Source organism: Kitasatospora sp. NPDC001119, from assembly GCF_053598475.1.
In genome coordinates this window covers 1-48,740 of sequence record NZ_JBSFKI010000053.1, presented here as the reverse complement: position 1 = coordinate 48,740, position 48,740 = coordinate 1, and the positions used below count along the sequence as shown (strand labels likewise).

The following is a 48,740-nucleotide window of genomic DNA, read 5'->3' as shown; positions in this document are numbered from 1 at the left end:
CGATAAAACGAGCACGCCGAATAAGCACCAGGTCACAGCGCCGAAAAGCGCAAACGACCGGCACGAACCGGAAGTGGTGTTTCAGAGGATTGGCCGCTCCGGGACCGTCCGCGCAGACGCGTGTCCGGTGCTCCCTGCCGAGCGACTAGGAAACACTACCCCTGTCCGGCGTCGGAGGCAAACCCGTCCCGGAGACGGTGCGGGTGCAGAGCGCCCGGCCCGGCTTCACGTACTCGCCGTTGGGGTGGTCGTTGCCGGTGACCCAGTGGCGGGCGGTGGCCTCGTCACGGCCGCCGTCGCGGTGCCGCCGGAGCAGGCGCTCCTCGCGGACCTCGTCCTCGGCGTGGACGTACCAGAGCTCGTGCAGCAGGCGGCGGGCGTCGGGCCAGGGGGCTTCGGCGGAGGCGAGGTAGTTGCCCTCGGTGATGACGAGCCGGGTCCGCGGGCGGACCACGTGGCGGGCGGCGACCGGCTCGTCCAGGGTGCGGTCGAAGTCCGGGACGTAGATGTCCTGGAACCGGTCGCCGGCGATCCGGCGCAGCAGGGCGACGTAGCCGTGGGCGTCGAAGGTCGCCGGGGCGCCCTTGCGGTGGGTCAGGCCGAGGCGGTCGAGCTGGGCGCCGGAGAGGTGGAAGCCGTCGAGCGGGACGTAGGCGGCGGTGCCGGGGCCTTCGGCCCGCTCGACCTCGGCGACCAGGTGGCGGGCCAGGGTGGACTTGCCGGCGGCGGGCGGGCCGGCAAGTCCGAGGATCGTACGGGCGTTGCTGCCCGGGCCTCGGAGGAAGCCGAGGGCAAGGGCGGTGAGGCGGTCCTCGTTCATGGCCGCACCCTACTCAGCGCGCGCCTCCTGTTCAGTGCGCCTCTTTGCTCAGTGCGCCTCTTTGCTCAGTGAACCTCTTCGCTCGGCGGTTGGCTTTGCTCAGCGGTCGGCGAGGGCGGGCAGGTCCAGGGTGAGGGTGCCGGCGTCGGCGTCGAGCAGGGCGGGCACGCCGAGCGGGACGGTGAGGGTGGAGGGGCAGTGGCCGAAGCCCAGTTCCCAGAGCACGGGGACGCCGAGCCCGCCGAGCCGGTCGAGCATCACGTCCCGGACCCGCTGGGGCCGTCCGCAGCCCTCCCAGGAGCCGAGGGCCAGGCCGGCCACGCCGTCGAGGGCTCCGGAGCGCAGGAGCTGGGTCAGCAGCCGGTCGAGCTGGTAGGGGTGCTCGTTCACGTCTTCGAGCAGCAGGACGGCGCCCTCGTACGAGGGACGGGCGGCGGGCGTGCCGCGCTCGGCGGTGAGGACGTGGAGGCAGCCGCCGGCCGTGACGCCGCGGGCGCGGCCGGGGACGAGCGGGGCGGCGGTGGGCGAGGTGAGAACGGTGACGGCGGCGGGGTCGAAGAGGGTGCGGCGCAGGTGCTCGGCGGTCGGGCCGTCGGAGACGAAGGAGGCACCGGCGGCCAGCGGTCCGTACAGGGTGGCGAGGCCGAGCCGCCGGGCGAAGGCCTCGTGCAGGGAGCTGACGTCGCTGAAGCCGATGAAGGGCTTGGGGGCGGCGGCGCGCATCGCGGTCCAGTCGAGCAGGTCGACGATGCGGTGCACGCCGTACCCGCCGCGGGCGCAGATGACGGCGTCGACGGTGGGGTCGAGCCAGGCGGTCTGGAGGTCGGCGGCGCGGTCGGCGTCGGTGCCGGCCAGGTAGCCGAGGGTGGGGTGGGTGTCGAGGACGTGCGGGGCGACGGTCACGCGGAGCCCCCAGGAGCGGAGGATCGCGCACCCGGCGGTGAGACGTTCGGCGTCGACGGGACCGCTGGGGGCGACGACGGCGACGTGGTCGCCGGGGCGCAGGTGCGGCGGGCGGGTCAGCCCCTGGCCGGGTGTGGTCGGGTGCTGGTCCATGGGCCGGGCCACCTTTCGGACGCGGAAGCGGGGTTCGGGCGGTCGCGCCGTGGCCGCGACCGCCCGGTGACGATATGCCCCGTGCCGACCGGCCGATGTCCGCCGGCCGGCGTGAGGGCTCTTCAGATCGCCGCCCCCATCACCTCCCGCACCTCGGCGAGGGTGGCGTCGGCGACGGCGTTGGCCCGCTCGGCGCCGTCGCGCAGGACCTGCCGCAGGTGGCCCCGGTCGGCGGCGAGTTCGGCGCGGCGGGCGCGCAGCGGGCGGAGGAACTCGTTGACGGACTCCGTGACGGTGCGCTTGAGCGCGGCGGCGCCGCCGTCGCCGATCTCCTCGGCGACGGCCTCGGGGGCCCGGTCCTGGCAGAGGGCGGCGAGCAGGACGAGGCTGGAGACCTCGGGCCGGTCGACCGGGTCGTAGCCGATCCGGCGGTCGGCGTCGGTCCTGGCGCCGCGGATGATCCGGGCGGTCTCGTCCTCGGTGGCGCCGAGGGCGACGGCGTTGCCCCGGCTCTTGCTCATCTTTCCGCCGTCGGTGCCGAGCAGCATCGGGGCTTCGGAGAGCAGGGCCTGCGGACGGGGGAAGACGGCGCTGCCGTCGGCGTGCGGGTAGCGCTCGTTGAAGCGGCGGGCGACGGTGCGGGCGACTTCGAGATGGGGCAGCTGGTCCTGGCCGACCGGGACCAGGTCGGCCTTGCAGAAGAGGATGTCGGCGGCCTGGTGGACGGGGTAGGTGAACATCAGCCCGCTGACGGCGGACTGCCGGGAGTGGGTGATCTCGTCCTTGACGGTGGGGTTGCGGCCCAGCTCGGCGACGCTGACCAGGCTGAGGAAGGGGAGCAGCAGCTGGTTGAGGGCGGGGACGGCGCTGTGCGGGAAGATCGTCGCCCGCTCGGGGTCGAGGCCGGCGGCGAGGTAGTCGAGGACGAGGTTCTCGGTGTGCTCGGCGAGCCGGTCGGCGAGGTCGCGGTCGGTGATGACCTGGTAGTCGGCGACCACGACGAACATCTCGACGCCCTGGTCCTGGAGCCGGACCCGGTTGCGCAGGGTGCCGAAGTAGTGGCCGAGGTGGAGCGGTCCGGTGGGGCGGTCCCCGGTGAGGACGCGGTGGGCTGCCGGGTCGTCGGACAGGACGGACGCGGCGGCGACGGCGGTGGCCGCGGCGGCGGCGGGACCGGCAGTGGTGGGGACGGTGGCGGTGGCGGTGGCGGTGGTCAAGGTGTCTCTCCTCGGTACGGCGGTGGTGGTGGCCGTCCGGGGCGAGGGGCCCGTCCTACGGAAAACGCAGCAGGGCCGTCCATCCCGGACGGCCCTGCTCAGGCGAGTGCTGGTGGCCGTCCTAGGACGGCCACCAGCACAGGCCGATGAAGCGCTTCATGCGCCCCACGGTAGCGGCAGTCAGTCCTCCACGACCAGTGCCGGGGTGTCCTTGTGCAGCGTCTCGCCGCGGAAGAACTCCGGCCGGATGAAGCCGTACCAGGTCATCAGGCCCGCGCCGAGCAGCAGGATGCCGACGCCGATCACGAAGACCGAGCCGATGCCGAAGACCGAACCGCTGCCGTAGTCGGGGGCCCAGGCGTCGGTGAGGGTCTGGAGGAAGACCGCGGTGAGCAGCACGCCGCCGACGAACGGGGCGACGCCCTTGAGCAGCAGCGCGCGGACACCGGTGCGCAGCGAACGGCGGAAGTACCAGACGCAGGCGAAGGCGGTCAGTGCGTAGTAGAAGCAGATCATCAGACCGAGCGCCAGGATGGTGTCCTGGACGACGTTCTCGCTGATCAGGCTCATCCCGACGTAGAAGACCGCGGTGGCGATGCCCGCCGCGACGGTGGCGTAGCCGGGGGTGCGGAAGCGCGGGTGGACGGCGCCGAAGCGCGGCGGCACGGCGCGGTAGGCGCTCATCGCGAGCAGGGTGCGGGCCACCGGGATGAAGGTGGTCTGCAGGCTGGCGGCGGCGCTGGCGACGACGGCCAGGAAGAGCAGGATGCTCCACGGCGAGCCGAGCACCGGACGGGCCAGCGCGGAGAAGACGTTGTCGGCGGTGGCCGGGTTGCCGAGGCCGTTGCCGGTGCTGCCGACGCCCGCGAACATCTGGGAGGCGATCGCGACCAGCAGGTACGAGCCGACCAGGGTGACCATCGAGATCATCGCGGCGCGGCCGGGGGTCTTGGCGCTGCCCTGGGTCTCCTCGTTCATGGTCAGGCAGGTGTCCCAGCCCCAGTACATGAAGATCGACAGCGACAGCCCGGCGGTGAACGCGCTGAACGAGCTGACCTCGAGCGGGTTGAGCCAGGAGAAGGAGAAGCCGATCGAGTCGGGCAGGTCGCCCGAGGCGGCCTTCCCGATGGCGATGACGGAGAAGAGCAGCAGCACGGCCAGCTGGAGGCCGACCAGGCTGTACTGGAACCACTTGGTGGCGGTCATCCCCCGGTAGCTCATCGCGGTGGCGCCGGCGATCAGCAGGACCACGGTGAGCAGGTGGACGGCCTTGTTCTGGTCGAGTTCGGTGACCCAGCTGCTGCCGGTCATCTCCCCGAGCATCAGGTACAGGAAGTCGGTCGCGACCCCGGCCAGGTTGGAGAGCACGATGATGGTCGCCACCGTCAGGCCCCACCCGGCCATCCAGCCGACCCGGGGACCGAAGGCCCGGACGCCCCAGGTGAAGGACGTGCCGCAGTCCGGGAAGTCCTTGTTCAGCTCCTTGTACGCGAACGCGACGAGCAGCATCGGCAGGAAGCCGGCCAGGAACACCGCCGGCATCTGCACCCCGACCGCGGTGACGGTCGGGCCGAGTGTGGCGGTCAGGCAGTAGACCGGGGCGACCGTCGAGACGCCCAGCACCACACTGCTCAGCAGGCCGACGGAACCGCCCCGTAGACCCTTGTCCCCCGCTCCCCCAGCGGTCCCCTGATCGACGGGGACCCCACCACTGATGCCACTGACCGGGGCACCCTGCGGAGCGCCGGGCGCCATTGCCCGGCCGCTGCTCGTGTGCTCTGAGAGCTGCTGATCAAACACCAGCGCACCCTAGAGGCGGGCATGGAAGGTTGAGTAGACCAACCCTTGGTGATCTAAACCACTTGCTTCGATTCGTTCTCGTGACGGCTGTTCGGGTGGATGTATTTACGGCTTGTTAACCCATGTACCTTTGTTTCAAAGGAGTTGGGCCAAGAAAATTTCTCCCTTTTGCCAAGATTCGACCAGGTTTGCCCCCGGCCCGGACGGGCCGCTCCCCCCACCGCTCCCCGAGTCGGATAGGTTTGCCTAACCTAATTTCGATCGTGAAAGGAGCGTCGCGTGCCCCCCACCTCCGACGACCCGGTCCTCTCCCCCCGCACCTCCGGCCGTCGCCGGTTCCTCACCGCCGGGATCGCCGGCGGGGCGGTGCTCGGCCTCGGCGGACTGCTCACCGCCTGCGGCAGCTCCGGCGGATCCGGTGGATCGGGCGGCAGCAGCGGTTCGACCCCGGCCGGCGGCGGCTCCTCCCCGAACCAGAAGTCGGTCAAGCAGGGCGGGGACGACTACGCCGCCGTGATCGAGAGGATGAAGGGCTTCGGCACCGACGCCGCCCCCGGCGTCTACCCGCGCACCCTCAGGCACGCGATGGGCGAGACGGTGCTCCCGGCCAGGCCCACCCGGGTCGTGGTGCTGGACACCGGCGAGCTCGACAACGTCGTCGCCCTCGGCATCCAGCCGGTCGGCATCGTGTACACCGACGGCTCCAAGTCCCTGCCGTCCTACCTCAAGGACAAGGCCGGCAGCCCCGCCGCCGTCGGCACCATCAACAGCCTCAACCTGGAGGCCATCGCCGCGCTCAAGCCCGACCTGATCCTCGGCAGTCAGCTGCGCGCCCAGGACCAGTACGCGCAGCTCTCCAAGATCGCGCCGACCGTCTTCTCGCTGCGCCCCGGCTACCCGTGGAAGCAGAACTTCCTGCTCAACGCGAGCGCCTTCGGCCTGGAGGCCGAGGCCAGGACCCAGCTCGACGCGTACCAGGCGGCCGCCGCGGCGATCGGCGCGAAGCTCGGCGACAAGCGGCCCACCATCACCCCGCTGCGCTTCATGCCGGGCCGCACCCGGCTCTACGCGGAGCTCTCCTTCATCGGCACCATCCTCACCGACGTGCCGCTGCCGCAGCCCGCGATCGAGCAGGTCAAGGAGCTCGCGGTGGAGGTCGGCCCGGAGCAGATCGACAAGGCCGACGCCGACTGGATCTTCTACGGCGTGTACGGCAGCCCCAGCTCGACCAACCAGGACGCGGTGCTCGGCGGCGCGCTCTGGAAGACGCTCGGTGCGGTCAAGTCCGGTCAGGCCCGGCCGGTTTCGGACGAGACCTGGTTCCTCGGGCTCGGCGTCATGGCGGCGAACGTGGTGCTCAACGACCTCAAGGGCTTTGTCGCGCCCGGCAGTTGAGCCAGGCAGGTGAATCCGCCGGGTGAGTCCGTCGGGTGAGCCCGAGTGTGAGCCCGGAGCGAACCCGGCCGGCCGGGCCTGGTCGGCGTCGGCGGGCGGAACGGGGCGGCGTTCCGGTCGTACGGCAACAGTGCCCGCCCGGCGCCGTCTTGGGCGGTCCCCGGGTGGGCCCCGGGTGGGCCCGCGACGGTCCCCGGGTGATTCCGTGGTGGTATCGCGGCGGTGTCGCGGTGGTATCGCGCACACCACCGGGTTGGACGCTTGGAGCTGATCGCGTGGTGCGGGAGGATCGTCGGGACCGTTTCCCGAAGGGCCCGCAGATGACCTCGCTCCACCCCGCCGCAACCGACCCGTCCCTGCCCGGCCCGCCCCGGGACAGCGCCGGATCCTCGCCCCCGCCCGCCCCGACCGGCTCGCCCGGCTCGGCCGTACCGATGTGCTCGATCGCGACCGCCACCGAGCCCGGTGCGGCCGCGCCCGGCACCCCGGAGGCGACGGCCCGCCCCGACTCGGTGCCGCAGCCGCGCAGCCGGTACGACGCGGAGGCGCCGCCCGTCCTGCCTGCGGCCGCTCCGGAGGCCGGTGGCGGACCGGCGGACGGCGACCGGACGGACGGCGACCCGCACGACGATGATCCGACCACGGCACGGCTGCGGGCGGCGTTCGCCGAGCGGCTGCGGGCCGCGCACGTCCAGGGCCGCTCCGTCGCCGAGCTGGCGGCCGCGTGCCGCCGACCGGTCGCGGAGGTGCGGGCCCTGCTCGGCCTCGACGCGGAGGCCGAGGACGGGTTCGTCCGGTTCGGGCCCGCCACCGCGACGGCGGAGGGCGGCCCGTCCGTCCCGGCGCAGCGCCCGGCGCACGAGGAGCCGCGGATCCTGGGATCCCGGCGGCCGTCACCCTCCCGGCGCCTGCGCCGGATGCACCCGCAGGCCTCCCGGACAGGGCAGGAGGCGACCGCACGGGAGACGGCCGCGTCCGGCCCGACCGGGCCGGCCCTGCCGGGGGCCACCGGACGGGTGGGCGAACCCGCCGATGCGGCGGAAGTGGCGGCGCGGACGCCGTCGTTCGGGACTGGCATCGGGGGTGGGGCCGGCGCTGCCGCCCCTTCTGCTGTCGACGCCGCTGCCGTCGGGTCCGCCGCAGCGGTCTCGTGGGCCGAACCGCCGCTCGGCATCCTGATCGGCGGCAGCCCCGGGCCCGCCGAGGCCCTCGGCCGACCGGAGGAGCGCGCACCGGTCCGCGTGGCGGCCCAGCCGATCCGGGTCGGCCGCGGCACCTGCCTGGTGGTACTGCCCTCCTGGCGGCCCGCCATCGCCGTCTCGGTGCCGACCGAGCAGCTGCTGTCCGCCACCGGGCTCGACCTCGAGCAGCTGGCCGGCGCCCAGCTGACGGTGCTGATGAACCCCGCCGCACTGCACGACCGGGAGCTGGAGCTGCACGGCTGGGAACCCGGTCCGGCCGGGCGGCCCCGGCGCGGCGGGCGCACCTGACCGCTCCGCCGGGCCCGTTCGGCGACTGGCCGAGCGGGCCTGGCGGGCTTGGCCAGCCAGGCCGGCCAGGCGGGCCGAGCAGGTCTGGCGGACTCGGCGGGCCTAGCGGGTGGCCGGGGCGTTCGGGATGTACCCGAGGTCGACGGGCACCGGCGGCCGCCCGTCCACGGCCCAGCCCGTACGGACCGAGTCCAGCAGTTCCGGCAGCGCGGGCGGCCAGAGCGCGTCGGCGTTCTCGTCGGCGAGGTCGGCCGGGGTCCACCAGCGCCAGTCCAGGATCCGGTCGACGGCGTGCACCGCGCTGACGTCGCCGACCGGACCGCGGTGCGGGCCGCCGGTGAGGTAGATGTGCTCGTGCTGGCGGACCGGGGTGCCGTGCCAGGTGAAGTCGTGCTCCCAGGTGCAGAGCAGCGGGCCGGGTTCGAGGTCGCTCCAGCCCGTCTCCTCCCACAGCTCGCGCCGGGCGCCGTCCCACGGGGTCTCGCCCGGTTCCAGGCCGCCTCCCGGCATGGTCCAGTGCACGCCGACCTCGTCGTTGTCCGAACGGAGCAGGAAGACCGAGCCGTTCCCGTCCAGGACCACCGTGCGGGCGGCCTGCCTCGGCCTGCGTTTGCGGGGGCGCAGCAGATTTCGCATCGGGTCACTCTCCCAGCGACCGTCCGGGGCCGTCGAGCGGTTTCGGCACTCCGGTCGGGTGCACGAGCCGGCCGGTCCGTCGTGGCGGGCGCCGGGCCCACCGGTCCGCCGTACCCTGACGGCCATGCCCGCACCCGCGATCATCTTCCCCTCCGATCCGCTCAACCCGCGCCGGCCCGACCCGCACTTCGCCTGGGAGGCCAGGACCCTGCGGGAGTTGGGCGGCGAGCTGCACCTGGTCGACCACGACGGGCTGCTCGCCGGGCGGGCCGAGGAGGCCGTGCTGCGGGTGCCGCGGGACAGCGGCCCGCTCTGGTACCGGGGTTGGATGCTGCCCTCCGCCCGGTACGCCGACTTCGCCGCCGCGCTCACCGCCCGCGGCGGCACCCTGCTGACCAGCGCGCCCGGGTACGCGGCCGCCCATGAACTGCCCGGCTGGTACGGCGTGTTCGAGGGCGCGACCCCGGCCAGCGCGTGGATCCCGTCCGAGGGACCGGTGGCGCCCGGGCCGGCGGAGCTGGCGGAGGCCGCGGCCCGGCTCGGCGGGCGCGGGCCGGCGATCGTCAAGGACTACGTGAAGTCGCGCAAGCACGAGTGGTACGAGGCCTGCTACGTACCCGAGTTGGCCGACCTGGCGGCCGTCGGCCGGGTGGTCGGACGGTTCGTCGAACTACAGGGCGAGTTCCTGGCGGGCGGCGTGGTGCTGCGGCGGTACGAGGAGTTCGAGGGCGCGGACCTCCCGGCGGCGGGACCGGTCGGCGCGAACGGCGCGAACGGCGCGAGCCGTACGGGCGGTGCGGCCTGTACGGCTGGTGCGGCCGGGCCGGAGCGGGCGGACGGCGGCGCGCCGGGGAGCGGCGGGCGGGCCGTGGAGGCCCGGGTGTGGTGGCTGGACGGCCGGCCCGTCCTGGTCGGGCCGCACCCGGACGCCCCGCGCCGGGCCGTCGAGCCCGACCTCACCGACGTCCCGGCGCTGGTCCGCCGGCTCGGCTGCCGCTTCGTGACCACCGACCTCGCCAGCCGGGCGGACGGCTCCGGCTGGCGGGTGGTCGAGGTCGGGGACGGGCAGGTGAGCGACCTGCCGCGCGGGATCGACGCCTCGGAGCTGCTGGCCGCGCTGATCACCGCCTGACTGCCTGACGGTCCGCGCGGGAGGGACCGTCAGGCGGCTCGGAGTGTTCGGGCTCCGGATTCGGGGCCACGCGTGCGGGCCTCCGGGTGCGGGGCCGCCCTATCCGGCGGCGACAGCCTCGGCCGCCGGGTGGCCGTCGGCGATGAACGCCTGCCAGAGCCGGCTGTAGGTGCCGCCCCGGGCGAGCAGTTCGGTGTGTGTGCCGTCCTCGACCACCCGGCCGTGGTCCAGCACGACCACCCGGTCGGCGCGCTCGGCGGTGGTCAGGCGGTGGGCGATGACCAGGGTGGTCCGGCCGCCGCTGAGCCGGTCCGCGGCCTGGTTGACGGCCGCCTCGGTGGCCAGGTCGAGCGCCGCCGTGGCCTCGTCGAGCAGCAGGATGTCCGGGTCGACCAGTTCGGCCCGGGCCAGCGCGATCAGCTGGCGCTGGCCCGCCGAGAGGTTGCGCCCGCGGCCGGCCACCTCGTGGTCGTAGCCGTCCGAGAGCCGGACGATCATGTCGTGCGCGCCGACCGCCCGGGCCGCCGCCTCCACCTCGGCCGCCGAGGCGCCCGGCCGGCCGTAGGCGATCGCCTCGCGGACCGTGCCCGCGAAGAGGTACGCCTCCTGCGGCACCACGCCCAGGCGGTGGCGGTACTGCGCCAGGTCGTAGCGGGTGAGGTCGACCCCGTCCACCCGGACGGTGCCCTCCGTCGCGTCGTAGAACCGGGCGACCAGCTTCACCAGCGTCGACTTGCCGGCGCCGGTCTCGCCGACCAGCGCCACCGTCTGCCCGGCCGGGATGTGCAGGTCCACGCCGCTCAGCACGGTCGGGGCGCCGTCCGCGCCGCCGTTGTAGGCGAAGCCGACCCCCTCGAAGGAGATCTCGCCGCGCAGGCCCCCGGCCACCGGGACCGGGTCTGCCGCCTCCGCGGTGGCGGTCGGGGTGCGCAGCAGCTCGCGGATGCGGCCGAGGCCCACCGAGGCCTGCTGGTACCCGTCGAACACCTGGGACAGCTGGTTGACCGGCGCGAAGAACAGGTCGATGTAGAGCAGGTACGCGACCAGCGCACCGACCGTCAGCGTCCCGGCGTCGACCCGGGCAGCGCCGACGATCAGCACCAGCGCGGCGGCCACGCTGGAGAGGAACTGGACGAACGGGAAGTACAGCGAGATGTAGAGCTGGGCCCGGACCCGGGCCTCGCGGTAGGCGATGCCGCGGGCCACGAAGCGGTCGGTGTTGGTGTCCAGGCGGCGGAAGGCCTGGACGATCCGCATGCCGGCCACGTTCTCCTGGAGGTCGGCGTTGACGGTGCTGATCAGGTCGCGGGAGCGCTCGTACTGGTCCTTGGACTTCTTGCGGAACACCAGGGTGGCGATCACCAGCAGCGGCAGGACCGCGAAGACCACCAGGGCCAGGCCGGCGTCGATGATCAGCAGGGCGGCGAAGATCCCGGCGAAGGTCAGCAGGCTGACCACGGCGGTGACCATGCCGGTCTGGAGGAAGGAGGTCAGCGAGTCCAGGTCGGTGGTCATCCGGGTCATGATCCGGCCGGTCAGCTCGCGCTCGTAGTAGTCCAGGCCGAGCCGGTTGAGGTGGGCGAAGATCTTGAGCCGAAGTGTGTAGAGGACCCGCTCGCCGGTACGGCCGCTGACCCGGTTCTCGGCGCTCTGCACCACCCAGTCCAGCAGGACCACGACGAGAGCGGCCAGCGAGGCCACCGCGACGCCGGACATCAGGCCCTTGCGGACGCCCTCGTCGATGCCGTGCCGGATCAGCACCGGCAGCACCAGCCCGGCCGCCGCGTCCAGGGCGACCAGCAGGAGGGCGATGAGCAGCGGGGTGCGGAAGGGGCGCAGCAGGCGGCTCAGGCTGAAGTCGGGGTCACCGGCCTCGGCCTCGGCGCGGAGGACGGCCGGGACGTCGGAGGCGGGCGGGAGGGACGCGACCTTGTCCAGCAGGTCGGGGTCGGCGGTGCGGGCGGCCTTGGCCAGGGCGGGGGTGGGGAGGGCGGGGGTGGCCGGGGTCGCCGGGGTTCCGGGGGTTGCGCCGGCTCCAGGGGTTGCGGTGGTTCCGTCGGCTACGGGGGTTCCGGGTGCCTCTGCGGACGCCGGCTCGTCGGACGCTGCTTCGAGGGCGGACTGCCGGTCGGCGTGACCGGCCTCGGGATCGGTGATCAGGGCCCGGTACTGGGGACATCGGGCTTCGAGTTCCTCGTGCGTTCCGAGGTCCAGCAGCCGGCCGCGCTCCAGCACGGCGATCCGGTCGGCGAGTTGGAGGGTCGAGCGGCGGTGGGCGATCAGCAGCGTGGTGCGGCCGGTCATCACCGAGCGCAGCGCGTCGTGGATCTCCGCCTCGATCTGCGGGTCGACCGCCGAGGTGGCGTCGTCCAGCAGCAGGATCCGGGGGTCGGTGAGGATCGCCCGGGCCAGCGCGATGCGCTGGCGCTGGCCGCCGGAGAGCGTCAGGCCCTGCTCGCCGACCTTGGTGTCGTAGCCGTCCGGCAGCGCGCGGACGAACTCGTCGGCCTGGGCGGCGCGGGCGGCGGCGACCACCTGCTCGTCCGTCGCGTCCGGGCGGCCGTAGGCGATGTTGGTGCGGACCGTCTCGGAGAAGAGGAAGCTTTCCTCGGGGACGATGCCGACCGTCGCGCGGACCGAGTCCAGGGTGAGGTCGCGCAGGTCGTGGCCGTACAGGCGGACGGTGCCGGCGGCCGGGTCGTAGAAGCGGGGCACCAGCTGGGCCACCGTCGACTTGCCGGAGCCGGAGGCGCCGACCAGGGCGAGGGTCTCGCCGGGGGCCAGCTTCAGGCTGAGGCCGTGCAGGACGGGGGCGGGGTGCTCGGGGTCGTAGCGGAACTCGACCCGGTCGAACTCCAGGGCGATGTCGGGGGTCCGCGGGCCGACGAGCGCTCCTCCCGGAGTGCTCTGCGGCGCGCTCTCCGGGCTCTCGCCGTGCGCGAGGTCCAGGGTGCGGGCGTCCGGGCGCTCCTGGACCAGCGGGCGCTCGTCGATCAGCTGAAGGACGCGCTCCACCCCGGCCCGGGCCTGCTGGCCGACGGTGATGACCATGGTCAGCATCCGCACCGGGCCGGTCATCTGGGCGACGTACGTGGAGAAGGCGACGAATGTCCCGAGGGTGACCCTGCCGTCGACGGCCAGCCAGCCGCCGAAGGCCAGGACGCCGACCTGGGCGAGCGCCGGGATCGCCTGCATCGCCGGGTTGTAGCGGGCGTTGAGCCGGATCGACCGGAGCCGGGCCGCGAAGAGGTTGCGGGAGGCCGTCTCCAGCTTGTCGAGCTCCTGGGCCTCCTGGCCGAAGCCCTTGACGACGCGGACGCCGCCGATCGCGCCGTCCACCACGCCCGCGACGGCCGCCGCCTCCTGCTGGGCGGCCCAGGTGGCGGGGAAGAGGCGCTTGCGGCTGAACGCCGAGACCCACCACAGCGCGGGGGCCATGACCACGGTGATCAGGGTGAGCGGCGGGGACAGCCAGACCATCACGACCAGCGACATGACGAACATCAGCAGGTAGCCGGTCATCATCGGCAGCATCGAGAGCAGGCCGTTGACCAGCTGGAGGTCGGAGGTCGCGCGCCCCACCACCTGCCCGGTGTCCAGCCGGTCCTGGCGGTGGCCATCCAGCCGCCCGAGCGAGCGGAACAGGTCGCTGCGCATCTCGTGCTGGACGTCCACCGCGAGCTGGCCGCCGTAGTAGCGGCGGACCTGGGTGCAGCCGAAGACCACGAGGGCCGCGAGCAGCAGCACCACCGCCCAGGGGGCCAGCGAACGGGTGCGGGCGACGATGACGTCGTCGATGATCAGCTTGGTGACCAGCGGCACCAGCGCGGTGACGGCCATGCCGAGGAGCGAGGCTCCGAAGGCGAAGAGCAGGCTGCGGCGGGACCGCCAGCTGTAGCCGACCAGGCGGCTGAGCCAGCCGGCCGACTCGGCGGCGCTCTCGGGGGCGGGCTCAGAAGCCTCGGCGCTCTTGGCGGCGGGCCGGACGTTGTCGGGGGCGGGCTCGGCGTCTTCGGCGGCCGGCCCGGTGTTCCCGACGGCGGCCTGCGGGCTGTCGACGGGGGCCTCCGGGGTCGTGCCGGGGGCCGGGGGGCCGCTCGGGGATTGCTCCACCGTGGATCCGTGAGTCTCAGGCATATTTAGGGATGCTAACCATTTCGTCGGGTGGTCGCCACGGCGTTTTCCGCCCCGGGCGGGTTCGGAACGGGCCCTGACAGCCCGGATCATCCGGTCCGGCGGACTCGCCAACAGTCGATGGCCTGCGGTGATTCCCGGCCGAACACTCGCATGGCCCACTCCGCCCGGGCCATTTCCAGAGTCGCCGACGACCCTCGCGACACCCAGCGGCCACGGGCGGACGGGCGCCGTCCTTTGGGACTAGGCCTCCGGACGGGCCAACGGCCGGCTGCGGGCGGGCTCCGGGCGGGCTACCGATAGGGACGTTCACCGGCAGACCTTCGCTCCCGACCATTCTCCGCCGGGCCGCTCTTCGTCGAAAACGAAGCCGGGAACGGAGCCGAGGGCGCAACCGGAACCGTGGTCGGAGCCGGAGCCGGAGCTGGAGCTGGAGCCGGGAATGCGGGCTCAGGCCTCCGCGGCCGCCGAGCCGCCGACGGGAGCGACAGCGGCGCCGGGGACGACAGGGACGCCGGGGCCGCCGGCCGAGCCCGCGGCCGCTGCGAACGCGCCGTGGGCGAGGGCGTGGAGCAGGGCGGCCATGCCGTCGCGCTGGAGGGCGGCGCGCTCGCCCTGGTCGGGGTTCGGGCCGAGGCTGTGCGGGGTCGAGTTGATCAGGCCGAAGACGGCGTGCACGGCGGCCCGGGCCACCGGCTCGGCGGCGGGTTCAGCCAACGGCGGGTAGGCCTGCCGGACCACGTCCACCCACAGTTCGACGTAGCCGCGCTGGAGCCGGCGGACGGTGCGCCGGTCCTCCTCCTTGAGGTTCAGCAGCTCGCGGTCGTGCAGGGTGATCAGGTCCCGGTCGCCCAGTGCGAAGTCGACGTGGCCGCTGATCAGCGCGTCCAGCGTGGCGGCCGGGCCCTCGCCGCCGCCCGCGCGGCGGCGCCCCTCGTCCAGCAGGCGCTCGCTGATGCCGATCAGCAGGTCCGCGAGCATCGCGTCCTTGCCGGCGAAGTGGCGGTAGAGCGCGGGGCCGCTGATGCCGACGGCCTTGCCGATCTCGTCCACGCCCACGCCGAGGAAGCCCCGGGCGGCGAACAGCCTCGCGGCCTCCCTGCGGATCTGGTCACGGCGGGGGAGCGCGGAGGCGGCGGGGACGTTGGGCATGCCGTCCATCGTAGACAGTCGGGTTATCGGCCGTTAACCTGGGCGCGTAAGTTAACGTTAATTAACGTGGCGATCACGGGCGGACCGCACCCGGCTGCCCACCTGGTCCGAGGGCAAGGGAGCTCTTGGGAATGGTCAACTCAACCGCCGGCACACCCACCGGCGTCCGGCTCGTCGCAGCGACCGGCACGGCGGCGGCGCCCGGCGCCGCCCCGGCCGCGGCAGCCGCACCGGCACCCCGGCTCGGCAGCTCCGCCGACCCGGGCTCCGAGGCGTACCGCGCCAACACCGAGGCGCACCGCGCCCTGGTCGCCGAGCTGCGCGCGAAGCTCGACGCGGCCGCCCTGGGCGGCGGCGCCAAGGCCCGCGCCCGGCACACCTCACGCGGCAAGCTGCTGCCCCGCGACCGTGTGGACACCCTGCTCGACCCGGCCTCCCCCTTCCTGGAGCTGGCCCCGCTGGCCGCCGACGGGATGTACGACGGCGCGGCCCCCGCGGCCGGAGTGATCGCCGGCATCGGCCGGGTCGCCGGGCGCGAGGTGGTGGTGGTCGCCAACGACGCCACCGTCAAGGGCGGCACCTACTACCCGATGACGGTGAAGAAGCACCTGCGCGCCCAGGAGGTCGCGCTGGAGAACCGGCTGCCCTGCGTCTACCTGGTGGACTCCGGCGGCGCCTTCCTCCCGATGCAGGACGAGGTCTTCCCGGACCGCGACCACTTCGGCCGGATCTTCTACAACCAGGCCAGGCTCTCCGCCGCGGGCATCCCGCAGATCGCCGCCGTGCTCGGCTCGTGCACGGCCGGCGGCGCGTACGTCCCGGCGATGAGCGACCAGGCCGTGATCGTCCGCAACCAGGGCACGATCTTCCTGGGCGGTCCGCCGCTGGTGAAGGCCGCCACCGGTGAGGTGGTCACCGCCGAGGAGCTGGGCGGCGGCGAGCTGCACTCCCGCACCTCGGGCGTGACGGACCACCTGGCCGAGGACGACACCCACGCCCTCTCCATCGTCCGCACGATCGTGGCCGGGCTCGGCCCGCGCGAGGCCAGGCCGTGGCCGCTCACCCCGGTCGAGCCGCCGGCCGTCGACCCGGCCGGCCTGTACGGCGCCGTGCCGGTCGACCCGCGCACGCCCTACGACGTGCGCGAGGTGATCGCCCGCCTGGTGGACGGCAGCCGGTTCGCCGAGTTCAAGGCCGAGTACGGCGCCACCCTGGTCACCGGCTTCGCCCGGATCCACGGCCACCCGGTCGGCATCGTCGCCAACAACGGCGTGCTGTTCGCCGAGTCCGCCCTCAAGGGCGCCCACTTCATCGAGTTGTGCGACCAGCGCGGCATCCCCCTCCTCTTCCTCCAGAACATCACCGGGTTCATGGTCGGCCGGCAGTACGAGGCGGGCGGCATCGCCAAGCACGGCGCCAAGATGGTCAACGCCGTCGCCTGCACCCGCGTCCCGAAGCTGACCGTGGTGATCGGCGGATCGTACGGAGCCGGCAACTACTCGATGTGCGGCCGGGCCTACTCACCCCGCTTCCTGTGGATGTGGCCGGGCGCCAAGATCTCCGTGATGGGCGGCGAGCAGGCGGCCTCCGTCCTCGCCACCGTCCGCCGCGACCAGTTGGAGGCGCACGGCGAGCAATGGCCGACCGAGGCGGAGGAGGAGTTCAAGCGCCCCGTCCGCGAGCAGTACGAGCGCCAGGGCAACGCCTACTACGCCACCGCCCGGCTCTGGGACGACGGCGTGATCGACCCGATGGACACCCGCACCGTCGTCGGTCTCGCCCTCACCGCCTGCGCCAACGCCCCGCTGGCGCCGCCCGCTCCGTACGGCGTCTTCCGCATGTGACGCCTCCTCGTGTCACCCCCGCGTCCGTGAATCCTCCCTTCCGGGTGTGACTCCCCGCGGCGCCGGCCCACCCGGGCCGGCGCCCGACCGCCCACCGCCACCTCCTTCGTACGGCTCCCCTCGACCCGGAGGAACGCCTCCCATGTTCGACACAGTTCTGGTCGCCAACCGCGGCGAGATCGCCCTGCGGGTGATCCGCACCCTGCGACGGCTCGGCGTCCGTTCGGTCGCCGTGTTCAGCGACGCGGACGCCGACGCGCCGCACGTCCGCGAGGCCGACGTCGCGGTCCGGCTCGGCCCGGCCGACCGCAGCGACAGCTCGGCGACCGAGACGTACCTGCGGACCGACCAGATCCTGGCCGCCGCCCGCCGCACCGGCGCCCAGGCCGTCCACCCCGGCTACGGCTTCCTCGCCGAGAACGCCGGCTTCGCCCGCGCCTGCGCCGACGCGGGCCTCGTCTTCATCGGACCACCTCCCGGTGCGGTCGAGCTGATGGGCGACAAGATCAACGCCAAGGAGGCCGTCCGGGCCGCCGGCGTCCCGGTGGTCCCCGGCAGCCAGGCCACCGCGCCCACCGACGAGGACCTCGTCGCCGCCGCCGACGAGATCGGCTACCCGGTGCTGCTCAAGCCGTCCGCCGGCGGTGGCGGCAAGGGCATGCGCCTCGTGCGGGACCGCGCCGACCTGCCCACCGAGATCGCCGCCGCCCGCCGCGTCGCCCGCACCGCCTTCGGCGACGACACCCTGCTGCTGGAGCGCTGGGTCGACCGGCCGCGCCACATCGAGGTGCAGGTGCTCGCCGACGCCCACGGCACCACCGTCCACCTCGGCGAGCGCGAGTGCAGCCTGCAGCGCCGCCACCAGAAACTGATCGAAGAGGCTCCCTCCGTTCTCCTCAACGCCGAGACCCGTGCCGCGATGGGCGCCGCGGCCGTCCGCGCCGCGGAGTCCTGTGGCTACACCGGTGCCGGCACCGTGGAGTTCATCGTTCCCGGCATCGACCCGGACGCCCCCGCCTCCGCCGCCGAGGGGGTGCGGGACTTCTTCTTCATGGAGATGAACACCCGCCTCCAGGTGGAACACCCCGTCACCGAGCTCGCCGTCGCCGTCGGCGCGGACGCGGCCCGGCTCGACCTGGTCGAGTGGCAGGTGCGCGTCGCCGCCGGCGAAGCGCTCTCCTTCGCCCAGTCCGACATCTCCTTCCTGGGCCACGCCATCGAGGCCCGCATCTGCGCCGAGGACCCGGAACGGGACTTCCTGCCCACCGGCGGCCGCATCCTCACCCTGGACGAGCCCCGGGGCGAGGGCATCCGCGTCGACTCCGGGGTCGCCCCCGGAACCGTCGTCACCAGCGCCTACGACCCCATGCTCGCCAAGGTCATCGCGTACGGGCCCGACCGCCCGACCGCGCTGCGCCGGCTCCGCGCGGCGCTGGCCGACACCCGCATCCTGGGTGTCACCACCAACACCGGCTTCCTGCGCCGACTGCTCGCCCACCCCGAGGTCGCCGCCGGCCGGCTGGACACCGGCCTCGTGGAGCGGACGGCCCAGGAGCAGCCGGCCCTGCTCACCTCGCCGTACTCCCCCACGAACGCGACCGACCCGGACGCGACCGACCCCGACGCGGCCTCGGCGGCCGAACCGCCGTCGCCCGCTCACCTCCTCTACTACGCGGCCGCGCTGGCACGGCACCTGGAACTCACTCCGCCCGCCGATCCCGGCGGCTGGACCGACCCGTTCTCCCTTCCCTCCGGCTGGCGCCTGGGCGGCACCCCTGCCTGGACCACCCACCGACTCCGCACCCCCGGCCAGGACCCGGTGGCGGTGAGCATCCGTTCGATCACTGCGGGCAACGTAGCCGATGCCACTGACAATTCCGCCGGGCCCGTCCGCGAGCTGGAGCTCCGGCTCGACGGAGGCCCCGCGCACCGCGCCCGCGTGAGCCTGGCCGGCGACCGGCTGCACCTGACCGTCGACGGCCTCCGGACCACGTTCTCGCTGGCCACCGACGCCACCCCCGGCCCCGCCGCCGGACCGGCGACCTGGCTCGGCGTCGAGGGCGACGCCTGGCCGCTGCACGGCTACGACCCGGTCGTCGAGAGCGCCACCGGGGCCGGCGCGCACCACGGCGCCCTGACCGCCCCGATGCCCGGCACCGTCACCGTCGTCAAGACCACGGCGGGCGAGACGGTCCGCAAGGGACAGCCCCTGCTCGTGCTGGAGGCCATGAAGATGGAACACGTGATCGCCGCACCGCACGACGGCGTGGTGGCCGAGCTGCGGGCCACCGCCGGCGCCACCGTCGCGATGGAGGACCTGCTGGTCGTGGTCACCCCGGTCGAGGACGCGTCGATCGAGGGCGCCCCGGCCGGGCCGGCCGCCGCCACCGTCCCCGCCGGGCCCGCGGAGGTGCGGTCGTGACCACCCCCGTCCCCGCCCGCGAGCCCGACGCCCTCGACCTGGGCCTGCCCGATCCGGTCCGCGCCCCCGGCCTGCCCGAGGAGGTCCGGATCCACGAGGTCGGGCCGCGCGACGGCCTGCAGAACGAGAAGTCCCTGGTACCGGTCGAGGTCAAGGCCGAGTTCATCGCCCGGCTCGCGGCCGCCGGGCTGCGCACCGTCGAGGCCACCAGCTTCGTTCACCCGAAATGGGTACCGCAGCTGGCCGACGCCGAGGAGCTGGTCCCCCGGCTCGCCGGTCTGCCGGAGCGCCACCCCGGCCTGCGGCTGCCGGTGCTGGTGCCCAACGAGCGCGGCCTGGACCGCGCGCTCGCCCACCACGCCGCCGACATCGCGGTGTTCGCCAGCGCCACCGAGACCTTCGCCCGCCGCAACCTCAACCGCTCGGCGGACGAGGCCATGGCGATGTTCCGCCCGGTCGTGGGCCGGGCCACCGAGGCCGGGGTCGCAGTCCGCGGCTACCTCTCGATGTGCTTCGGCGACCCGTGGGAGGGCCCCGTCCCGGTCGACCAGGTGGTCCGGTACGGCGTGCGGTTGCTGGAGCTGGGCTGCGCGGAGCTGAGCCTCGGCGACACCATCGGGGTCGCCACCCCGGGCCAGGTCACCGCCCTGCTGGCGGGTTTCGCGCGGGCCGGCGTCCCGGTCGACCGGCTCGCCGTGCACTTCCACGACACCTACGGCCAGGCGCTCAGCAACACCCTGGCGGCCCTGCGCGAGGGCGTCACCACGGTGGACGCCTCGGCGGGCGGCCTGGGCGGCTGCCCGTACGCGAAGAGCGCCACCGGCAACCTGGCCACCGAGGACCTGGTCTGGATGCTGCACGGGCTCGGCATCCGGACCGGCGTCGACCTGCGCTCCCTCGTCGCGACCAGCGGGTGGATGGCCGGGCGCCTCGGCCGCCCGAGCCCGTCCCGCACCGTCCAGGCCCTGCTCGGCTCCGCCGGGGGCTGACCACCCGCTCCCGTCCCCGGCGCCGGCCGCCCGCACCATCCGGCCGGCGCCCCGCACCACCCACACCGATCGACAGTCCATCCCTCAATCGCACCGTGCGACCGTCACACCGTCCGACGGACGCCGGTCACCCCGCTCACGTCCGCAGCCGACCCGGCCGGGCGCCAGGAGGATCACCATGCTCGACCACAGGCTCAGCAGCGAGTACGAGGAACTGCGGCGCACCGTCGCCGAATTCGCCCAGGACGTGGTGGCGCCGAAGATCGGCGAGTTCTACGAGCGGGAGGAGTTCCCGTACGAGATCGTCCGGGAGATGGGGCGGATGGGCCTCTTCGGCCTGCCCTTCCCGGAGGAGTACGGCGGCATGGGCGGCGACTACTTCGCCCTCGGCCTCGCCCTGGAGGAACTCGCCCGCGTGGACTCCTCGGTGGCGATCACCCTGGAGGCCGCCGTCTCGCTCGGCGCGATGCCGATCTACCGGTTCGGCACCGAGGAGCAGAAGCGCGAGTGGCTGCCCCGGCTGACCTCGGGCGAACTCCTCGGCGCCTTCGGCCTCACCGAGCCGGAGGGCGGGTCGGACGCGGGGGCCACCCGGACCACGGCGCGGTACGACGAGGCCACCGACGAGTGGGTCATCAACGGGACCAAGTGCTTCATCACCAACTCCGGCACCGACATCACCGGCCTGGTCACCGTCACCGCGCTCACCGAACCGATCGCTCGTTCGAGTGAAGAGGGCGAATTCCGCTCGCCTGCACGGGAGATCTCCTCCATCATCGTGCCCACCGGGACCCCCGGCTTCCAGGTCTCGAAGAAGTACTCGAAGGTCGGGTGGAACGCATCCGACACCCGCGAACTGTCCTTTACCGACTGCCGCGTTCCCGCGGCCAACCTGCTGGGCGAGCGTGGCCGAGGCTACGCCCAGTTCCTGCGGATCCTCGACGAGGGCCGCATCGCGATCGCGGCCCTGGCCACCGGCCTGGCCCAGGGCTGCGTCGACGAGTCCGTGAAGTACTCCGGCGAGCGCCGGGCCTTCGGCCGGCCGATCGGCGCCAACCAGGCCATCCAGTTCAAGCTTGCCGACATGGAGCTGCGCGCCCACACCTCCCGCCTGGCCTGGCGGGACGCCGCTTCCCGGCTGCTGCACGGCGAACCGTTCAAGAAGGAGGCCGCGATCGCGAAGCTGTACTCGTCCGAGGCCGCCGTCGACAACGCCCGCGAGGCGACCCAGATCCACGGCGGGTACGGCTTCATGAACGAATTCCCGGTCGCCCGCTTCTGGCGCGACTGCAAGATCCTGGAAATCGGGGAGGGCACGTCTGAGGTCCAGCGCATGCTCATCGCCCGGGAGCTCGGCGTCGGTTCGTGACGACCGCATCCTGACGGTCGCCTCCTGAGCCACGCCCACCGGGCCGGCACACCGGTCAACACACCGCTCCGCGACGAGAGTTGGGGAGCGCCACGGCGAAGGAGGCGTCAGGGGAAGGCGTCAGGAGGAAACAGCAGGAGGAGGCGTAGGAGGAGGTGTCGCGGCGGCTTCGGGAGAAGCCGCCGGAACAGGGCCTCAGGGGATCACGATCACCGGGCGGTTGGCCCGCCGCGCCAGCCGTCCGGAGACCGAGCCGAAGATCTTGCCGAGAAGGCCGTGCGTCGTGCCGACGACGATCGCGTCGGCGGCGTACTCACGGCCGACCTCCTCGATCTCGTGGCAGATGTCCCCTCCGCGCTCGACCAGGATCCACGGCACCCCGGTGAGGAAGTCCGCGCAGGCGAGCTCCAGGCCGAGGACCTCGGTCCGGTGGTCGGGGAGGTCGACGAAGACGGGCGGCTCGCAGCCCGCCCAGACCGTGGCGGGCAGGCGGTTGGCGACGTGCACGATCACCAGGCCGCACTGCGAGCGGCGCGCCATGCCGACGGCGTAGGCGAGGGCGCGCTCGCTCGACAGCGAGCCGTCGAAGCCGACCACCACACCGTGCTGGAACACCGGGTCGAGGGACGGCGCCGGGGTGTCCTGCCCGGACGGCTCGGTGGGCCCGCCCAGCGGGCCGGCCGCGCCGGAAGCCGCCTCCGGGTACTCGGCCCCCGGGCCCAGGCGGCCTGTCACCGGAACCCCGGCGGGGTCGGCCGGAGGCTCGCCACGCCGCTGGCGGGGCCCCGGGCGGTCACGGCGGGCGAGGCTGCCCCGGCGGGCGAGGCCGCGCAGAGCGCGTGCGAAACCCAGCGGGCTGTCGCGCCCTGGGCCGGGCTCCCCTGGCTCCGCAGGCTGTGGCACGTCGGCCGCCGGCCGGGCCGCTCCGGCCGCTTCGAACCCCTCCGCGTCGTCGGCGACGCCGCCGTCGTCGACCCGCTCGTGGCCCGTCCGTCCGCCCGGGATGCGGCCCGAGGCCTCGGCGCGCGCGTCGGCTCGTTCGCCGGCAGCGTCGGCAGGCCCGTCGACAGACCCGCCCGCGCTGTCGCCCCCGCGGCCTCCGTCGCGTTCGTCGCCGTGGCTGCCGTAACTACCGTGGCTGCCGTCCTGGTCGTCGTGGTCGTCGCCGAGGTGGTCACTGTGGCGGTCACTGTGGTGGTCACGGCCGTCCTCGCCGCGCTGGTCGGCGCACAGCTCGGCGCGGCCGTCGGAACGATCGGCGGCCGGCCCGCGGGCCGGGTCCACGCTGCGGGACGTGTCCGGTTCAACCGGTCGGGGAGGCTCAAAACCAGCCATGGCTCACGGCTCTTCGATGGAGAGGGGCCGACAGGAGAGGAGGACAACGCTGCCCGGGCAGCAGGCCCGCCCACGGGATGACGTCGGTCTGCGCCGCGCAGCACCGTATGTGACCTGTTCCTTTCAGAGTACGACGGGCTTGGGGCCCCGCCCAGCGAGGAAGCCCCGGAGCGACGTTGTTCCCGCGAAAGGGGGATGCGCCCGCCGAGGCTGTGCGCCCCGCCCACAGGCGATCGCGCCCCCTCCGGAAAGGAGGTTCCCTGGAGCTTGACTGAGCGGACCGGGCGGCGCAACAGCCCCACGGGACACCGTGACCGGACTGTCATGGATCGGCGACGATCCGTTGCGGCGCGTCGCGAACCGTGACGTCCGACCTGCCCCGACAGTCCCGGTGAACGCGCGCCTCACCGCCCGCCACGGGGGTGCGGAGGCCGTTTCAGCCAACGCGTACGGCTTCGCGACGCCGTCTGGCATTTGCCATATGCATAGGCGCGGCCGCTGGCACCATGCTCGGCATGTCCCTGCTCCTGTTCGACCTCGACAACACCCTGCTGCCCCGGGACGCCGCCTACCGGGCCTGGGCGCAGGACTTCCTGTCCGAGCACGACCTCCCGCCGGTCGACCTCGACTGGTTCGTCACCCTCGACGGCGGCGGCTACGTACCGCGCAGCACCGTACTGTCGGCGGTCCGGCGGCGCTACGGGCTGGACGTCTCCGCCGACTTCCTGACCGCTCACTACCGACGCGGCATCAACTCCCACATCCACTGCCCGCCCCGGCACATCGAGGCGCTCCGGGTCGCCCGGGCCGCCGGGTGGACGCTGGGGATCGTCAGCAACGGCGGCACCCGGCCGCAGTTGGAGAAGATCCGGCGGACCGGGCTCGGCCCCCTGGTCGACGGCTGGGTCATCTCCGAGGAGGCCGACTGCGTCAAACCGGACCCGCTGATCTTCGAGATGGCGGCTCAGCGGTGCGGCATCGCCCCCACCGGGGACTGGGCCGAGCACACCTGGATGATCGGGGACCACGCGCCCGCCGACATCGCCGGTGCCGAACTCACCGGACTGCGCAGCGTCTGGCTGCACCACGGCCGACCCTGGGCGGAGAGCGGCTACCGGCCGACGCTGAAGGCGGCCGGTCTGCCGGAGGCCGTCGGCCAGGTCCTCGCCGCGCGGAACGCGCCCTCGCCGCGGCCGGACGTCCGCTCCGGCGGGCCGCTCCGGAAGGCCGCGGCGGGAGCACCGGTTCACGCGACGGCGCTGGTCGGCGCACGGTCCGGCGCACGTCCCGCGGTGGCCGCCGTGGACGGCCCGAGTGCATCCGTTCCCGCGACCGCCGGGACCGCCGGCCAGGCCACCGCCGCAGGTGGGCCGGGTGTCCGAAACCGATCCGGCGGGTTTGCCCTGATCGCCGAGGCCCGTCCGGAGACCGGCCCGGGCTCCGGGACCAGGGCGGGGAGCAGACCGGGTCCGGCCGCGGACGGCCTCCACCCCGCACCGACCGCGGCCGGCGCCGCGGCCACCGTCACGGCCGGAGCCGTCCGTCCGAAGCCCCTCGGCAGCGGGCCCGACGGCGCCGTCCCCGCCCGGACCGCCTTCGCCGCCGTGCCCCCTGCGGCCTCGTCCGCGGCGTCGTCCGCGGCCGCCGTGGCGGCCGCCGTGGCGGCCGCCCGGTAACGCCTCGGCCACACCCCGCCCGAGCCCCCTCCGCTTCCCCGCCCCCTACTTCCCTGCCCCGCTCCGGCCCCGCCGCCCCCGCCGCCCCTGCCGCCCCCCTGCCCGCCCCCGCGCCGCCGTCAGCCGTTCGCCCGCTCCACCGACTCCACCCGCCGCCCCGGCTACGCCGTCGCCGCCACCGCTGTACGGGTCCACCAGCAGGTGCGGGCCTGCTCGACGAACCCGAGCTTGCGGTAGAGCGGTTCGCCGAGCGCGGTGGCGACCAGGGTGGCCGGGCGGTCCGGGTGCGCGTGGGCCAGGGCGGTCCGGAGGACGGCGCGGGCCGCGCCCCGGCCGCGCTGGTCGGGCAGGGTGGCGACCCAGTACACGCCGGTTGCCTGGCCGTCGTCATAGGTGAGGCAGGTGCCCGCCACCGCGCCGTCGACGCGGCCGAGCCAGCCCCGCCAGCCGGGTACGTCCAGCAGTTGTTCCGGGAGGGCCTCGCCCCGGACCCAGGGCTGTCGGGCGGGCAGCGGGAAGCCCTCCACGATCGTCCGCTCGACCAGGGCGAAGCTGTCGCCGTCCCGCGCCTCATCGACCGTCAGGACGCCGCCCCCGTGCGCCTCCGAGACCACGGGCAGGTCGGTGGTCGCGCCCTCGACCGGTCCCGGGTCCCGGACCATCACCGGCATGAGCGGCATCCGGGTGGCGCCGAGGCCGGTGAGGTCGAGCCCGTCGTACGGGTCCTCCACGGTGCAGCGTATGGTCGACCAATCGGCCATCAGCTCCGCCAACTCCTGCTCCACGACGGCCGGTTCGTCGTAGGGGCGGGTCACCACGATGCGGTGCGCGTCGCCCGGGGTCCGGGCGCACCGGACCGCGGTCAGCCCCGGGCGGGTGCGGGACTGCCAGCCGTGGACGCGGGCTTGGGCGAGCCAGAAGGCGGCGGCGTTGTCGTTGGCCCGTTCGAGCCGGCTGTTGGTGTTCACGGCAGGACCGTAACCCGGTGCTCCGGTTCCCGGTTCCGCCGTCCCAGGCTTGGCCGGATGAAGCCTGGGAGGCGCACGACTTCTCCCCGTGCGCCCCCTCGTGCACCGCCGATTTTCGGTCAATTTCGCGCCGATCCCTCCCGCTTGGGCAAATCCGCAGCCCAGACCAGCCGGCCGGGCGCACCGGAGCCGGACGCCCCAGGAACCGTCCCGCGACAACCAGCCACCGTTGCCCCGGCCCTCTTCCCAGAAAGGTCGACGGGTGCCACGCTTCGTGATCGAATGCATCACGCCAAATTGCCATGTCGACATAGCGTCGGATGGTGAACTTGTCACAACGGCAATGGTCCACCCGATAGATTTCGATCTTGGCCAGCAGTGCCGCACCACCCACACCACACCACCGAGGGGGCTTGAGCGCCTTGAGCAGGGTGAGCAGGAGCGACGCGGGTCCTGACAGCGGCCAGGCGGCGGCCGGCAGCTCGGGTCGGTCCGCGAGAAGCACTGGCACCGCCGCGATCGCCACCACCCGCACCTCCGGCACCCCGGGCGCCGCCTCGCACTCCTCGTACTCCGCGGTGCCCTCCCCCGGGGCGGGCACCGGCATCGGCCCCGGCGCGGCGCCGGCCACGGCGGACCACGGCGCGGCGGCATCCTACGGAGGACAGCCCGCCTACGGGGGCCAGCCGGCCTTCGGCGGACAGTCCTTCGGCGGACAACCAGTCAGCCGAGGACCCGTCAGTCCCGGCCAGACCTACGGCGGCGAGCACCCGGGCCATTCCAGCCACCCGGGACATCCCGCCCACCCCGGCCATTCCGGCCACCCGGGCTACGGCGGCCAGCTCGGTCACCCCGGTCATTCCGGCCACCCCGGCTACGGCGGCGGCACCCCGGGCCCGAACGGCGGCGGCACCGTCGCCGCCGGGCCGGGCGGCGGTCCGCTCGGCGGCCTCGCGCTCGGCTCCGGCCACGGCCCGCTGGGTCACGGCGGGCCCGGAGCGAACGGCTCCCCGACCCCGGTGACGGCCTCCGCCCCGCGCAAGCTGTCCGGCCGGCGCCGCCGGGAGACCGTCGCGGTGCTGATCTTCGGCGGCGCCCCGATCTTCGAGAGCTCCATCCCGCTCTCCGTCTTCGGCGTGGACCGCCAGGACGCCGGGGTGCCCCGCTACCGCCTGCTGGTCTGCGCCGGCGAGGAGGGCCCGCTGGCCACCACCGGCGGACTGACCCTCTCCGCGCCGTACGGCCTGGAGGCGCTCGCCCGGGCCGGCACGATCGTCGTACCGGCCTGGCGCTCAATCTCCCAGCCCCCGCCGGTCGAGGCGATCACCGCCCTGCGCAAGGCCCACCACGAGGGCGCCCGGATCATCGGGCTCTGCACCGGCGCCTTCGTACTGGCCGCCGCCGGCCTGCTCGACGGCCGCCCGGCGACCACCCACTGGATGTACGCGCCGACGCTGGCCAAGCGCTACCCGCGGGTCCACGTCGACCCGCGCGAGCTGTTCGTCGACGACGGCGACGTGCTCACCTCGGCCGGCACCGCCGCCGGCATCGACCTGTGCCTGCACGTGGTGCGCAGCGACCACGGCGCCGAGGCGGCCAACGCGCTGGCCCGCCGCCTGGTGGTGCCGAGCCGCCGCGGCGGCGGAGGACAGGCCCAGTACATCGATCAGTCTTTACCTGAAGAGATCGGCAACGACCCGCTGGCCGAGGTGGTCACCTGGGCGCTGGAGAACCTCAACCAGCAGTTCGACGTCGAGGTGCTGGCGGCTCGCGCGTACATGAGCCGGCGCACCTTCGACCGGCGGTTCCGCACGCTCACCGGCAGCGCGCCGTTGCAGTGGCTGATCACCCAGCGGGTGCTCCAGGCGCAGCGGCTGCTGGAGACCTCGGAACTGTCGGTGGACGACGTCGCGCGCCGGTGCGGGTTCCGTTCGCCGGTGGCGCTGCGCGGGCACTTCCGCCGCCAGCTCGGGGTCTCCCCGGCCGCGTACCGGACCAGCTACCGGGCCCGCCGTCCCGGTCAGCAGCCGACCGCGCCGGCCGGTGCGCTCGGCGACCTGCGGCTGTCCGGAGCGATCCCGCACCCGGCGGGCGCGGTCGTCCCGGCGGGCGGTCCGCTGTTCGGCGGGGCCCACGGCATGCCGTCGGGGCAGCCGTTCCCGGCCGGTCCGGGCGCGCCGCTCCCGGTCGGCTCGCACGGGCAGCCGGTGCCGCACGGTCAGCACGGGCAGCCGGGCGGCCATGGCCAGCCCGGCGGGTTCGGCCCGGGCCAGGTCGGGACGCCGACCGGCCAGGCCTTCCACGCCCGCGGCGGTCAGCCGTACCCGCACCAGCAGGCCTCGCAGCAGTCGCACCCCGGGCAGCAGGGTGCGGCTGGGCGCGGTCCGCTGCGGCCGCCGGTGGTTCCGCCGCAGGCCGGATCGGGGACCGGTCGTCCGCCGCGCACCGCCGAGCACGCGGCGGCGGAGGACGGCCTCCCCCAGCCGGGGGTGCGCGGTCAGGGCCAGGGGCACCGGAGCGCGGCCGAGCGGCCCGCGGACGACCCCGGTTCGGCCGGGCGCGGCCACGGCGCGGCCACCGGACGGATGCCGGCCCCGGCCGGGCAGCCGGGCTCCGGCCCGGGCGAGCTCCGCGGCCGCCAGGCCCGGGCTCCGCAGGTCCGCGGCCAGGCCGGCCGGCCCGCGCCCGAGGGCGCCCGGGCGGCGCGCGAGGTCCGGACCGGACGGGACGGCCACACGGTCCTGACCGGCCGGGAGGGCGAGCACCCGGACGGCCACGGCACGCACGACGGACCGGAGGAGCACCAGGCCGAGGCACCCCGCTCGGCTCCACCGGTCCCCGCGGCGCGTGATCGCGCCGTAGGGTGAGTTGTGTGAATGACCGTTTGGTATGGATCGACTGTGAGATGACCGGCCTCGACCTCGACCAGGACGCCCTGGTCGAGGTCGCGGTGCTGGTGACGGACTCCGAGCTGAACATCCTCGGCGAGGGCGTGGACGTCATCATCCGGCCGCCGGCCGAGGCGCTGGCGAACATGCCCGAGGTGGTGCGCGAGATGCACACCGCCTCCGGGCTGCTGGAGGAGCTGGAGCAGGGCGTGACCCTGGCCGAGGCCGAGGAGCGGGTGCTCGCCTACGTGCGCGAGCACGTGCCGGAGGCCGGGAAGACCCCGCTGTGCGGCAACTCGGTGGCCACCGACCGCGGCTTCCTGGCCCGGGACATGCCGGCCCTGGAGAAGCACCTGCACTACCGGATCGTGGACGTCTCCTCGATCAAGGAGCTGGCCCGCCGCTGGTACCCGAAGGCGTACTACAACAGCCCGCAGAAGGGCGGCAACCACCGGGCGCTCGCCGACATCCGGGAGAGCATCGACGAACTGCGGTACTACCGCGAGGCGGTGTTCGTCCCGCAGCCCGGCCCGGACGCCGACACCGCGCGGGCGATCGCCGGGAAGTACCAGGCCCCGGCGGGCTGAGCCCGGGCCCGCCCCTGGCGGCCCACCCCGGAACCGCCCGGAACCGCCCGGCGGACCCCTGTCGGAGGGACCGGGAAGGTGCCCGCGTTCGCCGGAGCGAAACCCTGGCGCGAGCACCCTCTCGGATCCTGTAGAGTTCTTCCTGTCGGAACGGGAACGCGAGAGCGGGAACGGGCCGGACAGATGGTGGGTGTAGCTCAGTTGGTAGAGCACCTGGTTGTGGTCCAGGTGGCCGCGGGTTCGAGTCCCGTCACTCACCCCAGAGCCTGAGGGGCCGATCTCTTCAAGAGATCGGCCCCTCAGGCGTTTTCGCCCCCCTCGGCCAAACACGGCCTCGGTCGAACACCGCCTCAGCCGGACACCGCCTCAGCTGCGCACGCGCCCCCTCGTCCGCGTGTGCGCTCCCTCACACGCGCCCGCCGGATCGGCTTTGCGGCGACCCCTGCCCCCAGAAGCTACCGACTAGTAACATCGTCGCCATGACCACTCCCACGATCGGCCAGATGCTCGACTCCACCGTGCCGATGGCGCACACCCTCAAGCTGGAGTACCTGGAGACCACCCCGGAGCGCGCCGTGCTCCGCCTCCCGGACCAGCCCGCGTACCACAACCACGTCGGCGGCCCGCACGCCGGCGCGATGTTCACGCTGGCCGAGTCCGCCAGCGGCTGCATCGTGCTCGCCGCCTTCGGCGACCAGCTGTCCCGGGCCGTGCCGCTCGCCGTGAACGCCGAGATCGCGTACAAGAAGCTGGCCATGGGCGAGGTCACCGCCACCGCGCTGCTCGGCCGCCCGGCCGCCGAGGTCGTCGCCGAGCTGGACGCCGGCGGCCGCCCCGAGTTCCCGGTCACCGTCGAGATCACCCGCGCCGACGGCGCCGTCACCGGCGTGATGACGGTCACCTGGACCCTGCGCCCCAACTCCTGACCGCCACCCGGTCGGTGGCCCCGGGAGAACAGGCCCGGGGCCACCCGTACGATGACTGTCCGTGACGGCGGGCGTGACCTCACCGCCCGGCCGCTCGTTCTCGATTCACGTGCGAGCCAATCACGCGACCAAGCCCCAGGAACCCGTCCCCCGCGGCGCCCCGCGCGGCGTCGCCGGCGCCCGCCGCGGGATCGCCCAGCGGCTGCCCCGCCCCCGGGTCCTCGCGGCCGCCGGGGCCCTGCTCGCACAGCTCTGGGGATTCGGCGCCCCCGGGGCGTACGCGGCCACCGCCGACCCGGTACCGGACCCGGCCCGGCCCACCGTCCGCCGCGCGCTGCAGGCCGCACCGGCACTCGACCGGCCGGTGCTCGACAGGCCGGTACTCGACGGACCCGCCCTCGACGGGCAGTCAGCCGAACGTCCCGTCGGGTCCGGACCGCCGGGCCGCTCCCCCGGGCCCGCCGGGGAGCCGACCGGCAACGGCCCCGCCGGCGGGATCACCGGCGTCGCCGGAGCCGTCGGCGGCACCCTCCAGGAACGCATCCGGGCCGGCGGCCTGCCCCTGCCCGGCCAGCGGGCGGCCGTCCCCGACGCCTTCGCGCTCGCCTCCGGCCTGCTCGGCACCGTCCCCGCCCAGGCCCGGCCCGACGGCCCCCGCGCCTCCCGCGAGGGCGAACCCGCCGACCCGCCCTCCGCCACCCGGCACCGCGGCGGCGCCCTCTCCACCGTCCCCCGGCAGCGCGAGGCCGCGACGGAACCCCTGCTCCAGGAGGCGGCCACCGCCGTCGACGAGGGCGGACCCACCGCCGAAGCCGGCAGCACGGCGGACTCCACCGCCACCCCCGCGCCGGATCACGACAGCACGCCCAAGACGACGGCCATCGCCGACACCGCCACGGCGGCCGGCTCCGGAGACGGCTCCGCCACCGCGACCGCCGTCCTCGTCCCCATCGCCGCCGGACTCCTGCTCACCGGAGCGGCCATGTGCAAGCACCGCGGACTGCCACGCGGCCACTGAGCGGCCCCGGCCGCGGCGGACCGCCCCGTAGGCATGGGGACGCTGCGCAGCCGCGAGAAGGCGGCGGGACGCCTCCGGTCACCGGGCCCAGGGCCGGGCGGCAGCGCTCCACCCCCACCTAAGGCGTGGCCAGGTCCACGGCCAGCAGCGGGAGTTCGCGTCCCGGGATCGAACCGGACGGGACGGCGCCGATCCGGATGGCGCCCATCGCGAGGTAAAACGGCTCGGCGTTCGGGTCGGATTCGATGACGAGCCGAGACAGGCCGAGTGCCACGGCCAGGCCCCTCGCCCGCTCGAACAGCGCGCGGCCGACGCCACGGCCGATCGACTCGGGCTCGATGAAGAGCAGGTCCAGCGACCCGGTCGGCGGCGCCCCGGAGAGCGAGACGAAGCCCAGGACCCGCCCGTCGTCCTCGGCCACCGCCGTGGCCGACCGCTCGATCACACCGGCGTCCACGGTCAGCTCCGCCCGGCAGTCGGCCATGAACGCCTCGTCGTAGCCCCAGTACGCCTTGGACCGCAGCGCGATGCCGGTGAGCAGCGCGGCCTCCTCCGGCCGGGCCGGTCTGATCTCCATGACGCCCCCTCGGGTCGCTGGCCGGACGGCAGCGCCATTGTCGGCCGCGACTCGGTCGCCTGCAAACGGTTTTACGGCCGGCGGAGCGGGCGCGGAGAAGCGGTGCGGAGAAGCACCCGCAGGACCGCCGAACCCCCTACCGCGACGAGCGGCCCGTCAGCGGAACACCCCCGGCGGCGGTTCCGGGGACGGGGCCGCCGTGGCGTCCGTCGCCGGGACGGCGCCGGCCGCGAAGTCGGTGAGGGCGCGGCCGTGTTCGACCCGGGCGTGGGCGGAGTCGGAGGCGGCGCGGCGGGTGAGTTCGGCGATCGGCAGCGGGGTGTGGGCTGCGGCCAGGACGAGGTTGCCGAAGCGCTTGCCGCGCAGCACGGCGGGGTCGGCGATCAGGCAGAGCTCGGGGAAGACCGCGGCGAGGGTGGCGACCTGGGAGCGGGCGAAGGGCAGGGCGCCGCCGTCGGCGATGTTGGCGGCGTACCAGCCGCCGGGGGCGAGGGCGCGGGCGGCGAGGGTGGTGAACTCGACGGTGGTGCAGTGGGCCGGGGTGCGGGCCCCGGAGAAGACGTCGGTGATCACCAGGTCGACGCTGTCCTCGGGGGTGCGTTCCAGCACGCCGCGGGCGTCCGCGCCGCGCACCTTGATCTGCCAGCCGCGTTCCAGGGGGAGTTCGGCGCGGACGAGTTCGGTGAGCGCGGTGTCGATCTCGGCGACCTGCTGGCGGGAGCGCGGCCGGGTCGCGGCGGTGTAGCGGGCGAGGGTGAGGGCGCCGCCGCCGAGGTGCAGGACGGTGAGCGGGCGGCCGGGCGGGGCGACCAGGTCGATCAGGTGGCCGAGCCGGCGCTGGTACTCGAAGCCGAGGCGGGTGGGGTCGGCGAGGTCGACGAGGGACTGCGGGGCGCCGTCGATCAGCAGCGACCAGGCGGCGGGGCGGTCGCGGTCGGGGCGCAGCTCGGCGAGGCCGGAGCCGACGGGGCGGCTGAGCGGGCCCTGGGCGTGGGTGCGTCCGCCCGGTCCGGTGGTGGCCTCGGGTTCCGGTCCGCGTGCGGCTCTGCTGCTTCGTCCCATGGCGGCCATTATCGCCGCCGCCGGGGGACGTCCGCTGGTCAGGGGCGTGCCACGGGGGCCCGGCCGGAGGTCGACTGGCCCGGCGGGGTCCGCGCGGCACGCCCGCTAGAACGGGCCGAGGCCGCCCGCGGTGAGTGTGCAGGCGGCCTCGCAGAGGGCGGATCGGAGGACCCAGGCGTCGGTGGGGCGGGCGGTGCGGCCGGTGCCGGAGGGCGGGATCACCCAGCGCGGGTCGGTGGCGGCGGGCAGCAGGGCGCCCGCGGTACAGGAGCTGCCGGGCAGGTGCCAGGTCTCCCAGGTGCCGGCTGGGACGAGGAAGGAGACGGTGCTGCCGTTGCGGCTCTGCAGGACGACTCCGCAGGCGCGGCGCAGTCTCAGGATGTCGACGGCCTCCAGGCCGTGCCGCAGGGCGACGGTCACGGTGTCGCAGGCGCTGACGACGGCGCCCTCCTCGGGGACGGTGCGCTCGCGCCGGTGGCCGCCGCGGGGGAGGCGGCCGCCTTCGACCGGTCCCCGGCCGGAGAGCCGGTCGTCGGCGGGTTCGGGGAGCAGGGCGGGGGCCGCGCCGGCGAGCACTCCCCCGGGGACGGGTCGGTACTGCGGCAGTCCGGTGGCCATCATGGGCTCTCCTGTACCTCGTCGGGTCCGGAAGCACAGCCGTTGGGAGGGGCCACCCGGCTGGGACGGGCCGGGCGACGGCGTGGGCTTCTTCCTCGTACCAGGACAACGCGGGGGTCGTGGCGCAGGCCACGGGGCGCATTACAGCAAGGCATGGCATTTCATGGCGGATACCCCGCAACATCGCCCTTTTTACCCGGGGTTGACACGATATGTCCCACCAACCGAATGTGTCCGCTCGGTGACTCCGAGTACTCTCGGCGCCATGGCAGCCACCCCACCGGCCGAGCCGAACCGTCCGTCCCCCAACGCCGTGATGCGCGCACTGCGCGGCGACCGCTCTCCCGGCGAGTTCGCCACGGCCGTCCGCAGGGCCGCCCGCGAGATCGGCGAGCACGTGTCCTGCGACGCCCGGTACGTCGGGCGGGTCGAGTCCGGTGAGATCCGCTGCCCCAACTACGCCTACGAGCGGGTGTTCCGGCACATGTGGCCGGACCGCGCGCTCACCGACCTCGGCTTCGCCCCCCGGACCTCCGTCCGCCGCCGCCCGGCGGACCGGTCCGTCGGGTGGAACGAACCCCCTCCGCTCCACCCGACGTTCCCGCCCCCGCCCGCCCCGCGCTCACCTCTCTCCACTCAACTCCCGTACGCTGCCTCGCCGTACACGGATCCAGCCGCACCGGACGGGCCCCCGTGGCCGAGCCGCGGGACGGTGCCCAGGGGGCCCGATGGATCGCCCAATCTCGACGAGGAGAACGACGACGTGCGTCGCCGTACGTTCCTGGCCGGCGGCACCACCGCGCTGGCCTCCGTGATCGGCATCGACCGACCGGCCTCGGCGGCCGGCCGGCAGGCCGGCGCCGACGGCGCCCCCGGTGCGCTCGCCGGCCAAGGCGCCTTCCCCGGTGCGGAGTTCACCGCGCCGTCGCTGCTCGGCGGCGAACCGCTGGTGCCCGGCCGGCCCGGGCCGGTGGGGCCGCTGCGCCGGGTCGGCGCCGCCGAGGTGCTCGGCGTGGAACAGGCCGTCCGGGAGATCCGGCTGGCCGACGACGCGCACGGCGCCGACGCCCTGTACGAGCTCGCCGGGCGGTCGCTGCGCAACGCGTACGTGCTGCTCAACGAGTGCGAGTACAGCCCGGAGACGGAACGCCGGCTGCAGACCGGGGCGGGCGAACTCGCCATCTCCGTCGGCTGGTTGGCCCACGACTCGAACCGGCTCGCGGACGCCCGCTCGTTCTACTCCGAGGCGCTCGCCACCGCCCGGATGGCCGGGGACTCCGCTCTGGAGGCGCACGTCTTCTGCAACAGCGCCTTCCTGGCCAGGGACGCCGGCCGCCCGCGCGAGGCGCTGCGCGCCGCCCAGGCCGGGCAGGTCGCCGCCCGGGGCCTGGGCTCCGAGCGGCTGCTCGCCCTGCTGGCCATGCGCGAGGCCGGCGCCTGGGCGCTGCTCCAGGACCGCGTCTCCTGCGAGCGCGCGCTCGGCCGGGCGTACGCCCTCTTCGACCGGGGCCCCGGCGGGCGGGACCCGGAGTGGATGTCCTTCTTCGGCGAGGCCGAGATCGCCGGCCTCCAGTCGCAGTGCTGGTCGGCGCTCGGCGACTGGGACCGCGCGAGCGAGCAGGCCGGGCTGGCGATAGCGCTCCAGAAGCCGCACTTCGTCCGCAACCGGGTGCTGTACACCGCCGAGCTGGCCCACGACCGGCTCGGCCGCGGGGACCTGGCGGGGGCGGCGCACCACGGCTCGGCCGCCGTCGCGCTGTTCGGCGCCGTCCGCTCGGCCCGGATCCGGAGCATGCTCGCGGACACCGCCGGACGGCTGCGCCCGCACGTCGCGGTGCCCGAGGTGCGCCGGTTCCTGACCGACTACGACCGGGCGGCGGCCGCCTGAGCCCCGCCGCCCGGCTTGGCCTCGACGGGCCCCGGAGCCGCCCGGCACAGCCGGCTCAGTGCCCGGCGGCCAGGCCCTCCAGGTGGGACAGGTCGTTCCAGACCTCCACCGCCGGGGCGCCGTACTCCCAGGACAGCACGCACAGCGCGGCCGTACCGAGCTTGAACCGCTGGGCGTACTCGGGCGGCAGGCCCAGCCAGCGGGCGGTGAGGATGCGCAGCAGGTGGCCGTGGGCGAACAGGATCACGTCCCGGTCGGCGCAGTGCATCACGGTGGTGTCCGGGGCGGGGACGCCGTGCTCCTCGTTGAGGCCGGCCAGGAAGGCGTCCACCCGGGCGGCCACCTCGGAGAGCTTCTCGCCGCCGGGCACCCCGTCGCGCCAGATCAGCCAGCCGGGCTGGTCGCTGGAGCGGATGTCCGCGCCGGTGCGGCCCTCGTACCGGCCGTAGTCCCACTCCATCAGCTCCGGACGCTCCACCGCGCGGTCGCCGAAGCCGGCCAGCTCGCAGGTCTCCTTGGCCCGGCCGAGCGGGCTGGTGTAGACGAGCGCGTCCGGCAGCCCGTTCCAGGGGGCCTTGGCGAGGCGGGCGCCGAGGGCCCGGGCCATCGCCCGGCCCTCCTCGGTCAGCGGGATGTCGGTGCGGCCGGTGTGGCGGCCGGTGGCGGACCACTCGGTCTCGCCGTGGCGGACCAGCACGATGCGGGCGGGCATGGGGACTCCTAGCGACGGGGCGGTGGCAACGGTCGGTCGGTCTCACCATTGAGCACCGGGCTCCATGATCCCCCACCCGGGCGGCGACCACGATCGAGGGGCCCGTCCCGGCGGCCGCGGGACCGGGGGCGGCAGGTGTCCGGTTCCGGCCGCGGACCGGCGGGGGCGGACGTCCGGTTCCGGCCGCGGACCGCCTCTCCAACGGCCGGTCCGCACCGCGTTGTCGGACCCGGATGCGACACTGGGCCGCACCATGAACGTCTCGACGAACGTCCCGCCGCGCGGGCCCGCTGAGCCGCTCGCCCAGCGGCTCGCGGAGCTGCGCGGACCGGCCCCGCAGCGCAGTCTGAACGCCCGCTCCCTCGCCGCGCTGGCCGCCAACCCGGGCTGCCACCGCCGCGCCGTGCTCGACGCGGCCGGGGTGGACAAGTCGGTGCTGGCGGCCCGGCTCGGCCGCCCCGCCCCCTTCGGCCAGTCCCCCTTCGCCATCGCCCGCGGCGTGATCTTCGAGTCCCGGCTGAAGGCCGACGGCTACGCCCCGCTGCTGGAGCCGCTCCGCCACCACCTGGGCCTCCCGGCGGACGGGCACGCCCCGCTCCTGGTGCCGGACCTGCTGCACCGCTCGGGCCCGGCCGTGCGCGCCGACCGGACGGCCGAGGCGCTGGCCCTGGCCGCCGCCGACCCGGAGGCCTGGACGCTGCTGGACCACCCGATGCTGCGCCTGGGGGTGGCCGGCAGCACCGCCTACCTGGAGCCGGACGCGCTGGTGGTGCACGGCGGGCGGTGCACCGTGGTCGAGATCAAGTCCTTCCCGGTGCTGGACGGCGGCGCCGACCCGGCCAAGGTCGGCGCCGCCGCCCGGCAGGCCGCCGTGTACGTGCTGGCGCTCCAGCGGCTCGCCGCCGCGGCGGCCGGGCAGCCGCTCGCCGAGGACCCGTACACCGAGCAGCGGCTGCCGGGCAGCCCGCGCACCAGCGTGCTGCTGGTCTGCCCGAAGGACTTCGGCAACCGGCCGACCGCGGTCGCCGTGGACGTCCGCCGCGAACTGGCCACCACCCGCCGCCAGCTGGGCCGGATGACCGGCATCGGCCGGCTGCTGGCGGCGCTGCCGCCGGACGCCGACTTCGACCTGGCCGCCGACGAGGACGGCGCGCCGGCCCGGACCACCGAACAGCTGGCCGCCTCGGTCGAGGCGGTGCCCGCCGCGTACAGCCCGGACTGCCTCTCCACCTGCGAACTCGGCTTCCACTGCCGCGCCCGGGCCCGCTGCGACGACCGGGTCGAGCAGCTCGGCCGGGGCGTGCGCGGCGAGCTGGGCAGCATCCGTACGGTCGCCGAGGCGCTGGCCGCCGCCGGCACCAAGAGCGAGGACCTGGACGGCGCGGACGACGCCGCCGAGCGCCTGGCCTACGCGGCCGCCCTGCGCGCCGAAGCCCTGGGCGCCGGCGCCATGGGGGCGGAAACCCAAGGGGCTCGCGCATGAGCCTGCTCACCACCCTCGCCCGGCTGGAGGCCGTCCGCAGCGGCCGGGCCGAGCCGCTGGCCACCGTCCGGCACCGGCACCTGTCCGACCGCCCGATGGTGCTGGTCCCGCTGACGGCCGCCGGCGAGTCCGGCGCGCCGCTCGCGGTGATGCTCGGCACCGACCGGGACGCGCCCCGGCTGCACCTGGTCCCGCAGCCGCTCAACCGCACCCTGCGGTTCGACTTCCTGGCCGAGCTGGCCGCCGACCTGCTGCCCTACCTGGAGTCCTTCGCCGAGGACGTCGAGCAGATCGAGGGCTCCGAGAAGGACCCGGAGACCGGCGAGAAGACCCAGGTGTTCCGCGAGCTGTGCGCGGACGCCCCGCAGCTGGTGGTGCCGAACGGCGCGGGCGTGCACCACCTCGCCCTGATCGGCCGCTCGACCCGCTTCCGCCGCACCGCCGAGGACGAGGAGCCGGGCCCGTACCCGGCGCCGGTCCGGGTGCCGCTGCTCGGCCGCTGGCTGACCCACCTCACCGACCGCGCCCAGGTGCCCGGCTCCTCGCTGCTGCTGCCGATGACCGGCCTGCTGGCCCGGCACTGGGCGACCGGCCAGAGCCACCTGGAGGACCAGCACCTGGCGGCCCGGCTCGCCTGGCACCGCCCGCCGGACGGCCTGACCGGCGCGCGGGCGGCCGAGCTGGCCGAGTCCGCCCGGGACGACCGGGGTCAGCTGCTGCACCCGCCGGCCGGTCCGGCCACCGACCCGCGCTTCGACGAGTTCGTGCTGGCCCCGGCGATCGCCCGCTACGACTCCGCCGTGGGCGCCCTGCAGCACAGCGCCGAGCAGCGCGACGAGGCCGCCGCCGCGCGCGCCCGGACGGCCGTGCGGGCGGCGGTGACGGCGCTGGAGGAGGCGCTGGCGTCGGTCCTGCTGCCCACCTGGCGGGACGTCTGGCAGGGCCTGGACCTGCTGCGCGCCCTGCCGCCGGCCGGTCACCTGGCGGAGCGCTGGACGGGCGACCGCTGGTCCTACACCGGCCACCGGGACCGGCTGGCGGCCGGCGAGCCGCCGCAGCCCCGGCAGGACGACGCCGTCACCGCCGCCCGCAAGCTCGCCCAGCGCGAGCGCGAGCAGGCCCGCCTGGACGTCCAGGAGGCGCTGGACGACCCGCTGGCGATGGCCGAGCACCGGCTGTCCGGCGAGGCGTTCAGCGGCGTGGTGACGGAGGTGGTGCCGGACTGGGACACCACCGGCCGCTCCCCCAAGCCGCGCCCGCTGGTCACCCTGCGCACCGCCGACCGACCGCACGCGGACCTCGGCCGGGAGGTGCACCGGGTGCACGGCCCGAGCCCGCAGAAGGCCGAGATCGTCGCGGTGGACACCGCCGAGGGCACCCTCACCCTGCGGGTGCTCTCCGGCATGGGCCGCAGGAAGGAGCCGGAGCCGGGCAGCCTGCCCGAGCCCGGCGAGCCGGTCACCTTCACCCTGTTCGAGCTGACGGTGCGCCAGTCCGCGCCGCTGCCCGAGCCGGACGACACCCCCTGGACCCACGGCGGCCCGCCCGGCGCCGCGCCCGTACCCGCCCCGTCCGTCTCCGAGGAGTGGGAGTGATGACCACCTCGATCCCCGAGCAGGCCCCGGGCGCGGCCGCCGACGCCGCGGTGGCCCGGATCCTGGCGGCCACCGTCCGTCCGCCGGCCGGCGCCCCGCGCGGCGTGGTGGTGGACTCCCCGCCCGGTGCCGGGAAGTCGACGCTCGTGGTGCGGGCCGCCCGCGAGCTGGTCGGGGCCGGCGAGCGGCTGATGATCGTCGCCCAGACCAACGGCCAGGTGGACGACCTGGTGGGCCGACTGGCCGAGAAGGCACCGGAGTTGACGATCGGCCGGCTGCACGCCGCGGACTCCCGGCCCGGTCCGGAGGTGCTGAAGCACGCCAACGTCACGCCCTCCGACAAGGTCGCCGACCTGGTCGAGCACGACGTGGTGATCTCCACCTCGGCCAAGTGGCAGTGGGTGCGGACGGAGGCGCCCTGGCGGCACGCGATCGTCGACGAGGCGTACCAGATGCGCTCGGACGCCCTGCTCGCGGTGGCCCGGCTGTTCGAGCGGGCGCTGTTCGTCGGCGACCCGGGCCAGCTGGACCCGTTCACCGTGGTCGGCACCGAGCAGTGGGCCGGGCTGTCGTACGACCCGTCCGGCAGCGCGGTGGTCACCATGCTGGCGCACAACCCGGAGATCGAGCCGCACCGGCTGCCGGTCTCCTGGCGGCTGCCCGCCAGCGCCGCGCCGCTGATCTCGCGGGCCTTCTACCCGTACACGCCGTTCCGCTCCGGCACCGGCCCGGACGACCGCCGGCTGACGGCCGCCGTCCGCCCGGACGGCTCGGCGCTGGACGCGGTGATCGACCGGGCCGCCGAGCACGGCTGGGCCCTGCTGGAACTGCCCGCCCGGCACACCGTACGGACCGACCCGCAGGCCGTGGCGGCCGTCGCGGCCACCGTCCGCCGGCTGCTGGAGCGGGGGCTGACGGCCCACTCCGAGCAGGGCGAGGCCCCGCTCACCGCGGACCGGGTCGCCGTCGGCACCGCCCACCGGGACCAGGCGGCGGCCGTGCGCGCGGCCCTGCTCAAGGCGGGCGTGCCGGTGGACGGCGCGGCCGGTCCGGCCGTCACGGTGGACACCGCCAACCGCCTGCAGGGCCGCGAGTACGACGTCACCGTGGTGCTGCACCCGCTCTCCGGGCGCCCCGACGCGACCGCCTTCCACCTGGAGACCGGCCGGCTCTGCGTGCTCGCCTCCCGGCACCGGCACGCCTGCATCGTGGTGGCCCGGGCCGGGATCGCCGAACTGCTGGACGAGCACCCCGCGACCGAGCCGGTGCAGCTGGGCGTCCCGGTGGCCTTCCCGGACGGCTGGGAGGCCAACCACCAGGTGCTGGAGCACCTGGGCCGCCACCGGGTCCACCTGCGCTGAGGCCCGTCCGCCCGGCCGCCGGGGTCAGTCCTCGGTCTCGCAGACGGCGTAGGCCACCACCGACCCCCGCTCCGCCTGCGCGCTCCAGCCGCGCGCGTCGGCGGTGGGGCCGTCGGCGCGCACCGGACCGTCCGCGTCCGGCTGGAGCCGGTACCCGCCGCCGGTCAGGTGGGTGCCGGCCGGGCAGGTCGCCGTCGAGGCGCCGCCGGGGGCGCTCGGCTCCCCGGTGACCACCAGCGCCGTCTCGGCGGCCGCGGCGGGCGGGGCGACGGAGGCGGCGACCGCGAGCAGGGCGCCCAGCAGGGACAGGACGGACAGGGCGAGGGCCGTCAGGCCTCTTCTCACGCGCATGGGGGTTCTCTCCGGTTCGTCGGCTTCATCGGCTTCGTCGGCTGCCTCGGCTTCGTCGGGCAGCCCGGGCGCACCGGGTGCACCGGGCGCACCCGGACAACCGGTTCGCATGCGATCCGGAAGCGCGGCGCACGAGTCGCGCGCCCGGCGTGCGCCGGGGAATAGCGCTCGCGTGCGCACCGTTCCGCTACGGGCCCCCGCCGCGAGACAATGGACGGCGGCCACGACCGGGCGGCGCAGCCCGGAGCAGATTTCCCCCACCCCCACCCGAAACCCGGAGGTGTCCGTCCATGCCCGACTCCCCAGAGTCGTCCGAGCCCACCAGGCGCCTGCGTCCGGTGCAGCTGCTGTTCGAGCCGCAGTCCGCCGAACCCGAGCCGGAACGATTCTTCGACCTGGAGTCGATCGAGGACCCGGCGGAGCTGCTGCGCCGCTCCACGGAGCTGGCCCTGGCCTTCCGGGCCGCCGCCGAGCGGGCCACGGACTTCCAGGCGGTCGCCGCCGCGCAGCTCGCCGACCCGCGCCGGTTCGACGCGCTGTCCGACGCCGAGGTCGCCCGGCGGGCGGACTGGACCCCGGACTACGCCGCGAAGATGATCGAGTACGGCCGCACCCTGCTCCAGCCGCGCCGGCACGAGGACTGAGCGCCCGCGGCCGACACGGGCCCCTGGCATATGCGCGGCGGGGAAGGGTACGCCGTCCCCCGCCGCGCTGTCCGGCGAACCGCGCTTTCCGTCGCACCGGGGGCGTGCGCCGCACAGGCTGCTCTCCGTGGAGATCTGGACGCAGCAATCGGTGACGCAGCAGTCGGTGTCGTACCCGTCGGTGATGCACCCGTCGGTGGAGTGCGTCGGCGCGGCCGGGGAGGCCTGGCTCGCTTCCGCCAGCGAGTACCCGCGCAGCATGCGGGCCCTGTGGGAGAGCCGCCCCTGGGCGCCCTCGGTACTGCCCTGCGGGCGCGCCTTCGACGTGATCAGCATGCCGGCGCTGTTCGGCCGCCGGGTGCTGGACGAGCTGTGGGCGTCCGGGCCTGGCTGCGGGCCGGTGGCCGTCCACCGGGGGCGGCTGCTGCTGTTCGTCCAGCCGGGCGCGGCGCCCCGGCTGCGCCGGCTGCTGGCCTGGGAGGAGTGGGCCCGGGACGTTCCGCCACTGCTGTGCCACGGCAAGGGCGACGCGGTGACCGTGCCGCCCCTGCAGCGGATGGTGAACAGCCCGGACTCCCCCGGGCAGGGCGCCGGCCGGTGGATCGTCGCGCCGGAGCGGCGCGACCCCCGGCTGCCCGGCGCCGCGGTGGTGCTGTGGGCCTGCGTCCGGGCGGCGCGCGAGCCGGGTGCGCCGGTTCCCGCCGGGGCGGCCGTCGTGACCGGGGGGTGAACGCGGGGCGGCCGTTATTCGATTTTGGCTCGGCCGCACGGCGCTGCTAGAGTCTTCTCTGTCAGCAGGCGCCGCTAGCTCAGTTGGTTAGAGCAGCTGACTCTTAATCAGCGGGTCCGGGGTTCGAGTCCCTGGCGGCGCACAGACAGCCGGAAGGCCCTTCGCGAGAGCGAAGGGCCTTCCGGCGTTTCGGCGTTCCGGCGTTCCGGGTTTCCACGGCCGGAGGAGCGTCCCGGGCCGCCCGCCGGAGCGGACGGCCCGGGACGACGGGCTCAGCGGCCGCGCAGCGCGCGGTAGCGGGCGACCAGCTCGGCGGTGGAGCTGTCCAGCTGCTCGGTGCCCTCGCCGGTGAGCAGCACCGGCTCGATCCGCTTGGCGAGCACCTTGCCCAGCTCGACGCCCCACTGGTCGAAGGAGTCGATGTTCCAGATCGCGCCCTGGACGAACACCTTGTGCTCGTAGAGGGCGACCAGCTGGCCGAGCACCGAGGGGGTGAGCTCGCCGGCCAGGAGGGTGGTGGTCGGGTGGTTGCCCTGGAAGGTCTTGTGCGGGACGAGCTCGGCGGGCACGCCCTCGGCCGCGACCTCCTCCGGGGTCTTGCCGAAGGCCAGCGCCTGGGTCTGGGCGAAGAAGTTGGCCAGCAGCAGGTCGTGCTGGGCGACCAGGCCTGCGGGCAGGTCGGCGACCGGCTTGGCGAAGCCGATGAAGTCGGCCGGGATGACCTTGGTGCCCTGGTGCAGCAGCTGGTAGTAGGCGTGCTGGCCGTTGGTGCCGGGGGTGCCCCAGACCACCGGGCCGGTCTGCCAGTCCACCGGGGTGCCGTCGCGGGTCACCGACTTGCCGTTGGACTCCATGTCCAGCTGCTGGAGGTAGGCGGTGAACTTGGACAGGTAGTGCGAGTAGGGCAGCACCGCGTGCGCCTGGGCGTCGAAGAACGCGCCGTACCAGACGCCGAGCAGGCCGAGCAGCAGCGGGACGTTCTGCTCCGGCGGGGCGGTGCGGAAGTGCTCGTCGACCAGGTGGAAGCCGTCCAGCATCTCGCGGAAGGCGTCCGGGCCGATGGCGGTCATCAGCGAGAGGCCGATCGCCGAGTCGTAGGAGTAGCGGCCGCCCACCCAGTCCCAGAACTCGAACATGTTGGCCGTGTCGATGCCGAAGTCCTGCACGCCCCGGGCGTTGGTGGACAGCGCGACGAAGTGCTTGGCCACCGCCTCGGTGCCGGCGCCCAGGCCGCCGAGCAGCCAGTCCCGGGCGGAGACCGCGTTGGTGATGGTCTCGATGGTGGTGAAGGTCTTCGAGGCGACGATGAACAGCGTCTCGGCCGGGTCGAGGTCGCGGACCGCCTCGTGCAGGTCGGCGCCGTCCACGTTGGAGACGAAGCGGACGTCGAGGTCGCGCTTGGCGTACGAGCGGAGCACCTCGTAGGCCATCGCCGGGCCGAGGTCGGAGCCGCCGATGCCGATGTTGACGACGGTGCGGATCGGCTTGCCGGTGTGGCCCTTCCACTCGCCGCTGCGGACCCGGTCGGCGAAGGCGGCCATCCTGTCGAGGACGGCGTGCACCGCGGGCACCACGTTCTCGCCGTCGACCTCGACCACGGCGCCGCGCGGGGCGCGCAGCGCCGTGTGCAGGACCGCCCGCTGCTCGGTGTTGTTGATCTTCTCGCCGCGGAACATCGCGTCCCGCAGCTCGGCGACACCGGTGGCGGCGGCCAGCTCGCGCAGCAGCTCCAGCGTCTCGTCGGTGACCAGGTGCTTGGCGTAGTCCACGTGCAGGTCGCCGACCTGGAGGGTGTAGCGGCGGCCGCGCTCCGGGTCGGCGGCGAACAGCTCGCGCAGGTGGGTGCCGCCCAGTTCGGTCCGGTGCTTGGCCAGGGCGGCCCACTGCGGGGTGCGGTCCAGCGGGGTGCGGGCGTCGGCACGGGTCTCCGACATCGGTGGGTCCTCGATTCATCTGGGTGCAGAAACCGGCAGGGCCAGGCGTGAGGGTTCGCCGAGGTCGTGCGGGTACTGGTGGTGCGCCGACTCCGTTGACGGCCTGCCCGGGTTCAGCCTATGCAACCCCGGGGCCGGTCGTGCGCATTCCGCCCGGCCACCGCTGCCGCCCCGTCACTTCCGTTCGGAGCGCAGGTCGAGTCCGCGCAGCACCTCGTCGACCAGCTCCGGATCGGCGCCGGGCTCGCTGCGGGCGGCGAGCATCTCGCGGCGGGAGGCGGCGATCATCTCCTGCTCGACGTCCCGGGCGGCCCGCCACTGGGCCATCCGCAGCTTGGCCTCGGCGGCCTCCTCCTCGGCGTAGTTCTCCGGGCAGAGCCGGGCCAGCCGGTCGTGCTGACGGTCCCGCAGGCGGTCGGCGACCTCGGCGGGCAGCCGGTCCTGCTCCTCCAGTTCGCCGAGCCGGTTGAGCCCGGCCTTGGCGGCCCGCCACCAGAGCTGGCGCACCGCCTGCTCGTGCTTGTCCTGGTCGATGTCCAGCTCGAACCGCTTGGCCAGCCAGGGCAGGGTGAGGCCCTGCACCAACAGGGTGAAGAGCACCACGCTGAAGGCGATGAAGACCAGCCGGCCGCGCTCGGGGAAGTCCTCGCCGGAGTGCAGGGTGAGCGGGATGGCGAGCGCCAGGGCGACGGTGGCCACGCCGCGCATGCCGGACCACCAGAGGATCACGCTCTCCTTCCAGCTGAACGGCGTGTCCTCCTCGTCGCCGGAACGCAGCCGCTTCGACAGCCAGCCGGCCGGCAGCAGCCAGAGCAGCCGGACCGCCACGACCACCGCGATGACCACGGCGGCGTCGCCGATGAAGCCGGTCCAGCCGCGGCCGGCCTCCTTGAGCACGGTGGCCAGCTCCAGGCCGATCAGTCCGAAGGCGACGCCGGTGATCAGGATCTCGACCACCTCCCAGAAGGCGTTGCCGACCAGCCGGTAGGCGACGGCGTCCGCGTCGGAGGCCCGCTCGGCGAGGTAGAGCGCGCAGACCACGACGGCGAGCACGCCGGAGCCGTGGATCTCCTCGGCCAGGGTGTAGGCGGCGAAGGGCACCAGCAGGTTGAGCGCGACCTGCTGGGTCGGGTCGTCCAGGCGCTCGGCGAGCTTGGTGTTGACCCAGCCGAGCGCGACGCCGACCACCACGGCCAGCACCGCGGACAGCACGAAGCGCAGCACCGCGTCGCCGCCCGAGAAGTCGCCGCTGACCATGGCCTCGATGGACAGCGAGTAGATGACGATCGCGGTGACGTCGTTGAACAGCCCCTCGCTCTCCAGGATCGCCACCAGGCGGCGGGGCAGCCCGACGCTGCCGGCCACCGCGACGGCGGCGACCGGGTCGGGCGGGGAGACCAGCGCGCCGACCGCGATGGCGGCGGCCAGCGGCAGGGCGGGCAGCAGCCAGTGCACGGCACCGGCCACGGCGACCGTGGTGACCACCACCAGGCCGATCGCCAGCAGCAGGATCGAGCGGGCGTTGGCCTTGAAGTAGCGCACCGAGGAGCGCCGGGCCACCGCGAAGATCAGCGGCGGCAGGACCAGCGGGAGGATCAGCTCGGGTTCGATGCTGACGTCCGGGATCTGCGGGACGAGCGCCATGACGATGCCGAGCAGGGTCATCAGCACCGGTTGTGGCACTCCGGTCTTCCGACCGAGCGGCATGGTCACCACGGAGGCGAGCAGCACCAGGAAGAACAGGGGCAGCTGGCCCACGGGGAGGTTCCTCTCGACGACGGACGGCTGAGCGCCGTCCAGGATAAATCTGACAATGCGCCCATCAGTGTCGACACGCTGAACAAAAGCTTGACCTCAAGCGCACTTCAGGCCCGAGGATCGTCGACAACGGATGGATCAAGAAGGCTCACGAAGGTTCGAGAAGGATCGAGAAGGGGCGGGAAAAGGCATGAAAGCGGTCACCGTGACGGGGAGCGGCGGTCCTGAGGTCCTACGGGTCGCCGAGGTGCCCGACCCGGAGCCCGGGCCGGGCGAGGTACGGGTACGGGTGTACACGGCCGGGGTGCAGCCGGTGGACCTCGCGATCCGGGAGGGGTTCCGTCCGCCGGGCCTGGCGGTCGAGCCGCCGTTCGTCCTCGGCAACGAGTTCGCCGGGGTGGTGGACGCCCTCGGACCGGACGCCGGCGACTGGCGGGTCGGGGACGAGGTGCTGGGCTTCCGGGTGCTGGGCTGCCAGGCCGACCGGGTCGTGGTCGACGCCGGCCGGCTGGTCGCCAAGCCCGCCGGGATGCCCTGGGAGCAGGCCGGCTCGCTCTCCGCCTCCGGCCAGACCGCGCACCTGGCGCTCACCGAGCTGGGCGTCGGCCCGGGCGACACCGTGCTGGTCCACGGCGCCGCGGGCGGGGTCGGCACGGTCGCCGTCCAGCTGGCCCGGGCCTGGGGCGCCACCGTGGTCGGCACCGCGAGCGAGCGCAACCACGCGTACCTGCGGGAGCTGGGCGCGGTACCGGTCACGTACGGCGAGGGGCTGGTGGAGCGGGTCCGGGCGGCGGCGCCGCAGGGGGTGACCGCGGCCTTCGACGCCGCCGGGCGGGGCGCCCTGGAGGCCTCCGTCGAACTGGTCGCCGACCGGGACCGGATCGGCACCGTGGTCGACTACCTGGGCGCCGAGCGGCTGGGCGTCCGGCAGCTGCGGGGCGAGCGGACGGCCGGGCGGCTGGCCGAGCTGGTGAAGCTCTGGGAGGCCGGCGCACTGCGGCTGGAGGTCGAGGAGTCGTTCCCGATCGAGCGGGTCGCCCAGGCCCACCGGCTGGTCGGCTCCGGGCACGTCCGGGGCAAGGTGGTGCTGACCATGTGAGCGCGCCGGGCTCCCCGCCCCGGGCCGATTGTGAGTTTCAGTCGCTGACCAGGTAATGTTCTCCACGTCAGCAGGCGCCGCTAGCTCAGTTGGTTAGAGCAGCTGACTCTTAATCAGCGGGTCCGGGGTTCGAGTCCCTGGCGGCGCACAGACAGCCGGAAGGCCCTTCGCGAGAGCGGGGGGCCTTCCGGCGTTTCGGCGTACGCCCGCGCGGTTTCCGCCGTACGCCCGTACGGGTCCCGCCGTCCGCCCGCGCGCCCCTCCGCTCCCGCGCCGCCGCACGCGCCCCCGCCCTCGCTCCCGCACGCGCCGGATGGCAGGAAAGGTGGGAAGCAGGTCATTGCTGCCACCGCTCCCCGTTGGGAGGCTGGCCGTATGAGAGCGCACAGCGTGGTCATCGTCCTCTTCGAGGGCGTGCAGAGCCTCGATGTGACCGGCCCCCTGGAGGTGTTCGCGGGGGCGGGCCGGGCCGCCGGGCAGCCCGCGGCCTACCGGGTCACCACCGCCTCCCCCGGCGGCGGGCCGGTGCGCAGCCACAGCGGACTGCGGCTGCTGCCGGACGCGGACCTGGCCGGGGTCGGGCCGGTGGACACCCTGCTGGTTCCCGGCGGGATGGACACCGGGCGCCCGGACCCGGCCCTGGTGGAGCGGATCCGGGAGCTGGCCGGAGCGGCCGAGCGGGTGGTGTCGGTGTGCACCGGGGCCTTCCTGCTCGCCGAGGCCGGGCTGCTGGCCGGGCGCCGGGCGACCACCCACTGGGCCTACGGCGAGGAGCTGGCCCGGCGGTTCCCGGACGTCGAGGTGGACCCGGACCCGATCCACGTCCGGGACGGCCGGATCGCCACCTCGGCCGGGGTCACCGCCGGGATCGACCTGGCGCTGGCCCTGGTCGAGGAGGACCTCGGGCGCGAGACGGCCCTGCTGGTCGCCCGCCACCTGGTGGTCTTCCTGCGCCGGCCGGGCAACCAGGCCCAGTTCAGCACCCAGCTGGCCGCCCAGGTGGCGGCCCGGCAGCCGCTGCGCGAGGTGCAGCGGTGGATCGCCGAGCACCCGGAGGCCGACCTCTCGGTCGAGGCGCTGGCCGACCGGTCGGCGCTGTCGCCGCGGCACTTCGCCCGGGCCTTCGCCGCCGAGGTGGGGGTGACCCCGGGCCGGTACGTGGACGGGGTCCGGCTGGAGGCCGCCCGGCGGCTGCTGGAGGACACCGACCACGGCATCGAGGAGATCGCGCGCTCCTGCGGCTACGGCACCCCGGAGGCGATGCGGCGCGCCTTCGTCCGGGCCCTGGCCGCCCCGCCCGCCGAGTACCGACGCCGCTTCCGACCCGAACCCACTGGAGGTCACTGATGCGCATCGCCATCCTGCTCTACCCCGAGTTCACCACCCTGGACGCGGTCGGCCCGTACGAGGTGCTGTCCCGGCTCCCCGGCGCCGAGGTGGTGTTCGCCGCCGCCGAACGGGGGCCGGTCCGCAACGACGTGCACAGCCTGGCGCTCACCGCGGACGCCGCCCTGGACGAGGTGGACTCGGCCGACCTGCTGCTGGTGCCCGGCGGGCCCGGGACGGAGGCCCAGCTGAAGGACCGGGCCGTGCTCGACTGGGTGCGCCGGATCGACGCGACCACCACCTGGACCACCTCGGTCTGCTCCGGCTCGCTGATCCTGGGCGCCGCCGGGCTGCTGGAGGGCCGCCGGGCCACCTCCCACTGGGGGGTCCTGGACCGGCTGCCCGGGTACGGGGCGGAGCCGACCGGGACGGAGCGGGTCGTCATCGACGGCAAGTACGCCATCGCCGCCGGGGTCTCGGCCGGGATCGACCTCGCGCTGACGCTGGCCGGCCGGATCGCCGGGGACACCGTCGCCCAGGCGATCCAGCTGCTGATCGAGTACGACCCCCAGCCGCCGTACGACTCCGGCGCGCTCGCGAAGGCGTCCCCCGAGGTGGTCGAGGCGGTGAACCGGCTGATGCGGGCCTAGGGCCAATGCCAGTGACTTTGATGGCTTTGGCTCGTTGGGTGTGGTGTGGCGAGGGTGGGGCAGGTCAAGTCGCCTGCGGGTGAGCGGTTGTCGGACCG

General features: G+C 74.6%; 37 protein-coding genes, 3 tRNA genes and 1 pseudogene. 25 read left to right on the top strand and 16 right to left on the bottom strand.

What is annotated here, in order from left to right; translation table 11 throughout:
- Nucleotides 1–145: 145 nt before the first annotated feature.
- The 4 genes from ACWDD9_RS39415 to ACWDD9_RS39400 all read right to left on the bottom strand — a co-directional run bounded on the left by ACWDD9_RS39415 (nt 146) and on the right by ACWDD9_RS39400 (nt 4,848).
- Nucleotides 146–820: a nucleoside/nucleotide kinase family protein gene (locus ACWDD9_RS39415; RefSeq protein WP_449814256.1), complete on the bottom strand. Its 675-nt coding sequence runs from the start codon at nt 818–820 to the stop codon at nt 146–148.
- Nucleotides 821–919: 99 nt separating this feature from the next.
- Nucleotides 920–1,876, bottom strand: coding sequence for a S66 peptidase family protein (locus ACWDD9_RS39410; RefSeq protein WP_380743341.1), 957 nt, complete (start codon nt 1,874–1,876; stop codon nt 920–922).
- Between the two features lie 122 nt (nt 1,877–1,998).
- Entirely contained in the window at nt 1,999–3,006 is a 1,008-nt protein-coding gene (gene trpS, locus ACWDD9_RS39405; protein ID WP_234348619.1) for a tryptophan--tRNA ligase, read from the bottom strand.
- A 267-nt stretch (nt 3,007–3,273) separates the two neighbouring features.
- Nucleotides 3,274–4,848 (bottom strand): APC family permease, encoded by a 1,575-nt coding sequence (locus ACWDD9_RS39400; RefSeq protein ID WP_375877346.1) that lies wholly within the window; start codon nt 4,846–4,848, stop codon nt 3,274–3,276.
- Between the two features lie 324 nt (nt 4,849–5,172).
- Here ACWDD9_RS39400 and ACWDD9_RS39395 point away from each other — a divergent pair, with 324 nt between their 5' ends.
- Together ACWDD9_RS39395 and ACWDD9_RS39390 are read left to right on the top strand one after the other, a co-directional pair.
- Entirely contained in the window at nt 5,173–6,288 is a 1,116-nt protein-coding gene (locus ACWDD9_RS39395; protein ID WP_449814255.1) for an ABC transporter substrate-binding protein, read from the top strand.
- 320 nt (nt 6,289–6,608) lie between these two features.
- Nucleotides 6,609–7,778, top strand: a complete 1,170-nt coding sequence (locus ACWDD9_RS39390) for a hypothetical protein (RefSeq protein ID WP_449814254.1) — start codon at nt 6,609–6,611, stop codon at nt 7,776–7,778.
- 102 nt (nt 7,779–7,880) lie between these two features.
- Here ACWDD9_RS39390 and ACWDD9_RS39385 read toward each other — a convergent pair whose 3' ends face one another.
- Nucleotides 7,881–8,414 carry an NUDIX hydrolase gene (locus ACWDD9_RS39385; RefSeq protein ID WP_387968210.1) on the bottom strand — a complete coding sequence of 178 codons (534 nt, stop codon included), beginning with the start codon at nt 8,412–8,414 and terminating at the stop codon, nt 7,881–7,883.
- Nucleotides 8,415–8,538: 124 nt separating this feature from the next.
- Between ACWDD9_RS39385 and ACWDD9_RS39380 the strand changes: the two genes are divergently transcribed.
- Nucleotides 8,539–9,546, top strand: a complete 1,008-nt coding sequence (locus ACWDD9_RS39380) for an ATP-grasp domain-containing protein (RefSeq protein ID WP_449814253.1) — start codon at nt 8,539–8,541, stop codon at nt 9,544–9,546.
- A 99-nt stretch (nt 9,547–9,645) separates the two neighbouring features.
- On the opposite strand, the gene ACWDD9_RS39375 is transcribed toward ACWDD9_RS39380, so the two are convergent.
- On the bottom strand, nt 9,646–13,683 hold the full coding sequence (locus ACWDD9_RS39375) for an ABC transporter transmembrane domain-containing protein (protein ID WP_449814252.1): 4,038 nt from the start codon (nt 13,681–13,683) through the stop codon (nt 9,646–9,648).
- 447 nt (nt 13,684–14,130) lie between these two features.
- Nucleotides 14,131–14,832: an SACE_7040 family transcriptional regulator gene (locus ACWDD9_RS39370; protein ID WP_449814251.1), complete on the bottom strand. Its 702-nt coding sequence runs from the start codon at nt 14,830–14,832 to the stop codon at nt 14,131–14,133.
- Between the two features lie 131 nt (nt 14,833–14,963).
- Here ACWDD9_RS39370 and ACWDD9_RS39365 point away from each other — a divergent pair, with 131 nt between their 5' ends.
- From ACWDD9_RS39365 to ACWDD9_RS39350, 4 genes are all read left to right on the top strand, one after another.
- A complete protein-coding gene (locus ACWDD9_RS39365) occupies nt 14,964–16,676 on the top strand; it encodes a carboxyl transferase domain-containing protein (RefSeq protein ID WP_082345874.1) in 1,713 nt (570 codons plus the stop codon).
- 142 nt (nt 16,677–16,818) lie between these two features.
- Nucleotides 16,819–19,098, top strand: coding sequence for an ATP-binding protein (locus ACWDD9_RS39360; RefSeq protein ID WP_449814250.1), 2,280 nt, complete (start codon nt 16,819–16,821; stop codon nt 19,096–19,098).
- Nucleotides 19,095–20,087: a hydroxymethylglutaryl-CoA lyase gene (locus tag ACWDD9_RS39355; RefSeq protein ID WP_449814249.1), complete on the top strand. Its 993-nt coding sequence runs from the start codon at nt 19,095–19,097 to the stop codon at nt 20,085–20,087. The genes ACWDD9_RS39360 and ACWDD9_RS39355 overlap by 4 nt, the downstream gene beginning before the upstream one ends.
- Before the next feature lie 178 nt (nt 20,088–20,265).
- Entirely contained in the window at nt 20,266–21,456 is a 1,191-nt protein-coding gene (locus ACWDD9_RS39350) for an acyl-CoA dehydrogenase family protein (RefSeq protein ID WP_049653907.1), read from the top strand.
- A gap of 195 nt (nt 21,457–21,651) precedes the next feature.
- On the opposite strand, the gene ACWDD9_RS39345 is transcribed toward ACWDD9_RS39350, so the two are convergent.
- Nucleotides 21,652–22,128, bottom strand: coding sequence for a universal stress protein (locus ACWDD9_RS39345; protein WP_049653914.1), 477 nt, complete (start codon nt 22,126–22,128; stop codon nt 21,652–21,654).
- A 462-nt stretch (nt 22,129–22,590) separates the two neighbouring features.
- On the opposite strand from ACWDD9_RS39345, the gene ACWDD9_RS39340 reads away from it, so the two are divergent.
- Entirely contained in the window at nt 22,591–22,872 is a 282-nt protein-coding gene (locus ACWDD9_RS39340; RefSeq protein ID WP_449814248.1) for a hypothetical protein, read from the top strand.
- Nucleotides 22,873–23,306: 434 nt separating this feature from the next.
- A complete protein-coding gene (locus ACWDD9_RS39335) occupies nt 23,307–24,467 on the top strand; it encodes an HAD family hydrolase (RefSeq protein ID WP_449814247.1) in 1,161 nt (386 codons plus the stop codon).
- Between the two features lie 161 nt (nt 24,468–24,628).
- Here ACWDD9_RS39335 and ACWDD9_RS39330 read toward each other — a convergent pair whose 3' ends face one another.
- Complete coding sequence (locus tag ACWDD9_RS39330) at nt 24,629–25,435, bottom strand: GNAT family N-acetyltransferase (protein WP_449814246.1); 807 nt, start codon at nt 25,433–25,435, stop codon at nt 24,629–24,631.
- Between the two features lie 1,019 nt (nt 25,436–26,454).
- On the opposite strand from ACWDD9_RS39330, the pseudogene ACWDD9_RS39325 reads away from it, so the two are divergent.
- The 5 genes and pseudogenes from ACWDD9_RS39325 to ACWDD9_RS39305 form a co-directional block, all read left to right on the top strand.
- Nucleotides 26,455–27,460, top strand: a pseudogene (locus ACWDD9_RS39325) (helix-turn-helix domain-containing protein); the annotation flags it as partial.
- Nucleotides 27,461–28,307: 847 nt separating this feature from the next.
- Nucleotides 28,308–28,910: an oligoribonuclease gene (gene orn / locus ACWDD9_RS39320; RefSeq protein WP_049660762.1), complete on the top strand. Its 603-nt coding sequence runs from the start codon at nt 28,308–28,310 to the stop codon at nt 28,908–28,910.
- A 186-nt stretch (nt 28,911–29,096) separates the two neighbouring features.
- A tRNA-His gene (locus tag ACWDD9_RS39315) sits at nt 29,097–29,172 on the top strand.
- A 217-nt stretch (nt 29,173–29,389) separates the two neighbouring features.
- The gene (locus ACWDD9_RS39310; protein WP_049660764.1) at nt 29,390–29,836 is read left to right on the top strand and encodes a DUF4442 domain-containing protein; all 447 of its coding nucleotides are present in this window, start codon (nt 29,390–29,392) and stop codon (nt 29,834–29,836) included.
- Between the two features lie 109 nt (nt 29,837–29,945).
- On the top strand, nt 29,946–30,854 hold the full coding sequence (locus ACWDD9_RS39305; protein ID WP_449814245.1) for a hypothetical protein: 909 nt from the start codon (nt 29,946–29,948) through the stop codon (nt 30,852–30,854).
- Between the two features lie 118 nt (nt 30,855–30,972).
- On the opposite strand, the gene ACWDD9_RS39300 is transcribed toward ACWDD9_RS39305, so the two are convergent.
- The 3 genes from ACWDD9_RS39300 to ACWDD9_RS39290 form a co-directional block, all read right to left on the bottom strand.
- On the bottom strand, nt 30,973–31,431 hold the full coding sequence (locus ACWDD9_RS39300) for a GNAT family N-acetyltransferase (protein ID WP_117487866.1): 459 nt from the start codon (nt 31,429–31,431) through the stop codon (nt 30,973–30,975).
- 156 nt (nt 31,432–31,587) lie between these two features.
- Nucleotides 31,588–32,493, bottom strand: coding sequence for a spermidine synthase (locus ACWDD9_RS39295; RefSeq protein ID WP_074005154.1), 906 nt, complete (start codon nt 32,491–32,493; stop codon nt 31,588–31,590).
- A gap of 105 nt (nt 32,494–32,598) precedes the next feature.
- Nucleotides 32,599–33,114 (bottom strand): hypothetical protein, encoded by a 516-nt coding sequence (locus ACWDD9_RS39290; protein WP_310593138.1) that lies wholly within the window; start codon nt 33,112–33,114, stop codon nt 32,599–32,601.
- A 262-nt stretch (nt 33,115–33,376) separates the two neighbouring features.
- On the opposite strand from ACWDD9_RS39290, the gene ACWDD9_RS39285 reads away from it, so the two are divergent.
- Nucleotides 33,377–34,999: a tetratricopeptide repeat protein gene (locus ACWDD9_RS39285; protein ID WP_375877331.1), complete on the top strand. Its 1,623-nt coding sequence runs from the start codon at nt 33,377–33,379 to the stop codon at nt 34,997–34,999.
- 55 nt (nt 35,000–35,054) lie between these two features.
- On the opposite strand, the gene ACWDD9_RS39280 is transcribed toward ACWDD9_RS39285, so the two are convergent.
- Entirely contained in the window at nt 35,055–35,711 is a 657-nt protein-coding gene (locus ACWDD9_RS39280) for a histidine phosphatase family protein (RefSeq protein ID WP_074005115.1), read from the bottom strand.
- Between the two features lie 253 nt (nt 35,712–35,964).
- Between ACWDD9_RS39280 and ACWDD9_RS39275 the strand changes: the two genes are divergently transcribed.
- Genes ACWDD9_RS39275 through ACWDD9_RS39265 form a run of 3 tightly spaced genes read left to right on the top strand, consistent with a single transcriptional unit; the run spans nt 35,965 to nt 40,150 of the window.
- On the top strand, nt 35,965–37,194 hold the full coding sequence (locus ACWDD9_RS39275; RefSeq protein WP_449814244.1) for a hypothetical protein: 1,230 nt from the start codon (nt 35,965–35,967) through the stop codon (nt 37,192–37,194).
- Nucleotides 37,191–38,789, top strand: a complete 1,599-nt coding sequence (locus tag ACWDD9_RS39270) for a hypothetical protein (protein WP_449814243.1) — start codon at nt 37,191–37,193, stop codon at nt 38,787–38,789. Before ACWDD9_RS39275 ends, ACWDD9_RS39270 begins: the two co-directional genes overlap by 4 nt.
- Nucleotides 38,789–40,150, top strand: a complete 1,362-nt coding sequence (locus ACWDD9_RS39265) for an AAA family ATPase (protein ID WP_449814242.1) — start codon at nt 38,789–38,791, stop codon at nt 40,148–40,150. Before ACWDD9_RS39270 ends, ACWDD9_RS39265 begins: the two co-directional genes overlap by 1 nt.
- Before the next feature lie 24 nt (nt 40,151–40,174).
- Here the strand turns inward: ACWDD9_RS39265 and ACWDD9_RS39260 are convergent, their stop codons facing one another.
- Nucleotides 40,175–40,501, bottom strand: a complete 327-nt coding sequence (locus tag ACWDD9_RS39260; protein ID WP_049651948.1) for a hypothetical protein — start codon at nt 40,499–40,501, stop codon at nt 40,175–40,177.
- A 290-nt stretch (nt 40,502–40,791) separates the two neighbouring features.
- Here ACWDD9_RS39260 and ACWDD9_RS39255 point away from each other — a divergent pair, with 290 nt between their 5' ends.
- The 3 genes from ACWDD9_RS39255 to ACWDD9_RS39245 all read left to right on the top strand — a co-directional run bounded on the left by ACWDD9_RS39255 (nt 40,792) and on the right by ACWDD9_RS39245 (nt 42,017).
- On the top strand, nt 40,792–41,145 hold the full coding sequence (locus ACWDD9_RS39255; protein ID WP_074005111.1) for a hypothetical protein: 354 nt from the start codon (nt 40,792–40,794) through the stop codon (nt 41,143–41,145).
- 184 nt (nt 41,146–41,329) lie between these two features.
- Nucleotides 41,330–41,875, top strand: coding sequence for a bifunctional DNA primase/polymerase (locus ACWDD9_RS39250; protein WP_049651953.1), 546 nt, complete (start codon nt 41,330–41,332; stop codon nt 41,873–41,875).
- 68 nt (nt 41,876–41,943) lie between these two features.
- Nucleotides 41,944–42,017: transfer RNA gene (locus tag ACWDD9_RS39245), tRNA-Lys, on the top strand.
- Nucleotides 42,018–42,147: 130 nt separating this feature from the next.
- On the opposite strand, the gene pgi is transcribed toward ACWDD9_RS39245, so the two are convergent.
- Together pgi and ACWDD9_RS39235 are read right to left on the bottom strand one after the other, a co-directional pair.
- A complete protein-coding gene (gene pgi, locus ACWDD9_RS39240) occupies nt 42,148–43,809 on the bottom strand; it encodes a glucose-6-phosphate isomerase (RefSeq protein WP_449814241.1) in 1,662 nt (553 codons plus the stop codon).
- 174 nt (nt 43,810–43,983) lie between these two features.
- Nucleotides 43,984–45,567 (bottom strand): Na+/H+ antiporter, encoded by a 1,584-nt coding sequence (locus ACWDD9_RS39235; protein WP_074005109.1) that lies wholly within the window; start codon nt 45,565–45,567, stop codon nt 43,984–43,986.
- Between the two features lie 190 nt (nt 45,568–45,757).
- On the opposite strand from ACWDD9_RS39235, the gene ACWDD9_RS39230 reads away from it, so the two are divergent.
- From ACWDD9_RS39230 to ACWDD9_RS39215, 4 genes are all read left to right on the top strand, one after another.
- On the top strand, nt 45,758–46,666 hold the full coding sequence (locus ACWDD9_RS39230) for an NADP-dependent oxidoreductase (RefSeq protein ID WP_449814240.1): 909 nt from the start codon (nt 45,758–45,760) through the stop codon (nt 46,664–46,666).
- A 74-nt stretch (nt 46,667–46,740) separates the two neighbouring features.
- Nucleotides 46,741–46,814 (top strand) — tRNA-Lys (locus ACWDD9_RS39225).
- A 227-nt stretch (nt 46,815–47,041) separates the two neighbouring features.
- Nucleotides 47,042–48,013: a GlxA family transcriptional regulator gene (locus tag ACWDD9_RS39220; RefSeq protein ID WP_049651944.1), complete on the top strand. Its 972-nt coding sequence runs from the start codon at nt 47,042–47,044 to the stop codon at nt 48,011–48,013.
- A complete protein-coding gene (locus ACWDD9_RS39215; protein ID WP_449814239.1) occupies nt 48,013–48,642 on the top strand; it encodes a DJ-1/PfpI family protein in 630 nt (209 codons plus the stop codon). Before ACWDD9_RS39220 ends, ACWDD9_RS39215 begins: the two co-directional genes overlap by 1 nt.
- Nucleotides 48,643–48,740 lie beyond the last annotated feature (98 nt).

Bases quoted from the DNA above. Each gene is read 5' to 3' on its own strand.
- ACWDD9_RS39415 (WP_449814256.1), bottom strand. From the start codon at position 820: ATGAACGAGGACCGCCTCACCGCCCTTGCCCTCGGCTTCCTCCGAGGC.
- ACWDD9_RS39410 (WP_380743341.1), bottom strand. From the start codon at position 1,876: ATGGACCAGCACCCGACCACACCCGGCCAGGGGCTGACCCGCCCGCCG.
- ACWDD9_RS39400 (WP_375877346.1), bottom strand. From the start codon at position 4,848: ATGGCGCCCGGCGCTCCGCAGGGTGCCCCGGTCAGTGGCATCAGTGGT.
- ACWDD9_RS39390 (WP_449814254.1), top strand. From the start codon at position 6,609: ATGACCTCGCTCCACCCCGCCGCAACCGACCCGTCCCTGCCCGGCCCG.
- ACWDD9_RS39385 (WP_387968210.1), bottom strand. From the start codon at position 8,414: ATGCGAAATCTGCTGCGCCCCCGCAAACGCAGGCCGAGGCAGGCCGCC.
- ACWDD9_RS39380 (WP_449814253.1), top strand. From the start codon at position 8,539: ATGCCCGCACCCGCGATCATCTTCCCCTCCGATCCGCTCAACCCGCGC.
- ACWDD9_RS39375 (WP_449814252.1), bottom strand. From the start codon at position 13,683: ATGCCTGAGACTCACGGATCCACGGTGGAGCAATCCCCGAGCGGCCCC.
- ACWDD9_RS39370 (WP_449814251.1), bottom strand. From the start codon at position 14,832: ATGCCCAACGTCCCCGCCGCCTCCGCGCTCCCCCGCCGTGACCAGATC.
- ACWDD9_RS39365 (WP_082345874.1), top strand. From the start codon at position 14,964: ATGGTCAACTCAACCGCCGGCACACCCACCGGCGTCCGGCTCGTCGCA.
- ACWDD9_RS39360 (WP_449814250.1), top strand. From the start codon at position 16,819: ATGTTCGACACAGTTCTGGTCGCCAACCGCGGCGAGATCGCCCTGCGG.
- ACWDD9_RS39350 (WP_049653907.1), top strand. From the start codon at position 20,266: ATGCTCGACCACAGGCTCAGCAGCGAGTACGAGGAACTGCGGCGCACC.
- ACWDD9_RS39335 (WP_449814247.1), top strand. From the start codon at position 23,307: ATGTCCCTGCTCCTGTTCGACCTCGACAACACCCTGCTGCCCCGGGAC.
- ACWDD9_RS39310 (WP_049660764.1), top strand. From the start codon at position 29,390: ATGACCACTCCCACGATCGGCCAGATGCTCGACTCCACCGTGCCGATG.
- ACWDD9_RS39300 (WP_117487866.1), bottom strand. From the start codon at position 31,431: ATGGAGATCAGACCGGCCCGGCCGGAGGAGGCCGCGCTGCTCACCGGC.
- ACWDD9_RS39295 (WP_074005154.1), bottom strand. From the start codon at position 32,493: ATGGGACGAAGCAGCAGAGCCGCACGCGGACCGGAACCCGAGGCCACC.
- ACWDD9_RS39290 (WP_310593138.1), bottom strand. From the start codon at position 33,114: ATGATGGCCACCGGACTGCCGCAGTACCGACCCGTCCCCGGGGGAGTG.
- ACWDD9_RS39285 (WP_375877331.1), top strand. From the start codon at position 33,377: ATGGCAGCCACCCCACCGGCCGAGCCGAACCGTCCGTCCCCCAACGCC.
- ACWDD9_RS39280 (WP_074005115.1), bottom strand. From the start codon at position 35,711: ATGCCCGCCCGCATCGTGCTGGTCCGCCACGGCGAGACCGAGTGGTCC.
- ACWDD9_RS39275 (WP_449814244.1), top strand. From the start codon at position 35,965: ATGAACGTCTCGACGAACGTCCCGCCGCGCGGGCCCGCTGAGCCGCTC.
- ACWDD9_RS39270 (WP_449814243.1), top strand. From the start codon at position 37,191: ATGAGCCTGCTCACCACCCTCGCCCGGCTGGAGGCCGTCCGCAGCGGC.
- ACWDD9_RS39265 (WP_449814242.1), top strand. From the start codon at position 38,789: ATGACCACCTCGATCCCCGAGCAGGCCCCGGGCGCGGCCGCCGACGCC.
- ACWDD9_RS39260 (WP_049651948.1), bottom strand. From the start codon at position 40,501: ATGCGCGTGAGAAGAGGCCTGACGGCCCTCGCCCTGTCCGTCCTGTCC.
- ACWDD9_RS39255 (WP_074005111.1), top strand. From the start codon at position 40,792: ATGCCCGACTCCCCAGAGTCGTCCGAGCCCACCAGGCGCCTGCGTCCG.
- ACWDD9_RS39250 (WP_049651953.1), top strand. From the start codon at position 41,330: ATGCACCCGTCGGTGGAGTGCGTCGGCGCGGCCGGGGAGGCCTGGCTC.
- pgi (WP_449814241.1), bottom strand. From the start codon at position 43,809: ATGTCGGAGACCCGTGCCGACGCCCGCACCCCGCTGGACCGCACCCCG.
- ACWDD9_RS39230 (WP_449814240.1), top strand. From the start codon at position 45,758: ATGAAAGCGGTCACCGTGACGGGGAGCGGCGGTCCTGAGGTCCTACGG.
- ACWDD9_RS39220 (WP_049651944.1), top strand. From the start codon at position 47,042: ATGAGAGCGCACAGCGTGGTCATCGTCCTCTTCGAGGGCGTGCAGAGC.
- ACWDD9_RS39215 (WP_449814239.1), top strand. From the start codon at position 48,013: ATGCGCATCGCCATCCTGCTCTACCCCGAGTTCACCACCCTGGACGCG.